The organism is Cryptosporangium sp. NPDC048952 (genome assembly GCF_043197895.1).
Lineage (GTDB): Bacteria > Actinomycetota > Actinomycetes > Mycobacteriales > Cryptosporangiaceae > Cryptosporangium.
In genome coordinates, this window is sequence record NZ_JBICTY010000001.1 from 625,992 (window position 1) to 682,697 (window position 56,706).

The window sequence follows — 56,706 nt, forward strand, 5'->3', positions numbered from 1 at the left end:
ACGCCGTCGGGGAGGTCGACCTGGAGGCTCTCGACAGTGCGGTGGGGGAGTTGGTCGAACTCCTTGCTCAGGCCGAGTTCGGCGAGGAGGTCGAGGGTGGAGGGATGAACGGTGTCGCCGCGGAAGTCGCGGAGGAAGTCGTCGTGCTTTTCGCAGACCACGACCTCGATGCCCTGCCGGGCCAGGAGCAGCCCGAGCACCAGCCCCGCCGGCCCGCCGCCGACGATGCAGACGTCTGTGTCCATCATCTCGCGCCCCCTAGAATTCATCGCCTGATGAAATCCTACGCCTCCGATCGCGAAAACGCGTCCCGCGCGAGGGTGGGCCGCGACGATGGGCCGCCGGGGGCGGGGAGCGGCGCCGCCGGGCGCGTTCAAACGGCCCCGCGAGGGGCCGTTCGAGGTGCGGTCAGACCGAGGGCTGCTGGAGTGCGGTGATCACTTCGGCGTAGATCCCCGATTTGATCGTGGCGAGGGCCTTGGCGGACTTGGTGGTGAGCGGCCTCGCCAGCTCCAGCGCTGCGGCGAGCACCTGGCCCTCGGGTGCGACCGCGTCGACGATCCGGGCCGCGGCGGCGTCGGTGCCGCCGTACCGACGACCGGTCGTCATCGCCTCGTGGGCGGTCTGCTTCTCCAGCCGGGACCGGACGAGCGCGGTCATCCCCACCGTGAACGGCATGCCGAGGTCGACCTCGGGCAGGCAGAAGAAACCCCGGTCGGCCCGCATGACCCGGAAGTCGCTCGCCAGCGCCAGCATCGCCCCGGCGCCGAAGTTGTGACCCTGCAGCGCGGCGACGGTCGGCGCCGGAAACACCAGGTAGCGAGCCAACAGCGCCTGCACGCTGTCGACGTAGGACCCGAGCTCGTTCGGGTTCGCGCCGAGCCAGTCGAGGTCGAGACCGGTCGAGAAGAACTTGCCGGTCGCAGCGGTGACCAGCGCCTTGGGTCCCTCCGCGCCCTCGACCTCGTCGAGCGCGGCGTTGATGGCGGCGACCTGGTCGGGGTGGAAGCGGTTCTCGCCGTCACCGAGGTCGAGGACGAAGACGTCCCCGTCACGCGTCAGGGCCGGCATCAGCGACCCTCGAACTTCGGCTCGCGACGCTGCACGAACGCGGTCATCGCCTCGGTCAGGTCGTGCGAGGGCAGGAAAGCGGCGTTCCACGTGGTCACGTAGCGCTGGGCCGCCGCGACCTTCTCGGCCCGGTTGACGTCCAACACTTCCTTGACGCCCTGGACCACCAGTGGGGGGTTCGCTGCGACTTCGTCGGCGAAGGCGTGCGCGGCCTCGACCGGGTCGGCGGCGACCTCGTTGACCAGGCCGATGCGCTCGGCCTTCGTGGCGTCGACGTCCTTGCCGGTGAACGCGAGCTCGCGCAGGTGCCCCTCGGACAGGATGCCGGGGAGGCGGGCGAGGCTGCCCATGTCGGCCACGATCGCCATCCGCACCTCACGGACGCTGAACCTGGCGTCCGGGCCGGCGTAGCGGACGTCGCACGCGGCGAGCAGGTCGATGCCGCCGCCGATGCACCAGCCGCTCACCGCCGCGGCCACCGGCTTGCGGCAGTCGGCGACGGCGTCGAGCGCGGTCTGCATTTCGCGGATCTCGTGCAGGAAGCGGGTGCGTGCGCGGGCGAGGCCGCCGTCGTCCTGGAGCGTGGAGCCGGCACCGGTGGCGAACGACGTGAGGTCCAGACCGTAGGTGAAGTGCTTGCCGGAGCCGGTGACCACGATCGCTCGGACGCTCTCGTCGGCGCTGAGTGCGCGGAACAGCTTCGGGGTCTCGGACCAGAAGGCCGGGCCCATCGCGTTGCCCTTGCCGGGGCCGAGGAGTGTCACCCGGACGACGGCGCCCTGGTCACCGTGTCTGGTGGCGGCGAGTGCGGTCAGCGGTTCGTCGACCTCGTAGGGCGTCGCCACGTCGGTGGGGCTGCTCATCCGTGCCTCCCGTGCAGATTTTAGAACCATCATCGTGCGTGCCCGGCGCCCCGCACGACGAAGGCCCCGCGGTCTCGCGGGGCCTTCGTCGTGGCGTGGTGCGGTCAGTGGGCCGCGTGGTGCGGCTCGCGGCTGCGAGGCGTGGTGGCGCCGCTGCGCTGCAGGGCGTCGGCGGTGCGGCGCAGGTCGCGGGTCGCGGCGCGGTGCCGAGCCCATTCCGTCAGCGGCGGGCGGGCCGCCCACACCGCGAGCGCGAGCACGATCGCGACGCCCAGAGCGATGAGAACGCCGGTGTAAACGCTGGCTGCAATCAGTAGGCCGTGGTCGATCATCGTGATCCCTCCGTGGATCTTCTACATCTGTAGAAACCGTACGTCGATCATGCCGGATCGTCTACACCTGTAGAAGTCGCGCCGGTCACAGCACGGTGGGGCGGTGGTACGAGCGTCGTCCGGCAACCGCAGAGCCGACATCCTGGATGCGGCGATCGACCTGGTGGCCGACGCCGGGCTCCGCGGCCTGACCCACCGCGCGGTCGACGCCGCCGCCGGCCTCCCGGAGGGCTCCACGTCCGCGTACTTCCGGACGCGAGCCGCGCTGCTCAACGCCGTCGTCGTCCGGCTGGGCGAACGAATCGGCGCCGACGTCGACGAGCTCGCTACCGAGGCCGCCCGCCATCCGGGCGACACCGCCCACGCGATCGAAGAGACGATGAAGCAGCTCGACTGCTGGCTCTCCGACCCGGCGCCGCTGCTCGCCCGGCTGGAACTCTCCCTGGAGTCGACCCGCCGCCCCGAACTCGGCGAAGCGATGAACAACTGGCGGACCGCGTTCGAGGCGCTGGTCGCGCGGATCCTGACCGACGTCGGTCTGGAGAAGGCGAGCGAACGCGCGACGCTCATCGTCGCCTGCATGGATGGCATTTTGCTTCGGGCTCTGACCTCCGCCCCCGCACAGGCGGCACGGGCCGTCGCCGTCGACGAGGCTCGGACGCTGCTGACCTCGCTGTTGATCAGCGCACGCGTGCTGGACGGTGGAGAAGACCCCCTGACAGATGTCATGCCGGGGTGATGACGCTCGATCCGTGGACGGACCGCTCCGCGGGCCGATTGTTATCGGCATGGAAAACACCACGCTGACTCGGACGGGAACCACCGCCGCAGTCCGGCTCACCGGGCTCACGAAGCGGTTCGGCTCGGTCACCGCCGTCGACGACCTCTCGCTGACCATCGAGCCCGGCGAAGTGGTCGCGTTCCTCGGTCCGAACGGGGCCGGCAAGACCACGACCGTCGACATGATGCTCGGGCTGGCCCGGCCGACCTCCGGAACTGTCGAGATCTACGGCCGGCAGCCCGCCCAGGCGGTCGCCGAGGGCCGGATCGCGGCGGTCATGCAGACCGGCGGCCTGCTCAAGGACCTCACCGTCGCCGAGACCGTGCGGATGACCGGCTCGCTGTTCGGCCGCACCCGCCCGGTGAACGAGGTGCTCACCCGGGCCGGGATCCTCGACATCGCCGACCGGCGCGTGGGCAAGTGCTCCGGCGGTCAGCAGCAGCGGCTCCGGTTCGCGATGGCGCTGCTGCCCGACCCGGACCTGATGGTCCTCGACGAGCCGACGACCGGCATGGACGTGGAGGGCCGACGCGAGTTCTGGGCCGCGATCCGCGAGGACGCCGCGCAGGGCCGCACGATCCTGTTCGCCACCCACTACCTCGACGAGGCCGACGCGTACGCCGACCGGATCGTGCTGGTGCGGCACGGGCAGGTGGTCGCCGATGGCACCGCCGCCTCGATCAAGGGCCTGGCCACGGGGCGGGTCGTGCGGGCGACCCTGCCCGGCGCCGACCCGGCCGCGCTCGCCGCGCTGCCGGGCGTCGATCAGGTGGAAGTTCGTGGTGAGTCGGTGCTGGTGCACGCGACCGACTCCGACGCGGTGGCCCGCCACCTGCTGACCACCACCAGTGCGCGCGACCTGGAGATCACCTCGCGCAACCTCGAAGACGCGTTCATCGCGCTGACCTCGGAGAAGAGCAAATGACCACGTATCTCGGTGAGCGCCGGACGCCTCGGTTCGGTGGCCTCAACCCCACCTACCTGAGCCTCGAGATCCGGCGGACGCTCCGCAACCGGCGGACGTTGTTCTTCATCCTGATCATGCCGGCCGCGTTCTTCCTGCTCTTCGGGTTGCCGCAGAAGGGGCAGTCGCTGGACAACGGTCGGCCGGTGACTGCGTACATCATGATCAGCCTCGCGGTGTACGGCGCGATGGTCGCGACCACGAGCGGTGGGGCGATGGTGGCGGTCGAGCGGGCGCAGGGGTGGAGTCGTCAGCTGCGGCTGACGCCGCTCAAGCCGGTGGCGTACATCGCGACGAAGGTGCTGTCGGCGCTGGTGCTCGGGTTGGCTGCCGTGGTGGTGGAGTTCGTCGTCGGTGCGGCTTCCGGGGTGCGGATGCCGGTGCACATGTGGGTGCTGGCGGGGTTGGCCGCGTGGGTCGGGTCGCTGGTGTTCGCCGCGTTCGGGCTGTTCATCGGGTATCTGGTGCCGGCGGAGAACGTCATGCAGTTCCTCGGGCCGATCCTGGCGATCCTGGCGATGTTCGGGGGGTTGTTCGTCCCGCTGGAGGTGCTACCGCACGCGTTCCAGGAGATCGCGAAGTGGACGCCGGTGTACGGGATCGGGACGATCGCTCGGAGTCCGTTGACGGGGGAGACGGTGACGATGACCGAGGTCATGAACGTGATCGCGTGGACGTTGGTGTTCGGCCTCGGCGCCGCTCGGCTGTTCCGGCGGGACACTGCCCGCGTTTGACGCCTTCTTCGATGCCCCGGCCGACCTGGCCGGGGCATCGGCGTATTCGTGGCCGGCGGCCTTCCGGAACGCATCACGGAGAGTGATTCATGGCGACTTCACAGGGAGGGCTCACGAACGGCTCAGAAGTGAGGCTGACAGTGGGGACATCAGCGGATGAGAGGACACGACAATGACCGCGACCACGCTTCCCCCGTCACTCCAGGTGCTCGCCCGTCGCCCCGCTCGTGGTCCCCGCCTCGCGGCCGCCGCTGCGATGCTCGCCGCGGCTGCCACGTTCTCGCTGGCGTTCAGCGGGGGAGTGACGCCGCTCCCCACCGCCACCCCGGCCCTCTCGATCGTGAGCCAGACAGTGACGACCGACCTTCTCGTCCGGGACGAGCAGTGACCACCGAGGCGCCGGCGCCACCCAAAAACATGCAGGCTTGACTGTATCTGCCCGCCACCGGAGACTGGTGCCGTCGAATCGGCGCGAGGAAGGTGGCTAGTGGCTAGTTCTACCGAGACGCAGCCCGCGCGGCGGACGCAGGCTGATCGGAGTGCGGCCACCAAGAGCCGGCTGCTCGACGCCACGATCACCAGCCTCGTCGAGGCCGGGTACACCGGCACGACGACGACCGCCGTCGCCCAGCGGGCCGGGGTCAGCCGGGGCGCTCAACTGCATCACTACGGCACCAAGGAAAAGCTCGTCGCCGCGGCGGTCGCCCACCTGGCCGAGCAGCGGGCCGCAACGGTTCGCGAGCAGATCGCCCAGCTCGGGGACGCCAAGGACACGCTGAGGCGCACCCTCGACCTGCTCGCCGACTTCCTCTCCGGCCCGCTCTATGCGGCCACCATCGAGCTCTGGGTCGCGGCCCGAAGCGACGCCGCGCTCCGGGAGATGCTCATCCCCGTCGAGGCCCAGCTCGCCAAAGAGCTGCGTGAGATCTGCCGCGAGTACGTCACGTCCGACCCGCTGCTCCAGCAGATGACGCTCGACCTGCTGCTCGGCCGCGGCGTCACGATGCTGCTCACCGACTGGAACGCGAGCCATCGAGCCCGCGCCCTCGACGCCTGGGCCGAGATGGTCACCCTCCGAAACAACCAGGGGACGTCCTGATGCAGAGAACCCTCTACGACGAAGACCACGACGCCTTCCGCTCCACCGCCCGCACCTTCCTCGCCAAAGAGGTCGTCCCCTTCCACGACGACTGGGAAAAAGAAGGCCTCGTCGACCGCCGCATCTGGACCGCCGCCGGCGCGCAGGGACTCCTCGGCACCGACGTTCCCGAGCAGTACGGCGGCGGCGGCGTCAAGGACTTCCGCTACAACGCGGTCCTCACCGAGGAGACGATCGCCGTCGGCGCGAGTGGCGTCGGCTTCTCGCTGCACAACGACGTCACCGCGCCGTACCTCACCGAGCTCACCACCGACGAGCAGAAACAGCGCTGGTTACCCGGGTTCGTGACCGGCGAGATCATCACCGCCATCGCGATGACCGAGCCCGGCGCGGGTTCCGACCTCCAAGGGATAACCACCAGCGCCAAACGAGACGGCAGCGACCTCGTCCTCACCGGCCAGAAGACCTTCATCACCAACGGCATCCACGCCGACCTCGTCCTCGTCGTCGCCCGCACCGACCCCGACGCCAAAGCCGCGCATGGCCTGAGCCTCATCGCCGTCGAACGCGGCATGCCGGGCTTCGAACGCGGCCGCAACCTCGACAAGATCGGCATGCACGCCCAGGACACCGCCGAGCTCTTCTTCGACGACGTGCGCGTCCCGGCGAGCAACGTCGTCGGTGAGCTCAACCAGGGCTTCATCCACCTGATGACGATGCTGCCCCAGGAGCGCCTCTCGATCGCGGTCGCCGCGATCGCCGGAGCACGCACGATCTTCGACCGCACGCTCGAGTACGTGAAAGACCGCAAGGCATTCGGACGTCCGGTCGGCAGCTTCCAGCACAACCGTTTCGTGCTCGCGGAGATGGCCACCGAGCTCGAACTCGCCGAGACCTACCTCGACAAGGCGATCCTCGAGCACAACGAAGGCCGCTACACCGTCGTCGACGCGGCGATGGCCAAGTGGTGGACCACCGAGATGCAGAAGCGGGTCGTCGACCGCTGCGTCCAGCTGCACGGTGGCTACGGCTTCATGCGTGAGTACCCGGTCGCCCGCGCGTACACCGACACGCGGATCACGACGATCTACGGCGGCACCACCGAAATCATGAAGGAGATCGTCGGGCGCTCGCTCGGCGTGTAACGGAGGCGGAAATGAGCACAGACGCTTACGTCTACGACGCGATCCGCACCCCACGCGGTCGCGGCAAGAAGACCGGGTCGCTGCACTCGGTCAAGCCGGTTTCCCTGGTCACCGGGTTGATCGAAGCGATCCAGCAACGCAATCCGGGGCTGCAGACCGACGAGATCGACGACGTCGTCCTCGGTGTCGTCAGCCCGGTCGGCGAGCAGGGCGCCGACATCGCGAAGACCGCCGCGATCGCCTCCGGACTGCCCGAGACCGTCTCCGGCGTCCAGCTCAACCGGTTCTGCGCCTCCGGGCTGGAAGCGGTGAACATCGCCGCGCAGAAGGTCCGCTCGGGCTGGGAAGACCTGGTCCTCGCCGGCGGTGTCGAGGCGATGTCGCGGGTACCGATGGGGTCGGACGGCGGTGCCTGGGCCCAGGACCCCGAGACCGCGTACAGCACCGGCTTCGTCCCGCAGGGCATCGGCGCCGACCTCATCGCGACGCTGCACGGCTGGTCGCGCGAGGACGTCGACGCCTACGCCGCCCGCTCGCAGCAGCGCGCGGCCAAGGCCTGGGCGAATGGATATTTCGCTCGGAGCATCACAGCGGTCAAGGATCTCAACGGCACCACGATCCTCGACCAGGACGAGCACGTCCGCCCGGACACCACTGTCGAGTCGCTCGGAAAACTCCCCGCGAGTTTCGCCGGCATCGGTGACCAGGGCGGCTTCGACGCCGTAGCGCTCGACAAGTACCACTGGGTCGAACAGATCAACCACGTCCACACCGCCGGCAACTCGTCCGGCATCGTCGACGGCGCGGCGTTGGTGGTGATCGGCAGCGAGGAAGCCGGCAAACGTCACGGCCTGACGCCGAAAGCCCGGATCCTGAGCACCGCGGTCTCTGGTGCCGACCCGACGATCATGCTCACCGGCCCGGCCCCCGCGACCCGCAAGGCGCTCGCCAAAGCCGGCCTGACGACCGACGACATCGACCTGGTCGAGATGAACGAAGCATTCGCGGCCGTGGTGCTCCGCTTCATGGCCGACACGGGGTTCGACGAGGAGATCGTCAACGTCAACGGCGGTGCGATCGCGATGGGCCACCCGCTCGGTGCGACCGGCGCGATGCTGCTCGGCACGCTGATCGACGAGCTCGAACGCCGCGAGCAGCGGTACGGACTGGTGACGCTCTGCGTCGGTGGCGGAATGGGAATCGCAACGGTGGTGGAGAAGCTGTGAGCATCCGCTGGAACCAGGACGACGACGGCATCGTCACGCTGACCCTCGACGCCCCGAACGCGTCGGCGAACACGATGGACGCCGCGTTCGAGGCGGCGCTCGGCGAGACCGTCGACCGCCTCGTAGCCGAGAAGGACCAGATCAAGGGCGTCGTCATCACCAGCGCGAAGAAGACGTTCTTCGCCGGCGGCAACCTCGACACGCTGATCCAGGCGAGCCCGGAAAGCCGCGACCTGCTCCTCACCACTGTCACCAACATCAAGCGACGGCTGCGCCAGATCGAGACCCTCGGCGTGCCGGTGGTCGCCGCGATCAACGGCGCCGCGCTCGGCGGCGGTCTGGAGATCGCGCTGGCGGCACACCACCGCATCGCACTGGACACCCCGGCGACGAAGCTGGGCTTCCCCGAGGTCACGCTCGGCCTGCTCCCCGGCGCGGGCGGCGTCGTCCGGAGCGTGCGGTTGCTCGGCCTCGTGACCGCGCTGACCCAACTGCTGCTGCAGGGCCAGCAGCTCCGCGCACCAGCTGCGCAGCAGCTGGGACTGGTGCACGACGTCGTGACGGATCCGTCAGAACTAACCACCAAAGCCAAAGCCTGGATCGACGCCAATCAGGGTGCCACCCAGCCATGGGATGCCAAGGGTTACAAGGTGCCCGGAGGCTCACCGAACTCCCCGTCGCTCGCCGGATTCCTGCCGGCACTCCCGGCGAACCTTCGCAAGCAGCTCAAGGGCGCTCATCTCCCGGCGCCGCACCACATCCTGTGCGCCGCGGTCGAGGGCCTGCTGGTCGACGTCGAGACCGCGTTCGTGATCGAGGGCCGCTACTTCGCCGACCTCGCGGCCGGCCAGACCTCGACGAACATGATCCAGGCGTTCTGGTTCGACCTGAACCGCATCAACGGCGGCGGCAGTCGTCCCGCCGAGGCTCCTCCGTTCAAGCCGGGCACGGTGGGGGTTCTCGGTGCGGGAATGATGGGCGCCGGCATCGCCTACGTCACGGCCAAGGCCGGTATCGACGTCGTACTGCGCGATGTGTCGCTGGAAGCCGCGGAACGTGGCAAGGCGTACTCGCAGAAGATCCTCGACAAGCAGATCGCGAAGGGCCGGAGCACCGAGGCGAAGCGCGACGCGTTGCTCGGGCGGATCCACGCCACGGACGACGTCGCGGATCTCGCCGGGTGCGACTTCGTGATCGAAGCGGTGTTCGAGGACACCGCGCTGAAGCACACGGTGCTGGCCGAGGCGGCGGCCGCTGCACCGGACGCGCTCATCACGTCGAACACCTCGACGTTGCCGATCACGGACCTGCAGCAGGGTGCGGGTTTGTCCGACCTGGTCGGCGTGCACTTCTTCTCGCCGGTCGACAAGATGCCGCTGATCGAGCTGATCGTCGGGGAGCGGACCTCGCCCGAAGCCGTCGCCAAGGCGTACGACTACACGCGGGCGATCGGTAAGACGCCGATCGTCGTCAAGGACAGCCGTGGGTTCTTCACCAGCCGGGTGTTCGGGACGATGGTGATGGAGGGCGCCGCGATGCTCGGCGAGGGATTGCCCGCGATGAGCGTCGAGCGGGCCGCGCTGCAGTCGGGGTTCCCCGCTGGGCCGTTGACGCTGCTCGACGAGGTGACGCTGACGTTGCCGCTCAAGATCGAGGAGCAGGGTGGGGGTGCTGCTTCCCACCCCGGGATCGCCGTGCTGCGCGCGTTGGTGGATCAGGGGCGCACCGGCAAGGCCGCCGGGAAGGGCTTCTTCGACTGGGAGCCGTCGAAGCGGGTGTGGCCGGGGCTCGCCGCGGTGTTCCCGCCCAACGTGGACGGGCTCGCGCCGGGTGCGGGTAACGACCCGCTGCGGTTCCGGGACGCGCAGGACCGGCTGCTGTTCATCATGGCGGTCGAGACGGCTCGATGCTTCGAAGAGGGTGTGTTGATCTCGGTCGAGGACGCGAACATCGGCTCGATCATGGGGATCGGGTTCCCGCCCGGTCTCGGGGGCGCGGCCCAGTTCATCGACCAGTACCCCGGTGGGGTGGCCGGCTTCGTCGCCCGCGCCGACGAACTGGCCGACAAGTTCGGCGACCGCTTCCGCGTTCCCGCGCTCCTCCGCGATCGCGCGATCGCCGCCGGCTCCCTACGCGAGGCCCTCGCGTAACGTCCGGGCGCACCACGCGCCCGGAGCCGCGGCGCATCACGCCAGGCCCGCGCGGGCGCATCACGCTCGGCCCGCGCGGGCGCATCACGCTCGGCCCGCGCGGGCGCATCGCGCCCGGCTCGGTCGGGTGCGGGCGGGCCGCAGGGCGCTCTGCGGCGGATGGACACGGAGGGTCGGGATGCGATGACGCTCCCGGCCCTCCGTTCGTCAGCGGGGGGCGCCCACGTGCATGGTGGCGTTGCTGATGAGCAGTGCGGGGTGGCGGCCGGGCGTGAGCCAGGACGAGAGCGTGGGGCCGCTCGCGGCGACGGTCACGCGACCCAGGCGGGCGCGCCCGTACAGACCGATCCACGCGGGGCGCGGCCCCTCCTCGAAAAGCTGCACGACCTTCAACCCGCCCGCCACGGGAAACCTCGGCGTCGACGCCTGCGCCGAAGCAGCGACGTCCCACCCGTCCCCGGCCGCGGCGATCGACGACGACCCCCACGTGAACGACGCGAGCGTCTTCGGCAACGCCCAGTTCGCGCGCCCACCGTGCACCGACGCCAGCGAGTCGACAGCGATGAACGGAACGTGCAGCGGCGGCACCGGCCACTGCCGCAGCAGTACGGGGCTGGCGAAAATCTCCGAGTACGCCCCGACCGGCGACTCGCGATAGCGCACGAATGCCACGAACGTCACCGGGATCGTCCCGAGCGCACGCAGCTCGACCGGCAGCGTGGACGCAGCCTCGAGAGAGGCCCGGTGCCACCAGAACGCGGCGTCGATCTTCGTCTTCCACGGCGCCGGCGCCGAACTCTCCGGCAACTCGATGTCGACGGCGAGGAACGACTCGGGCACTGACGGGATCGTCATCATGAGGATTCTCGGACCTTGATCGTCGGGAACAGCAGCGCAGCGGGTGCGTGCGGCGGCACGACAGGATTGCCCGGCGCCACCGGGGCCACGCGTCGATACGCACGGCCGGGTTCCGGCCGCGGGTCGTCCTCCCCGCGGTTGGGCCAGAACGAACAGGCCCGCTCGGTCAGCGCCGTGATCGTCAGCGCCGGGTTCACGCCGAGGTTCGCCGAGACCGTGGACCCGTCCATGATCGAGAGCCCGGGATACCCGTGCACCCGGTGGTACGGGTCGACGACACCCTCGTCGGCCGTGGCGCCCATCGCGCAGCCCCCGATGAAGTGCGCGGTCATCGGGATGTTCGCGATGTCGGCGAACGACCCGCCGGGGTCGCCGTCGACCTCGCGGGCGAGGCGCCGCACGACGTCGTGACCGACCGGGATCCAGCGTGGAGGTGGCTCGCCGGGCCCGGGGCGGGTACGCAGGCGCTGGCCGCCGAACAGACCGCGCCTGCCCGAGACGATCAGCGAATCGTCGTGCTCCTGCATGACCAGCGCGATTACCGTGCGCTCCGACCAGCGCCGCACGGACAGGCTGCGCACCAGCGCGCCCGGATTCCGCGCGGCCACGCCGAGGGCACGCAACCAGCGCGGGGCTCGCCCGGCGTCGACGAGCAGCGTCTGGAGCAGCCCGATCACGTTGCTGCCCGGCCCGTAGCGCACCGGCTCCACGTGGGTCGTGGCGTCGGGATGGAAAGAAGCCGTGATCGCCACACCCCGGCTGAAATCCGTGTGCAGGCGCCGGGAAGTCGCCGCGAGCACGGCCTCGGAGTTCGTCCGCGTCTGGTGCCCCAACCGCGGTGACAGCTTCGGCAGCGACTTCCGCATCGCGTGGAGGAGCCGCTGCGTGCCGTACGTGCCCGCGGCCAGCACGACGTGGTCGGCGGTGAACGTCTTCCGGCCCGAACGGCGTCCGCTGCGGACCGTCTCGACGGTCCAGCCGGGGCGGATCGACCGCACGGTGGTCAGGGGGTGCACCTCCGCGCCGGCCTTCTCGGCCAGGTACAGGTAGTTCTGTGTCAGCGTGTTCTTCGCGCCGACGCGACACCCCGTCATGCACGATCCGCACTCCGTGCAGGCCACCCGATCGGGCCCGGCACCCCCGAAAAACGGGTCCGGCACCGTTTCGCCGGCCGGGACGCGGTCGGCACCTCCGTCGGGCCCGAAGTAGACGCCGACGGGTGTCGCGCGCCAGGTGTCGCCGGCGCCGATCTCGTCCGCGACCTTGCGCATCGCGATGTCGGCCGGCGTCACCGACGGGTTGAGCGTGACGCCCAGCATCCGACGCGCCTGGTCGTAGTGCGGCGCCAGCTCGGAGGCCCAGTCGGTGATGCCCGCCCACTGCGGGTCGTCGAAGAACGACGGACCGGGCTGGTACAGCGTGTTCGCGTAGTTCAGCGACCCACCGCCGACCCCCGCACCTGCCATCACCAGCACGTCGGGAAGCAGGTGGATCCGTTGGAGTCCGTAACAGCCGAGCTGCGGCGCCCACAGGTACCGCCGCAGGTCCCACGACGTCGTGGGAAGGGTCTCCTGGTCGAACCGACGGCCCGCCTCCAGCACGCCGACCCGGTAGCCCTTCTCGGTGAGGCGAAGAGCGGTGACGCTGCCGCCGAAGCCGCTGCCCACCACGAGAACGTCATAGTGCATTCAGCGGCACCGCTTTCAGGTGGTAGTTGTCCAGGTCCAAGCGGCGGGTCGCCTGCCGGCACCGCCAGGTGAACGTGTGCCACATGACGCTGTTCCGGCCGTTGCGGTCGAGGTACCAGCTGGCGCATCCGCCCTGGTTCCACACCGACCGCTCCAGCTTGCGGTGGACGTCGGAGACGTAGTCGTGTTCGGTCTCCGCACGGACCTCGAGCGACGCGAGGTCGGCGCGGTCGAGCGTCCGGACGGCGTCGACGATGTAGCGGGCCTGCGATTCGAGCATGTAGATGATCGAGCTGTGCCCGAGGTTGGTGTTCGGGCCGTACATCAGGAACAGGTTCGGGAAGCCGTGGATCGTCATTCCGAGGTGGGCACGGGGGCTGCCGTCCCACGTCTCGGCGAGCGTCGCGTCGGAGCGGCCGGTGAGCAGCCGGGCGACCGGTGGCTCGGTCGGCGTGAAGCCGGTGCCGAAGATCAGGACGTCGAGGTCGTGTTTGCGTCCGGCCGCGTCCACGACGCCCTGCGGTGTCACCTCGGCGGCGGCCGCGGTCACCAGCTCGACGTTGGGTCGCTGCAGTGCCGGGAACCAGTCGTCGGAGAGCAGCGCGCGCTTGCAGCCGATCTGGAACGGCGGCCGGAGCTTCTCGCGCAGGTCCGGGTCCTTGACCTGGCGACGCAGGTGCGTCTCCGCCACGAACTGCATGCTCGGCAGCAGCTTTGGGAAATGCGCCATGCTGATGACGTAACTCTCGCGGTAGAGGTACGTGGAGCCGCGCGCGATCCGCTGCGTGACCGGCCAGCGTCGGTAGAGCGCGCGCTCGGAGTCGAGGTAGGGGCGGTCACCCCGCGGAATCACCCAGCCGGGCGTCCGCTGGAAGACGGTCAGGTGACCGGCGTCGGGGGCGATCGCCGGGACGAACTGCACCGCGGACGCGCCGGTGCCCACGACCCCGACCCGCTTGCCCTTCAGGGAGACGGAGTGGTCCCAGCGCGCGGAGTGGAACGCGGCGCCGGTGAACGAAGTGAGGCCGGGGAGGTCGGGCAGGCGCGGCGCGGACAGTGCCCCGGTTGCCGCGACCAGGATTTGGGCGCGGATCGTGCCGCTGGAGGTCTCGGCGATCCAGTGCGTGCCGTCCCAGTGCGCGCCGATCAGTTCGCAGCCGAACCGGACGTGGTCGATCAGCCCGGTGTCGCGCACGGTGCGGACCAGGTAGTCCAGGATCTCCGGCTGGCGGCTGTACGAGCGTGGCCAGTCCGGGTTCGGTGCGAACGAGAACGAGTAGAGCACCGACTGCACGTCACAGGCGCACTCCGGATAGGTGTTGTCGCGCCAGGTGCCGCCGACTTGGTCGGCCTTCTCGATGATCAGCAGGTCGTCGGGGGAGCGGTAGCCGGCTGCGCGTAAGTGCGCGGCCGCTGACAGGCCCCCGAAACCCGCACCGACGACCAGGACTCGTACGGATTCTTCCGGCACGTGCTCACCCCCGACTCTGGAAGCAAGAAAGATGCAGGCTTGACGGTATGTATCTTGAAGGGCCTCGTTGCCCGTGTCTAGTGGTCAGATTTCCGCGTTAGCGTGACCGCCATGACCAGCACCGAGCCGATCTCGCGGGTGAGTGCCGCGTTCACCGGCCAACCCAGAATGGCCAGGTTCGGCTGGTTGTTCGGTGGAATCTGGCTTTTTTACCTGATCGACCCGGCCCAGGTGGCGTGGGAGCAGGACAACGTCGCGCTCCGGGTGCTCGGGATCGGCGCGCTGTCGGCGTTCGCGCTCTGGTACCTGGCGATCTTCACGTTCGTGCGGTCGACGCGCTTCGGGCTGTGGGAGGACGAGGTACGTCGTAGTTGGATCGCTGTCGGGGGACTGGTCGCGCTGGCGGCGTCGACGGTGCCGGCGTGCGGGGCCCACGCGTTGTCCACGCTGGTCTACATCGGTGCGGCGGCGATGATGGTGCTGCCGTTGCGGTACGGGATCGCCGTCGCGGTCGGGCTCCTGGTGTTGACGCTGGCTCTCGACGCGTTCGTGCCGGGTTACAGCACCGGGGCGGGACTGATCTTCGGCATCGTCGTGTCCGCGCTGGCGATCTGGGGTGTGCGGCAGATGATCGCGCGCAACGTGGAGCTGATGAAGGCGCAGGAGACGGTCGCGCAGCTCGCGGTCGCCGAGGAGCGGGCGCGTACCGCGCGGGATCTGCACGACATCCTCGGGCACTCGCTCACCGTCATCACGGTGAAGGCGGAGCTGGCCGGGCGGTTGATCCGGGCCGACCCGGACCAGGCCGAGCGGGAGGTCGCGGACCTGGAGCGGCTCTCGCGGGAAGCGCTGGCGGACATCCGGCGCACGGTCAGTGGGTTCCGCGCGGTGACACTGGCCGGGGAGGTCGTGAGCGCGCGGGCCGCGCTGGACGCCGCGGGTATCGACGCGCAGTTGCCGATCGCACTCGACGAGGTGCCGGGGGAGCGCCGCGAGCTGTTCGGCTGGGTCGTGCGTGAAGGCGTGACCAACGTGATCCGACACGCCGCCGCCCGCCGCTGCGTCGTGACCGTGACGCGCGAGCGCGTCGAAATAGCCGACGACGGCCGCGGCGCCGCGGCCGCAGCCACAGTCAGCGCCGCCGGCTCCGCCGCGTCCGGGGGCTCCGCCGCGTCCGGGAGCTCAGCCGCGGTCGGTGCGCCCGCCGCCGGGCCGCCTGCCGCGGTTGGGGGGAACGGGCTGGTGGGGTTGCGGGAGCGGGTGGAGGCGGTGGGTGGGACGCTCACCGTCGGGCGCTCGTCCCTGGGTGGATTTCTGCTTCGCGTGACGTGGAACGGAGTCAAATGACGATCCGGCTCCTGCTCGCCGACGACCAGGCGCTGGTCCGCGGCGCGCTGGCCGCCCTGCTCGACCTCGAACCCGACCTGAGCGTCGTCGCCGAGGTGGGCCGCGGCGACGAGGTGGCCGCAGCAGCCCGCGACAACGCTCCCGACGTCGCGCTGCTCGACGTCGAGATGCCGGGCATGGACGGCATCGCCGCCGCCAAAGCCGTGCGCGACGCGGTTCCCACCTGCAAGGTCCTGATCGTCACGACGTTCGGCCGCCCCGGCTACCTCCGCCGCGCGATGGAAGCCGGCGCCAGCGGGTTCGTCGTCAAGGACACCCCGGCGAAACAGCTGGCTGACGCGGTGCGTCGAGTGCACGCCGGTCTCCGGGTCGTGGATCCCACCCTCGCCGCCGAAACCCTCGCCACCGGCGCCAGCCCTCTCACCGACCGCGAGACCGACGTCCTCCGCGCGGCCCGCACCGGCGGCACGGTCGCCGACCTCGCGAAGGAACTGCACCTCTCGGAGGGAACGGTCCGCAACCACCTGTCCGCCGCGATCGGCAAGACCGGTGCCCGCACCCGCGCCGAAGCCGTCCGCCTCGCCGAGGCGAACGGCTGGCTCCTGGGTTGATCAGTCCGCCGCTATCGCACGCAACACGTCCAATCGGGCAGCGAGCCGGGTGGGCCGCGCCCCCGCCAGAACTCCGGCCAACGCGCCGCCCAGCACGATGACCACCAGCGGCACGACCGGCAGCGAGAACCCCGTGTCGGTCACCCGGATCAGCGTCCACCCGAGCACGACACCCAGCGCCGTCCCCACCACGGTCCCGAACAACGCGATCAGCACCGATTCCCACCGCACCATCGACCGCACCTGACGCCGGGTCGCACCCACCGCGCGCACCAACCCCAACTCCCGCGTGCGCTCGTGCACACCCAGCGAGAGCGTGTTCGCGATCCCCAGCAGCGCGGTGACCACAGCGATCGCGAGCAGCACGTAGACCAGGTTGAGCAGCTGGCCGATCGCTTCCGCGCCCGAACCGGCCAGCTCCGAGGCGTCCGACAACGTCGGGTTGCCGTAGGAGCGGAGCACCGAGCTGATCGCCTCCCGCCCGTCCGAAGCGGAAACGCCGTCCGCCAGCTCCACGTACACCGCCGACGACAACGCCTGCGTCGCGTGCGGCGCCCACTCGTCGGCGCTCATCAGCACCGAACCCACCAGCGAGTTCCGTCCGTACACAGTGACCACCTCGTCGGTCGCGACCGAACCGTCCGGGTACTGCACCCGCACGCGATCGCCCAGCGAGTGCCCGGAGTCCGAAGCAACGGCAACCTGCCCGGACCGCAGTCCGGCGACGTCGGCCCCGGAAACGTCCGGAAGGGACAGGACGCGAGCCAGCGACGGCGGGTCGGCGACATCGACGGCCGTTCCTTCGTCACCCACCACCGCCTGACCGCCACCCACCGCCGCGACGGTTCCGACCTGCGGCAGACGCGCGAGCGCCGGCGCGATGTCGGAGGAGAGCGAACCGTTGCCGAACCGGGCGCCGCTGGTCACCGCGAAGTCGCCACGGAACGTCGTCTCCACGTCCGTGACCGACGCGGCCTTCAACGACCCGGCCGCGACCGTGAACAACGTGACGACACCGACGCCGATCAGCAGCGCGGCCGCGGCACCGGCGGTACGCCGCGGGTTGCGTCGGGCGTTGCGCAACGCCAGCCGCGCCGCGACGCCGTGCAGCGGCAGCCGAGTCAGCGGCCGCACGAGCAGCGGCGCCAACGCCAGCACGCCGGCGATGATCAGCACCGCGCCGATGCCCACCACCACGACGGCGGAGCCGACACCGACGGCCACTCCGCCGCCGAGCGCCAGCACGGCGCCGAGGCCGATCCGGGTACGCGAGATGCTCACGCGCTCCGCGGCCGCACCCCGCAGCGCCTCCAGCGGCGCCACCCGGGACGCGCGCAGCGCCGGACCGATCGCCGCGACGACGGTCGCCAGCACTCCGACCGGTACGCAGATCGCGATCGTCGACAGCGGGAACACCAGCCCGTCGACCGGCGCCGCGAACCCGAGTGCCCCGAACACGAGCTTCAGCAGCGCGGCCAGTCCGTATCCGGCCGCGATCCCGGCGGCGGACGCCGCGACGCCGATGACCAACGCCTCCGCGATCACGCCTGCCAGCACCTGCCCCCGCCCGGCACCGACCGCCCGCAGCAGCGCGGTCTCCCGCGTCCGCTGGGCGACGAGGATCGCGAACGTGTTGTGGATGCTCAGGACGGCAACCAGTAGCGCGATCCCCGCGAACGCGCCGAGCAGGGCCCGCAGCGCGCTCAGGAAGCCGTCGTTGATCGCGGTCGTCGTCTCGTCGGTGACCGCGGCCCCGGTGATCGCCTGGACGCCCGGTGGCAGGGCCGCGTTGATCCGGTCGACGAGGTCCGTGCCGGTGCCGCGGACCTGGATCGACGTCAGCTGGTCCCGGCCACCGGCGAGGAACGCCGTCGCATCGGCCGGGGAAAGGCCTACGTAGGACGTTCCGCCGAACGCGTCCGCGTCGCCGAACGTCACGATGCCGACGACGCGGACCGGCTTCGGTGCCGGGGTCAGCAGCGTGGTGCGGTCGCCGACGTGCAGGTTGCCGAGCTTCGCTGCCGCCCGGTCGACCACGACGTCGCCGGGTGCGGTCGGTGGCGCACCGTCGGAGACCTTCCACGGGTTGAGCGACTGGTCGGCGATCCAGGTACCGGCTCGTCGCGGTCCGTTCACCGTGATCGCGGTGCCGTCGCGGCCGAGCAGCTGCCCGAAGCCTTCGACGACGGGCGCGGCGACATCGACGCCGGGAACCTCTCGCACGGTCTCGAGCACCGAGCCGTCAAGCGGCGGCCTGGCCGCGTTCGGGCCCGACGACAGGGCGGTGGCACTGCGCACGACGACGTCGGTGCCGGCGTTGGCCTCGGTGAAGAACCCGTCGATCGCGCTGGTCATCGTCGCGGTCATCGTCAGCGTGGCGGCGAGGAACGCCACCCCCAGCAACACCGCCAGAAAGGTGCCGACCAACCGCCGACGCCGAGCCCGCAACCCGGAGAGCAGCACGCGCCTCATGACCGCACCACCGGCGGGGCGATTTCCGCAACGACGTGCCCGTCCGCGAGCCGCACCACGGAATCCGCGTACCCGGCGGCGACCGGGTCGTGGGTCACCATCACCACTGTCTGCCCGAACGTGTCGACCGCGTGCCGCAGGAAGCCGAGCAGCTCCGCCCCGGCGGCCGAGTCGAGGTTGCCGGTCGGCTCGTCCGCGAACACGACGTCGGGCCGGGTCGCGAGTGCCCGGGCCACTGCCACCCGCTGCTGCTGCCCACCGGACAGCTCCGACGGCCGGTGGTCGAGCCGGTCGCCCAGCCCGACGGTCGAGGTGACCAGCGCGATCCACTCCTCGTCCGGGGCGGTGCCCGCCAGCGCCGACGGCAACGTGATGTTCTCCGCCGCGGTCAGCGTCGGTAGAAGGTTGAAGGCCTGGAAGACGAAACCGATCCGTTCGCGGCGCAGCCGCGTGAGCGCGGTGTCCGAGAGAGCGGACAGCTCGGTGTCGCCGAGGAACACCTTCCCGGACGACAGCGGATCGAGCCCCGCCAGGCAGTGCATCAACGTCGACTTACCGGACCCGGAAGGCCCCATGATCGCGGTGAAACGCCCGCTGCCGAACTCGATCGTGACGTCGTCGAGCGCGGTCACCGCGGTCTCGCCGTGTCCGTAGGTCTTTGTCGCCCGTACGGCGCGGGCGGCGGCATCAGTTGTCATGCCGATCAGGCTGGCCGGGGCACCCCTCGCCGGTCGTCCACGTGCGCACGGCACTCGGCCTACGTCAGCTGACGTAGGCAGACGGTCGCGAACCAACATCTGGACGGACGCGCAGCAGCAATGGACGGCCGACGATCGAATCCATGAAGCTCACCCCACGCTGGCGGAAGACGGTCCTGATCACTCACGTCACGACGTCGGTCGGTTGGCTGGGTGCCGACGCCGTCCTCGTCGTGCTGGGCGTCGCCGGGCTCACCGGAGCGGCCGGCGGGCCGGACGTCGTCTATCCGGTCGCCGGGCTGATCGGTACCGTGCTGATCACTCCACTGGCGCTCGCGGCGCTGGTGACCGGCGTGCTGAGCGGCCTCGGCACCAAGTGGGGCCTGTTCCGGCACTGGTGGGTGGTGACGAAGCTCGCGGTGACCGTCGTCATGAACGTCCTGGTGCTGTTCGTGCTGGCCCCGGGCCTGCGGGAGGCCGCGCGCCTCGGTTCCGAGCTACCCGGGCGGGACGCGATCAACTTCGTCGTCGCACCGTCGGTGGCCTGCACGCTCCTGCTGCTCACCACGATTCTGAGCGTCTCGAAACCCCGGAAACGGGTGCGCGCCGCATGAGGCGCCGGCTGTTCGACGCCGGGCTCGCCGTCGCGCTGACCGTGTTGAGCGTGGCGGTGGCCGGACAGCTCGGCCACGTGCAGCCGGACGCGCGGTCGGTCGGCCCCGTCGCCTACGCGTTCACCGTGATCGCGTGCCTCGCGCTCGTGCCGCGACGACGGTTCCCGGCGGTGACGCTCGCGGTGACGACGGTGACCGTCGCGACCTACCTGATCGCGGGCTACCCCTACGGGCCGGTGCTCATCGCGGTCGCGATCGCGACGTACACGGTGGTCCTGCACTATCCGGCGCGACGCGCGGCGATCCTGGCCGCGGTGGCGATGCTGGTGCTGCTGAGTCACCTGGTGACGTCGGCCTCGCTGCTGCCCGGGCTCCTGCCGGGGTCGGCGTGGATCGTCGTCCCGTTCGCTGTCGGTACCGCGGTGAAGCTCAACCGCCAGGCCAGCGCGGCCGAGGCCCGGCGCGCGGCGGACGACGAACGGCTGCGGGTCGCCCAGGAGGTGCACGACGTCGTCGGCCACGGGCTGGCCGCGATCACGATGCAGGCCGACATCGCGCTGCACCTGCTCCCCACGAACCCGTCGCACGCCGAGGCCGCGCTCACCGCGATCAGCGCCACCAGCCGGGAGGCTCTGGACGAGCTCCGCACGACGCTGGAGGTGCTGCGCGATCGCGCGCCGCTCGCCGGTCTGGCCCGGCTCGACGCGCTCGTCGACCGGATCACCGCCAGCGGCACGCCGGTGCGCACGGTCGTGACCGGCGCGGTCCGGCCGCTGCCGTCCGCCGTGGACCTGGTGGCCTACCGCATCGTCCAGGAGTCCCTGACCAACGTGCTGCGGCACGCCGGACCGACCACGGCCGCGGTGCGGGTCGATTACGGTGCGGAGGCGGTGGAGATCGAAGTGACCGACTCGGGTCCCGGCGGTTCGTTCACCGAGGGCCACGGGATCGCGGGGATGCGGGAGCGGGTGACGTCGGTGGGCGGAACGTTCTCGGTGTCGAGCGACGCCGGGTTCCGGGTGAGCGCAGTGCTCCCGGTGCCGTGATCCGCGTCCTGATCGCCGACGACCAGGCGCTGGTGCGCCTGGGCCTCCGCGCGTTGCTGGACAACGAACCGGACATCGAGGTCGTCGGCGACGTCGCGGACGGGCTCTCCGCCGTCTCGGTCGCCGCCCAGACCCATCCGGACGTCATTCTGATGGACGTCCGGATGCCCGGTATCGACGGAATCGAGGCGACGCGGCGGGTCGTGTCGAGCGGGGCGGCCACCCGCATCGTCGTGCTCACCACGTTCGAGATCGACGAGTACATCTTCGACGCACTGCGGGTGGGCGCATCGGGCTTCCTGCTCAAGGACACCCGCCCGACCGACCTGCTGGACGCCGTCCGCGGAGTCGTCGCGGGTGGGGCGCTGCTCTCCCCGTCGGTCACGCGCCGGGTCGTGAAGACGTTCGTCGACCGGCCGAGCCGGAAGTCCGCGCCGCACCCGCGCTGGTCGAGCCTCACCGAGCGGGAGCAGGAGATCGCTGCACTGGTGGCGGAGGGGCTGTCGAACGACGAGATCGCCGAGCGCCTGGTGATCAGCCCGGCCACCGTGCGGACGCACGTGGGGCGCGCGATGGTGAAGTTGGGAGCCCGCGACCGGGCTCAGCTGGTGGTTTTCACGTACCAGAGCGGCCTAGGTCGGTGATCTCCCGGTTGCCGAGGACGTGGGTCCCCGGCTTCTCCCGGGCCGGACACGTAGGTGAACGTCAGGTCCGGGTTCCGGTCGACGAGCAGGCACTCACGCAGCACGCCCTGTCCGACCATTCCGGTCGCGCCGAAGAGGATCACCTCGACGTGAGGATCGTCACACACGCGAGAACGGCGAGGGCGACCTGGTTCAGGTCGCCCTCGCCGTGGAGATGGTTAGGGGAGTCAGCCGCGGTCGGTGGGGCGCCGCCGCTGGGCGCGGACACGCACCGGCCGGGTCGCGCGGCGGGTCTTCTCCGCGGCCCAGGAGAGTACGAAAGCGCCGCCGGCCAGCGTCATCACAGCGATCGCGAAGGGTGCCACTGGGTCCATTCGATGATCCTCGGGCGAGTCGGGACGGGGCCAGGCGACGGTGAATCGCCTGCTCGGGTCAACGCGGCGGCCACGCCGCGCGTTCCCGGGAGGGTCACGCGCTGTTCACGAGGTTACCGCCAACAGCCGCGCATCGCCTACGTCTCGGCAGCAACTGTCCCCGCCGCGACACCAGGTCGGCACGCATAGGGGACACGGCTTCAGCCGTCCGGAGGTTCGGTCGATGCAGCGGTTCAGCATGCACGTCGGCGACAAGCCGCCCGGCTTGAGGGGTTATGTCGTGGACGCGAGCTGGCTCACAGAATCTTCGGCACTATCGTCGGCGGCATGGTGACGGGGCGGGTCGACTGCCGAATTCTCGACGGCGTCGCGACCGTGGTGCTCGACAATCCGGGCAAGCGGAACGCGATGACGACCGAGATGTGGAACACGCTCCCGCCGCTGGTCGAACAGCTCGCTGCGGACCCGGACGTCGCGGTGCTGGTCGTCACCGGCGCCGGCGACACGTTCTGCGCCGGCGCCGACATCTCGACGCTCACCGGGTTCGCCCCCGGCGAGCCGATGCCCGCGACGCTGGCCGAGGACGCCCTGGTGGCCTTCCCGAAGCCGGTCGTCGCCGCGATCCGGGGTTGGTGCGTCGGCGGCGGGTGCCAGATCTCGGCCGCCTGCGACCTGCGGATCGCCGAGCAGGGCTCCCGCTTCGGCATCACCCCGGCGAAGATCGGGGTCGTCTACCCGGCCACGACGACCGCGCGCCTGGTCGAGCTGGTCGGCCCGGCCGCTGCGAAGTTCCTGCTCTTCACCGGCGACTTCGTCGACGACGAACGCGCGCTGCGGATGGGTCTGATCGACGAGCTGGTGCCGGCCGGTGGCCTGGACGCGAGGGTGGGGGAGCTGGCCCGGACGCTCGCGAGCCGTTCCCGGCTCACCCAGCACGCGGCCAAGGACCTGATCCGGGCGACGCTGGCCGGGCGACCGACGGCCGACAGCTACCGGCGCTGGGCGGCGGAGGGCGCCGCCGAGCTGGCCGAGGGCGTGGCCGCGTTCGCCGAGCGCCGCGCGCCGGTCTTCCCGTGGCGACCGTGATCCGGCCGTACGTCGTGGTGTCGGCCGCGATGTCGGTCGACGGCTACCTCGACGACGCGACGCCGAACCGGCTCCTGCTCTCCAACGACGAGGACTTCGACCGCGTCGACGCGGTCCGCGCGACCTGCGACGCGATCCTGGTGGGCGCGGAGACCGTCCGGCGGGACAACCCCCGGCTGCTGGTCCGCTCGGCGGCCCGCCGCGCGGCGCGGGAACGGCCGCTGCTGCGGGTCGTGCTCAGCCGCAGCGGGAACCTCGACCCGGCCGCTGCGGTGTTCGGGCCCGACGCACCGACGGTCGTCTACCGCGGCGAACCGCTGCCCGTCGTCCTCGAGGACCTGGTCGGCCGCGGCGTGCGGCGGCTGCTCGTGGAGGGCGGTGGCACCGTCCAGGCGCAGTTCCTCACGGCCGGGCTCGTCGACGAACTGCACCTCGTCGTCGCACCGATTTTTGTCGGGGACCCGGCCGCGCCGCGGTTCGCGGGTCCCGGCGTCTACCCGGACGGACGCATGCGCCTGGTGGAGACGCGCCCGATCGGTGACGTCGTGCTGCTGCGCTACCTGCTGGGGTCCGACGATGGAGACTGACGCAGGCGAACCCGATCTGCACTGGCTGCGGCAGGCCATCGAGATCTCCCGGCGGTGCACGCCGTCGACGAGCGCGTTCTCGGTCGGCGCGCTGATCGTCGACTCCGACGGCACTGTGGTCGCCGACGGCTGGTCCCGGCGGGACGATCCGTACGAGCACGCGGAGGAGTCCGCGCTCACCCGCGCCGGCACCGATCCCCGGTTGGCCACCGCGACGATCTACAGCTCGCTCGAACCTTGCTCGGCCCGGGCGTCGCGCTCACGCACGTGCACCGAGCTGATCCTGGAGTCCGGCGTGCGCCGGGTCGTGTTCGGCTGGCGGGAACCGGAGATCTTCGTCGACTGCGACGGCGCTGAGCGCCTGCGTGACGCGGGCCTGACCGTGATCGAGGTCCCGTCCCTCGCTCCGCTGGTGCGGAAGGTCAACGCACATCTGCTGGGAGCGTGAACCAGACGGTCGTGCCCCCGCCGGGGGTGTCGGTCAGGCCGATCTCACCCCCGTGCGCGGTGATGATCCGCTTGCAGGTCGCCAGCCCGATGCCGTTGCCGGCGATCTCCCGCGCCGACTCGTCGTGGACGCGGCTGAGCAGCGCGAATGCCTGTTCGCGCCGGTCGTGGGGAATGCCCATCCCGTTGTCGGCCACGCGGATCAGCCACGCGCCGTCCCGGCCGACCGCGCTCACGACGACACGCGGCGGACGCGAGAGGCGTCGGAACTTCAGCGCGTTGCTGATCAGGTTCTGCAGGACGGCACGCAGCTGCACGGGGTCACCGGGAACGGTCGGTAGCTGCCCGTCGACCGCCAGGTCGCCGTTGACCGACGCGATCGCGTCGCTCAGATCGTCGGTCAGATGGTGGACGAGCTGCGCGAGATCCACCGGCTGGAGCGTGAGCGAGCCGCCGACGCTGGCGTAGTCGAGCAGGTGGCCGATCATGTCGCTCATCCGCTGGCTGGCGGCGAGCGCGCGGGACGTGCACCAGGCCGCTTCCGGCTCGGCGACGACCGCGCCCACCTCGGACAGGTTGTGCAGGTACCCGACCACGCTGGCGAGCGGGTTCTTCAGGTCGTGGCTGACCTGACCGGCGAACGCGGCCAGGTGCTCGTTCGAGCGTTCCAGCTCCTCGCGGGTGCGCTCGAGCTGCCCGATCGCGGCGTGCAGCTCGAAGCTCTGCCGACGCAGCTCCAGCACGTCGACGACCTGGTGCGCCAGCAGCTCCAGCTGGGTCCGCTGGTCGTCGGTGATCTCCCGGACCTGTTCGTCGAAGACGCAGAGCGTCCCGAGCACGTCGCCCTTCGGGTTGATCAGCTGCGTGGACGAGTAGAAGCGGACGTCGCCGATCACGCCGGTGACGAACGGGTTCTCCGCCCAGCGGGGGTCGAGCCGGGCGTCCGGGAGGTAGACCGGCTCGGGCAGGCCGATCGACACCGCGCACATCGAGTCCTCGCGGTCGCAGACCGACCGGGCGAAGCCGTGCGCGGCGACCTGGTGCTGGTGGGTGTCGTCGATCAGGTTCACGACCGCGGTAGGAGCGCCGCAGATGTGCGCGGCGATGCTGGCGATGGCCTCGAGGTCGGGCTCGGGTGGCTCGCCGATGATCGCGTAGGGCTCGAGCATCTGGGCACGGCTATGGAGCGTGCTCATCGTCACCTCGTACCTTTCGGCCGGGCGGCGGCTCGGCTGAGAAAAATCGACTCCGCGCGTATGCGTCGTGGCGCTTCGCTACTCTCGCTGGCATGGAGTTACGGCTGAGGCGTGCGACGAGGTTCTCGCGCACGTGACCGCCGTCGACCTCACTCTCGACCCGGAGCAGGGCTCCGGGGACGATCGTCGACGCGCTTTCGCCGGACGATGGGCCTCCGCGCTGGGCGCCGGCGGCAGCGCAGGGGACACCCTGACCGGCGCCGTCGACCGCCTCGTCGAAGCCGCAAGGGGGGACGACCCGGGCCAGGCGGCCGCCGTCGGTGCCGCGCTCGTGGACGGCGGGTTCGCCGATCCGAGCGCGCTGGGGGAGAGCCTGCGTCTGCTCGCCACCGACCTCCCCGCGCTGGTCCCGGAGTCGGCGTCCCGCCTCACCGAGCTCACGGCGGCGTTCGCCACCGGGTTCGCGGCCGCGAACCGCAACCGGGCCACCGGCGAGCAGGAACTGGTCCGCAGGGCGGCGCTGGCCGCGCAGTCCGAGGCCCAGCGCGCGCTGCGTCTCACCGTCGATCACCACGCCACCCACGACCGGCTGACCGGGCTCGCGAACCGGGAGGTGTTCGTCGAGCGGCTCACCACCGTGCTGCGCGAGCGCACCGGCGCCGAGCGAATCGGGCTGTGCCTGCTCGACCTGGACGGCTTCAAAGTCGTCAACGACAGCCTCGGCCACCCGGTGGGCGACCAGCTCCTCGCGGCGGTCGGTGAGCGCCTGGACGCACTCTCCGGTGACGCGCTCGTGGCGCGTCTCGGCGGCGACGAGTTCGCCATCCTGATCACCGGCACGACGGGCCTGGCCGACGTCGAGCGGATGGCCGCCGAGATCGTGCGCTCGCTGTCGGTGCCGTTCCCGCCCGCCGATGGTCGGCTCACGCTCCCGGCCAGCATCGGCGTCCTGGAACACGCGGCGAGCGACGCCAGCGCGGCCGACCTGATGCGCGCCGCCGAACTCACGATGTACCGGGCCAAGTCCGAGCACCGGGGCCGCTGGGCGGTGTACGACCCGCACCGCAACGACCAGCGGGTCGCGCGCTACACCCTCGCCACCGAGATGCCCGCGGCGCTGGAGCGCGACGAGTTCGTCGTCGAGTTCCAGCCGCTGGTGGGTCTGGCCGACGGCGCCGTCCGCGGAGCCGAGGCGTTGGTCCGCTGGCGTCACCGCGAGCTCGGGCTGCTCTCGCCGAAGCGGTTCGTCGGCCTCGCCGAGGAGACCGGAGCCATCGTCCCGATCGGCCGCCGGGTGCTCGAGCTGGCGTGCCGACAAGCGTCACGGTGGCCGGTCGACGACGCCTACGTGAGTGTGAACCTGGCGGCCGCGCAGCTCGCCGACCCGAACCTGGTGGACGACGTCGTCCGGGTGCTGGAGGAGACCGGGCTGGAGCCGGGAAGGCTGCAACTGGAGCTGGCCGCCGGCACCGTGGCCACCGTGAACAGCACGCCGCTGCGGCGGCTGGCCGCGCTCGGCGTCCGGTTGGCCGTCGGTGACGTCAGCGCCGGGTGGGCGCACCTACCGCTGCTGCGCGACTTCTCGATCGACGTCCTGAAGCTGTCCGGCGGCCTCGTGCAGCGCCTCACCGCGAGCGACCGGACGGCGCTGGACGACCAGATCCTCGAATCGCTGCTCGTGCTGGCGCACGCCCTCGGGCTCCAGGTCGTGGCCGAGGGGATCGAGAGCGCCGAGCAGCGGGACCGGTTGCGCGCGCTCGGCTGCGACACCGGCCAGGGCTGGTACTACGCACCTGCGCTCGGGCCGGAGGAGTTCATCCGGTATCTTCCGGGTTCACCGGCCTTTGCTGGCCGGTGACGAACGCCGCTCCACGGGGGTAGAACCTGGCATTTCCCTCCCGGCCAACCTCCGTTAACGTGGCAGGCAGCCTCGAAAACCCGGGGAGGGGGCCACGTTGGGCGGACTGACCGTGGTGTCTCCCGTCGGTTACGAACTGGGTCGCAACGCCAGGAGCAGGGTGTCCCGCTCCGCGCAGGCCGAGCTCGCGGACGACGGCCGTAATCCGCTGACTCTTCTCACCGCCGCCGACGAGCAGCGCCTTCCGGAACTGCTGCCGCTTCGGTACGAGCGGATGGTGGCGTCGCCATTCAGCTTTTTCCGGGGTGCGGCCACGGTGATGGCACACGATTTAGCGCTGCATCCCCACAGCGGCCTATTCGTGCAAGCGGGCGGAAACGCTCATCTGCAGAACTTCGGGATGTCGGGAACGCCGGATCGTCGGTTGGTTTTCGATCTGAACGATTTCGACGAGACGCTCGAAGCGCCGTTCGAATGGGATCTGAAGCGGCTGGTCAGCAGTGTGATTTTGGCGGCCCGCGCGAATCGCTTCAAGAACGGTGAGGCCACTGTCGCCGCGGCGAGTGCTGCGGCCGGCTATCGCGAAGCAATGAATGATTACGCAACGCGACGGGCGCTCGAAGTTTGGTACGACCGGATCGAAGTCGACGATCTCGTGCCGCTCCTCAAGCGCGGGCGGTCGGGCGTACCGACGTTGCAGGCGGTCGAGAAGGCGCGGAGCCGTGATCACATCAGCGCGGCGGCCAAGCTGACCGAGCGGGTCGACGGTGGCTGGCGGCTCCGCGAGGACCCGCCGCTGCTCACCCATGTCACGGACAGTTCTGACGAGGGCATGGACGAGGAACTGGTCCGCCGGTGCATCCGGGAATACCGACAGACACTGCCTGCCGACCGTCGGGTGTTGCTCGACCGCTACACGTTCGTCGATTTCGCCCGGAAAGTCGTGGGTGTGGGAAGTGTCGGCAGCCGTTGCTGGGTCGTTTTGTTGGCGGCGTCGCCGAACGATCCGCTTTTGCTCCAGGTCAAAGAAGCCGGTCAGTCGGTGCTCGAATGGCATTTGACGCCGAGTCCCTACCGCAACGCGGGGCAGCGTGTCGTCGAAGGGCAGCGTCTGATCCAGGCCGCGCCCGACGTCCTGCTCGGCTGGTTCCGTGACCCGGCGGCAGGGCACGACTACTACGTGCGTCAGCTGTGGGACGCGAAGGGCTCGTTCGACACATCCACGTTCGACGCGTCGGGGTTGGCGAAGTACGCGGGGCTGTGCGGTCGCGTCCTCGCGCGGGCGCACGCCCGCAGCGGCGACCCGGCCGCGATCGCCGGCTACATCGGACACAACGATCGGTTTGACCGGTCGGTGGTGAAGTTCGGCCAGCAGTATGCCGACCGCACCGAAACGGACTATGCGGTGCTGGTGGACGCGGTGAAGAGCGGCGCGATGCCGGCTCCCCGCCCGGAGAAGCTGCCCCGCCCGGTCAACAGTTCGCTCCGCGCCTGAGCGGATGTTCCCCGCAGCCGATCGGCTGCGGGGAACACCTTCAAATCATCCGTAAACGCGCAGCACCCAGGAGCCGCCGGACCGCTCGCAGCGGTACGACTCCCACGACGATCCGCGGTACCGCTCACCGATCAGGTAAGCCTCGCGGTAGCTGTGGTACCGGCCGTGGTCCCGCCAGTGGTGGTGGCGGCGACCCTCCCAGTGGGAGCGCTTCTTCCAGTGCTTCTTCCAGTGGCGACGGTGCTCGCCGTGGCGACGTCCGCCGTCGCAGCAGTCGTCGTCGCCGTGCGCGGCGACCGTGCTGACGACGCTCGTGGTCCGACCGGTGACGGTGGCGGCGTCAGCCGCCGGTGCGGACGCCAGCACCGTCCCCGCGGCGACTGCCAGGCCGGCGACGGCCACGGCGAAGCGCTTGGTGCGGTCTCGCATTGCCCTACCTCCCTCGAATACCTCATTTCGGGCAGGGCGTACTCAACCATATAGCGACATAGAGGGCAAATAGCACCGAGTCACGTTACAGATGTCGCGCTTGGAGCGTTCGGTGGAACGGGGGGCGGCCGAGTCCTCGCGGGGGCGGTGCGCCCGCAGTCGCATATTCCGGTATGGTCATCAGGCCGTGACGCTGTGCGCGGATGGCGGAAAGCCATCGCCGAGAACTGATCAGTCCGCGTCGCGCAGTGGCGAAAAAGTTAAGTGGAGATTTCGGCAGGTGGCAGACGAGGTGATCGCCCGGGTGGGTAGGTATTTCGTCGCGTTGAGTGAGCTTTGAAATACGCTCCGAAGGCGCCGAGCTAAGTTATTAATTGTTCTTACTTATCGGTAAGTTAGCGCTGAAGATTCGGGCATACCGCAGAAAACGTACTGCTATTTCTATTCCGACAGCATCGATCTCGCTGTGATTCTTGTGGTTAGCGGTGTGCATCTTGCGGTCGGGTTTATCGAAGAACTAGCTTCGTATGGCGCTGGTTTCTTGCTCGAGCGGGGCGGCCGGTGCAGAAGCTGGCCGCAGGGTCCACACGCAGGCGATGTTGGTGAAGGATGAGCGATGACTTCTCCCGGGTCCGGATCCCGGTTACGGTCCGCCCCATTGCGGGCGTTTGCGCCCCTGGCGTTGCAGCTAATTACGGTTATTTCCGTAATAGCGCTGTTCGCGTTGGTGTGGGGAACCCGCTCAGACGACAGTGACCTGCACTCGCGTGAACGGGATGGCGTCGAGTACGCCAAGGCGCTGGACAAGCTCCTTCCCGTTCTCGTCAGCGCCCAGTCCAATGCGGTCAGCGCCAAAGCGGTCAAGAAGGAAGACTTCGCCGAGGCACTGAACGCGGTGGCCGACGTCGACGAGAAGTTCGGCTCGGACTTCGGGACGACGAACCGCTGGTCCGGCCTCCGCGCCAGGATCGAGACGCTGCCCGAGCAGGGCGGCGACGCGAACGGCGCGTTCAAGAACTACGGCGAGGCCACCGACCTGCTGCTCGCGCTCTACCAGCGGGTCGCCCAGGCGTCGGGGCTGCGCAGCGACGCGGACGGCGTCATCAGCTACCTGCAGGACGCCGGGCTCGAAGAAATTCCGCTCGCCGTCGTCTGGGCCGGTCGCTTCCAGGACCAGGCGTTCATCGCCGGGAGCCTGCCCGACCCCGCGCGGGACGCCACCAAGGAAGTGTTCGAGGACCAGCTCTCCCAGCTGAGCAACGCGCTCACGAGCATGGCCGTGAGTCGCCAGCTGGTCTCGGAGTCCGGCGCCGACGTCGCGGCCGACATGGCCTCGGCTGTGGACAATTCCGACAGCGGCACGTTCAGCACCACGCTCCTGCAGAACCTGGACGCCTTCCAACGTGGCATCGAGGCCCTGGCTCCGCCCGGACAGACGACGCTGAGCTCGCGCCCCGTCGCCAACACGGTCGCCGCCCAGCGGAACGCGGCGCAGGAAGCCGCGGTCGAGCTCAGCCCGACCCTGCTCGACGAACTCGGCTCGCAGGTCGACGACCGCAAGAGCGCAGCCGACACCGGCCGCATCCTGGCGGCCGCGCTGCTGGTGATCGCAGTCCTCGCGGCCGTCGCGAGCTTCCTGCTGATCCTCCTCGGCGGCCGCCGCTCGCGGGCCGCATCGGCCGACGGACCTGGCCCGCAGGGGCCCCAGGGTCCGCAGGGCCAGCACGCGCAGCAGCAGCCGTACAACCAGGGCAACCCCGACTACGCCGGCTACCCGGCCGGTACGGATCACCTGGGCGGCGACCCGTACCGGAACAACCTGGACGCTGGACGCGACGCGAGGCGGGAGCGGGTCGGTGTTCCTCGATAGGCTCAAGATCAGTGGGAAGCTCGTCCTTCTGGCGATCATCCCCCTGCTGGCCGTCTCGGTCCTCGCGGTATCGGTCATCGTCGGCCGGGTGTCCGACGCGGACGCGGCGAACGACAACTCCCGCGACATCCAGGTCGCCGGTGAAGTCGCCACCCTGGTCCGGGAACTGCAGGCGGAACGTCTGCTGACGATCGGCTTCCTCGCCGGTGGCTTCGCGACCAAGTCCGACGTCCTCCAGCAGGAAGCAATCGTCGACGACCAGGTCGCCGTCGTGGAGGACCGTCTCAGCGATGAGTCCCCGCCGACGTTGATCGCCGCGATGAAGTCTCTGGACCAGCTCACCGAGCTGCGGAAAGAGTCGCTCGTCAACAACATCCCGCAGACGGTCGTCTCCCAGCAGATCACCGGCTTGATCAACTCGTTGATCGACGGCCTGCAGCTGTACCGCATCGCGGACGCGACCACCGACATCGGCCGCCAGATCCTGGCGATGGACGCCGCGCTCCACCTCGGAGAGGCGAACTCGCTCAACCTGGCGACGCTGACGCTGCTCCTGGCCACGCCCAACGGCACGCTGCTGAGCCAGTACGTCAACGGTCTGGGTACCGCGAACGAGTACACCGGCCGGTACTTCCAGTACGCGAACGCGACCCAGGCGACGCTGTACCGCCTGGTGCAGCAGGCCAACTCCGAGCGAACCTCGCCCGACCTGGCCGCGCTCGGTGACAAGGCGGACCAGACCCGCATCGAGAAGCTGCCACTGGCGACGTACTTCCCGCGTTTCCAGTCCTTCCTCGGTCAGACGCGGTACATCGAAACCAAGCTGGTGTCCGACATCGTGGCGGCCACCAACACCCAGCGACGCGACGCCATCGCGGCCGCCGGTGGTATCGGTGCGGCGCTGCTGCTGATCCTGGCGCTGGTGGCGGTCCTGACCCTGCTCGTCGGACGTCGGGTCTCGCAACCGCTGGTCGCACTGGCCTCGTCCGCGAACCGCATCGCGACCGCTGTCGAGACAGAGCTCACCCGGGTCGCTGACGACGAGTCCGAAGTCTTCGAACCCGTCCGTCTGGACACGGTCAACACGACCGGTCGGGACGAGATCGGTGAGCTGGCCCGAGCGTTCGAACAGGTGCAGGACACCGCGGCGCGACTGGTCGAACGTCAGATCACCAGCCGCCGAAACGTCGCGACGATGTTCGGTCACATCGGACGCCGTACGCAGAACCTCATCGGTCGTCAGCTCTCGATGATCGACCGCCTGGAGCGGCAGGAGACCAACACCGACCGGTTGAGCAGCCTGTACCAGCTCGACCACCTCTCCAGCCGCCTCAACCGGAACGCCGGTTCGCTGGTCGTTCTCTCCGGGTCGATGGCCACCGAGCAGGGTGGCGGCACGCCGCTGGCCCTCGGTGACATCGCCCGGCTCGCCCTCGGTGAGATCGAGGACTACACCCGCGTCGACATCGACATCCCCGAAGACATCGTCGTGCAGCCGGCCGTCATCTCCGACCTCACGCTGATCTTCGCCGAGCTGATGGAGAACGCGACGGCGTACTCGCCGCCGCACACCCGGGTCACGGTCAGTGCCGAGGCCACCCGGGCCGGGGCGCAGCTCCTCATCGTCGACCACGGCATCGGTATGTCGTCCGAGCGACTGGCGGAAGAGAACGCCCGACTCGCCCGACGCGAACGTCTCGACCTCGCCCCCACAGAGGTGCTCGGTCTGTTCGTGTCCGGCCGACTGGCTCGACGACACGGCATCAGCATCGCGCTGGTGCCGACGTCCGGCGGCGGCGTCACGGCGGTACTGGCTCTGGTCGAGCAGCACCTGGTGCCCTCGGTCTACCAGGGCATCGCCACCGTCGTCGAGGAACCGCCGCGGGCCCTCCCGCCCGCCCCCCAGGCGGCCCAGCCCGAGGTGCTGCGGGTTCCGAACACCGCGATGGCCCCGCCGGCCGAGCCGGCGACGCCGTCGTACGCGCAGTCCACGGGCGGGTACCAGCAGCCGCCGGTCCCGGCGTACGACCAGCCCGCCTACGGCCAGCCGTCCTACGGTCAGCCGTCGTACGAGCAGCCCCAGCCGGGCTACGAGCAGCCGTACCCCGGGTACGAGCAGCCGCAGCCGGCCTACGAGCCGACTCCGGCGTACGAACCGGCCGCGAACCTGCCGGCCGTGGCGTCGAGCTCGATGTTCGACAACGTGGCGTTGGAGCGGGCCTCGCGGGCCATCTCGGCCGGAGGCTGGAACGCGTTCTCGGGTAGCGGAGCACCGGTTCCCGGGCAGCGCGAGCCGGTCGACGCCGAGCCGGTGGGCGCAGGTACCGCGCTCTACCGCAGCGACGCCGCTCCGATCGCGCCGCCCGCGCAGGCACCGGCCACCGACGTCTCGTGGTGGGACAACGCACCGGAGGCACGTCCGGCAGCGCCGGAGCCGGCCGCTCCGTCCGCGTTCCGGTCCCTTCCGCCCGCGCCGGCCCAGCCGCAGGCTCCGGTCCCGATCGCGCCGGCGCAGCCGATGGCGCCGCCGATTCCGCAGCCGCTGTCGTCGTCCACGACGCAGCCGCTGCCGGTCCGTTCCGCTCCGTCCGCGGCACCAGCCGCAGCCGGTCCGGGTGGACAGGGCGCTCCCGCCGGTTCGACGCTCCCGCGCCTGCAGCGCCGTGTCCCGGGTGCGCAGCTCCCGGTCGGCGTCAACACCGCGCGGAAGCAGTCGGAGCCGCAGGTCATGGGCGACGCCGGTGACCCGGCCGCCGCTCGTGCGCTGATCGAGGAGTTCGAGGCCGGCGTCCGCAACGCGCAGCGGGCCGGCGACACCGGACCGATCCCGCAGATGACCCCGCCGCCCCAGAACGGGTCGAACGGATCCAACGGCTGGGCACCCGGTCCGCGGCCGGGTTCCATGAGCGCGCAGCAGGCGACGTTCGGCACCCCGGGCCCGGTGGTGCAGACGCCTCCGCCGCCCGCTCAACCGACGTGGAACTCGCAGCAGGCTGCCGGGCACGCTGCGCCTTCCAGGCACGTCCCGTCGGCAGCACCGGTTTCCCCTCCGGTGGTGCCGCAACGGCCCGCTCCGGCGGGCCCACCGCCGCAGCAGCAGGCCCAGCGAACCGCTGGTGGCCTGCAGCGTCGGGTGCCTGGAGCAACGCTCAAGAGTTTCACCAGCGGCCGGGGCGGAGCCTCGGTCACTGCAACACCGGTGGCGGACCCCGACGCCGCCCGGGCGTTGATCGAGCAGATCGAAGCAGGCGTGTCCCGCGCTCTCAACAGGGTCGTCGTCGACGACCATCAGCACGAAGGATCACCACGATGAACAGCTCCTACCGACCCAACGGCGGCGACCTGGCGACCGCCGGCCTCAGTGCCGAGGCGCAGACTTTCAACTGGTTGCTGGACTCCTTCTGCACAGGCACTGCCGGGGTCGTGGAGGCGGTGGCGGTATCGGCCGACGGTCTCCTGATGGCGAAGTCAGCCACCTCGGACCACGCGAACGCCGACCGTCTCGCGGCTGTCATCTCCGGTATGACGAGCCTCGCGGCGGGCGTCGCGGACAGCTACAACCTGGGCGGCCTGAACAAGGTCATCGTGGACCTCACCGGCGGTTACCTGCTGGCGACGGCGATCAGCCGGGGATCGGTACTGGGCGTCATCGCCGACCGCACGGCGAACCTCGGCACGGTGGCGTACGAGATGACTCTCTTCGCCAGCCGCGCCGGAGCCGTGCTGACGCCGGCGCTGATCGTCGAGCTGAAGAACTCCGTTCAGTCATGAGGATCCTGGGCGGATCCGACGCAGAGGAACCGGCCTCCATCCGGCCGTATCTCAAGGCCTCGTCGCACGCTCCCTCTTCAGAGACGCCCAACAAGGCCAGCAACGTCGGTTCCGAGGCGTCCGGTGCTCAGCTGCGTCCCTTCGTCCTCACCTCCGGCCGGGTCACCGCCGACCCGGAGATCGGACTCGAGACCCAGGTGACGGCGGGAACTCGCGGTGGTCGGGTACCGACCTCGCGGCTCTCGCCCGAACTCCGAGCCATCGTGACCCTCTGCGCCCAGCCCATCTCCGTGGCCGAGATCTCGGCCCGGCTCAAGCTCCACCTCGGTGTCGTCAAGATCCTGGTCGGTGACCTGCGGGCCACCGGCTACCTCGACGTACACAACCATGACGTGAGCTCCCCCAACTCTCCCGAACTCATCCTGCGAGTGATCCGTGGACTCAGTGCCATTGTCTGACCGCACCGCCTCGGCGCCCGGCTCGAAGCCACCGCTCCCGGTAAAGATCGTCATCGCCGGTGGTTTCGGAGTCGGGAAGACCACGACGGTCGGTGCCATCTCCGACATCGCCCCGCTGACCACCGAGGCCGAGATGACCGAGGTGGCCGTCGGGATCGACATCCCCGGCCAGCATTCGACGAAGACGACGACGACGGTGGCGATGGACTTCGGTTCGGTCGCCATCGACGCCGGCGTGAAGCTGTACCTGTTCGGTACGCCGGGTCAGTCCAGATTCGGTTTCATGTGGGACGACCTCGCGCGCGGTGCTCTGGGCGCGCTCGTCGTCGTCGACAGCTCGCGGCTGGACGACTGCTACCCGGCGGTCGACTACTTCGAGCACACGGGCATCCCGTTCATCGTCGGCGTGAACGCCTTCGACGGACTGCTCGCGCAGGACCTCGCCGCGGTGCGGTGGGCGCTCGCGATCGACGACCAGGTCCCGGTCGTCGCGTTCGACGCACGTGACCGCCGGTCGGTGCGTGACACGCTGCTGGTGCTGCTCAACCGGGCGTTGCACAAGGCGATCGGCGAGCAGGTCGCCGCAACCTGAGTCGCCTGTGGACGCGGGCGGGCTTCGGTTCGTCCGCGTCACGGTGCGTGAAGCCCTGACCCCACCGGGACGTTACTCGGTGTGATTTTCGTCATTCCGCTATCCCGAAAAATGGCCGCTCAACTCCGGTGGCCATTTTTTTCGGTGTGAATGCCGTGACTTACAGTGACGATTGAGGCAGCAAAGCCTCGATGTCCGATCTCTCTCCGGAAACGCGGAAGTCCGCGCGTCGCCATGCCGGGGAGACGACGCGCGGACGGTTCCGGGACGGCGGCACGAGCTGGAGGGTCCGGGCGCCTCCAACCCGCACCGGCCTCGGCCGACGCCCGTCCTGCCAGGACGTTCGTCGGAGCTGTGCGGATCTTCGATCAGGCAGTGGCCGGCGAAGGACCGCCGTCGTCACCGAAGAGCTGATCGAAATGATCGGCCTGGCGCTGGTGCCAGGCGGCTAGCCCACGCAAACGGGCGGCGTGCGCGCGATCGGTACAAAGACGGGCAGAAAGCTCGACTTTCCACGCCGCTTCTCTGTGCGCACAGCCGCGAGCGGACTCGGTCCGTACTCGGTGTGGAGCAGGGGACACGTCAACCTCCCATCGCCAGCCTTCGACGGTTCGACTTCAAAGACAGTCGCGCACGTGCGTTATCCTCCTGCATCAGGCAGTGCATGTGCAAGAGCGTCTGCACGTGCAGATTGCCTAATTTGATGGGCGCACGCGACGGAACGGGGCGTCGTACCGCCGATCGTGCACCGGCGGCCACTGACGTCCCGCCGGCGATCCGAGAGAGGCGCAATATGCACCACCTGTACAACGGCATGCCTGCGGGGCAACTCGGCCCCGTGGCGTGGCTGAAAAGCAGCCACAGCAACCCCAACGGCAACTGCGTGGAGATCGCGTGGTTGCCCGACGGGCAGTTCGCTGTTCGGAACTCTCGTCATCCCGAGGGCCCCGCCCTCATCTACACCCGCGACGAGATCGCGGCTCTGATCGCCGGCGCACGTAGCGGCGACTTCGACCACTTCGTCAGCTGAGCGGCGACGAGGTGGTGGTCTAGCGCGGAGCGCGGTCGGGCGCGCTCCGCATGTAAGTCGCAGGAAGCTCCGCAGGCGTCAGCGGAGTGGCAGGTCGAAGTCCTTACGGATCTCCGTGAAGCGCTCGCGGCTACGGTCCGGCGAATCCGCCTCGACGGCGAGGCGCTCCATCGACTCCAGATAGGTGTCGACGTCTTCGCGCTTCTCGAGGTACAGCGCGCTCGTGAGCTGTTCGATGTAGACGATGTCGGGCAGCGTCTGGTCGGGGAACCGGAGCAGCGAGAAAGCGCCGCCGGCGGCCGCGTGACCGCCGAATCCGAACGGGATGATCTGAAGCGTGACGTTCGGCCGCTCGGAGAGCTCCGACAGCAGATCCAGCTGAGCGCGCATGACGTCACGCCCGCCGATCGGGCGGCGCAGCACCGCCTCGTCGATGATCGCCCAGAATCGGGGCGCATTGGCGCGGTCCAGCAGCTGCTGACGCTCCATCCGCAGCTGTACCCGACGATCGATCTCTTCCTTCGGTGCGTTGCCGTTACCGAGCAGCACCACCGCGCGGGCGTAGTCCTCGGTCTGCAGCAGGCCCGGGATGAACTGCACCTCGTAGGTACGGATCAGCGACGCCGCAGCCTCCAGGCCGACGTAGGCCTGGAACCACTGGGGAAGGATGTCGCCGTACTTGTGCCACCACCCGGGCTGGTTGGCTTCGCGCGCCAGCGACAGCAGTGCCTCGCGCTCCGCCGGGTCGTTGACGCCGTACAGGGTGAGCAGATCGGAGACGTCGCGCTCCTTGAAGCCGACGCGGCCCAGCTCGATGCGGCTGATCTTGGATTCGGAGGCGCGGATCGCGTAGCCGGCGTCCTCGCGGGTGACGTTGCGGTCCTCGCGAAGTCTGCGCAGCTGGGAGCCCAGGAGAATGCGCAGGACGGTGGGGCCTGCGCCAGGCTCAGGCGTCATCACCGAATCCAGCCCCTAGTTCGCCTAGCGTGGGTGCACCGGACGGTGTCGGCCCGGTGATGTTGCGTGTTCCCCGCCGCGACCACTAGTGACGGCTTGATCACTACTGACGGACGCGCTGGCCACGACACGGAACGAGTGACCGCGAGGTGACTCACCGAAGGATGGCACGTCTGACGTCCCTTCGCGTGCAATGGACGCAGCTTGCTGCGGACATTGGCGAAGTCATGAAGGTGCAGATCGGCGGGTTTTCGGACGACCCACCATGAACCGACTGGGCCGTGGTCCGCGTTACCCGTGAAGCGAGGCCGGCCCGTTCCCGGGCGGGACGTCGCGTTCACCTGTTGCCTCCCGCACGCTCATCCGCTGTATGTAGCGCACGGATCGTAGTGGAGTCGGAGCGTGCTGCTCCAGTGGGCTGGCCCCCATAAGCGGTCAGAAAAAACGAACCACTCTCCGATTGACGAAATGACCAGCGGAAAGCTGGGGCCGGGCAGCTGGTGCGACATTCGCCATACGCTTGCATCTCGCATGAAGTGAGATGCCATCTCGAATGACGTTACGTTACTCGACCTTCGCAGCTCCGAATTCTGGCTGAAACACGGCTCACGCACCGTCGTAGACGAACTAGCTCGCCCCACCGCAGAAATGGAGCCCGGCGTGACGCTGCAGCCGCGCGAAGGTCGCATTCACGGCGACCACTACCTGGAGACGACGCCGGAAACCGCACTGTGGGGCTTCCTGCCCAACCGCGCCAGCGCGCCGGTGCTGAACGTGGACAGCGGCGCGACGGTCACCATCGACACCCTGAGCCACGAAGGCATTCTCGAGGACCAGGGCCGCGATCCGGTCACCTATCTGGCCGGCTTCGGCGTGAAGGCGACCGAGGTGCTCGAGGACTCGCGGGCGTTCGCGGCGTCCGACCTCTCCCACAGCTTCGACGACGGGCCGCACGTCGTCACCGGCCCGATCGCTGTCGCCGGTGCCGAGCCGGGCGACTTACTCCGGGTCGACGTCCTCGACCTCGCGATCCGCGCCCCGTACGGCTTCATCAGCAACCGCCACGGCTACGGCGCGCTGCCCGGTGAATTCCCCGAGGGAACGCTGCGACGAGAGGACGCCCACGTCCTCGACCCGACGAGCTACGGCAGCAACATCCACTTCACCGACGTCACCGAGAACGGTGGTGCGCTCTACGGCAACTTGCGCTTCGGCGAGGGAGGACGGGTCCGGTTCCCGCTGCGTCCGTTCCTCGGCCTGATGGGCGTCGCCCGCGACACCGACGACGCGGTGCCCTCGGTGCCGCCCGGCGACCACGGCGGCAACATGGACGTGAACGAGCTGCAGGCCGGCTCGTCGCTGTATCTCCCGGTGCAGACCGCCGGTGCACTGTTCTACGCCGGCGACCCGCACTACGCCCAGGGGGACGGCGAGGTCGCGCTCACCGCGCTGGAGGCCCCGCTGCGCGCGACGCTGCGGCTCACCGTGCTGAAGGACGCGGCGGCGCACGCGGCCGTCGGCACGATCCGCAACCCGTTCGTCGAGACCGACACGCACTGGATCCCGACCGGCATGGACCCTGACCTGAACGAGGCGATGAAGAAGGCCGTCCGGGCCGCCGTGGTGTTCCTGGAGACCACCCAGGGGCTTCCGCGGGCCACCGCGCTGGCGTACCTGAGCGCCGCGGGGGACTTCGAGGTCAGCCAGGTCGTCGACGCGGTGAAGGGCGTTCACTGTATGATCCGCAAGGCGGACTTCAGCGCCTGAGAATGGCGCTATGTGACCGGGAGGTATGGTTCCGCCCATGGAGGGCGGTCGGGTTCCCATGACGTCCCGCCCGATCGTGCCGCGCGGAGGGCCGGTGTCGCCGGCGGCGACCCCGGAGGAGTTCGAGCGGGAGCTCAACCAGCTCACGCTCGGCGGCGAGGGGTGGCAGGCGATCCTGCGTCGCCTGGCCGCCCACACGGGGCACGCCGCCTGGCTGTTCGACGTCCACGGCGCGCTGCTGGCCACGTCGGTGCCTCCTGGCGCTGAGCCTCCCAGCGTCCGCGCGTCCGACGTCGCCCAGGTGTTCGGTGCCGAGCGGCCGGTCCCGCTGACGATGTCCGACGGCAGGCCGGTCCGTGCCGCAGCGGTCCGCGCCGACCGGCGCCGGTTCGGCATCGTGTTGCTCGCGGAACCCGTGCCGCCGCCGGTCGTGCCGTATCTCCTTGCCGCCACCACCGCGCTCGCGATCGAAGCGGTCCGCCGGGACGCCGCAGCCGAAGCCGGATCCACTGCCGGTGCCGAACTCGTCGACGAACTGCGCTGTGGCACGCTGCGCTCGCCGGACGAGCTCACCCGCGCCGCCGCCCGCTTCGGCATGCGCCTGGACGCCCCGCACGCCGGTGCGGTGTTCGACTACGACGGGCCGCACGTGCGTGCCTGGGCCACCGCTCTGCCGCGCGCCGGGGTGACCGCGCTCCACCAGGGGCGGCGGGCCTGGACTGTCGTGCCCGGCGGCGAGGACGCCGAACTCGAGCGCCTGCGTGACCGGGCGCAGGCCGTCGTCGGTGAGGGCGTGGTGCGCGCCGCATCCGGCCCGGTGGTGACCGGCGCGGACAAGACCGCGTCCTCGTTCCGCGAAGCCGAAGTGCTCCTGGCGCTCCTGCTGCGCAGAAGTGCCAGCCGTGGCGACGCTCTGGTGCTGCCCTACGCGTCGCTGGGCCTGGCGCAGCTGCTCGTCACCGTGCCCCCGGAACGCCTGCGTGAGTTCGTCGAGCGTCATCTCGGGCCGCTGCTACCCCGGGAGGACCTGATCCGGACGCTGCGGGCCTGGCTGGCCTCCAGCGGTAGTCGCACCGCTGTCGCCGATGCGCTGCACCTGCACCGCAATTCCGTGGGCTACCGGGTAGGCCAGATCAAGGCGTTGCTCGGCGTGGACCCGCTGGATCCCGACGCCATCGTGCTGTTGCAGGCCGCGCTGACCGCTCAGGAACTGCTGCTGGCCCTGGACGAACACGATCCGGTCGTCGGCAGCTGGTACTCGGATGGTCCCAAACGTTAACTCCGACCACAATGCCCGGTTTCTGCGTGTGACTAGTGTGCTCTGCAGGTGCAAGGACCCCCGGAAGGACCCCCATGAGACTGTCCACCCGAATGACGCGCATCGCGGTGGCCGCGGTCTGCTTAATGCTCACCGTCACGTCGTGCGGTAGCTCCGACAGCCGGTACTCCGACGTGGCAGTCGCCGCCACGGCAGGCAACAGCGGGAACGCCGACATCAATGGCGACGGCAAGGTCGTCATCCTGGTGTTGAGCCCCGGCAACCTGGACGACAACGGGTACTACGAGAGCTTCCTGGCCAAGGCCTCCGCGTTCGCCGCCCGACAGGGCTGGACGATCGAGCGGCAGGGCAACATCAAGCCAGGTACCGCGCTGAACGCTGCCAAGGCAGCCTGTGCCAAGTACAAGCCCGACCTGGTCGCGCTCGGCGCCTCCGAGATCCAGGACGCGATCCCGGCGGCGACGAACGGATCGTGCGGCAACGCGTACTGGTACGTGCCCTCCAGCACCAACCTGAAGGAGCAAAAGGGCATCCTGATCTCGCAGGACTTCACGTTCGAGAGCGTCATCGCGGCCGGGTTCGCGAACGGGTTGCTGATGAAGACCAAGGGCTACTCGAAGGCCGGGTTCATCTCCGGTCCGGTCGTCGACTTCTCGATCGACGCGGCCAAGGCGTTCTACGCCGGCCTGAAGATCGCGATGGGTACCGCGCCGCTCGAGTACGAGCCGGTCTTCACCGGTGACCTGAACGACGGGCCGAAGGCCGAGAAGGCCATGAAGCAACTCGCCGACGACGGCGTCAAGGCCGTCTACCCCTACCTGGGTGGCGGTACCGACCCGGCGGCGAAGGTCGGCAACGCGCGAGGCATCCTGCTGTCGACGCCGGGAACCAACCGGTGCGACTCGACCGCACCGTCGTTCGACGTCTCGGTCATCTTCGACCCGGGAGAGTACTTCGCGGCGGCGCTGGAGGACTTCTCCAAGGGTGAGCTCAAGATGGGCACCCGGCGCGAATGGCACATCGGTGTGGATCAGGTCCCGACCGTGCGTCTGTGCAACGGCACCAACGAACAGAACGCCGACCTGGCGCAGTTCATCACCGACATCGGCAGCGGCGGCATCCACGTCAACGACGAGGTCGCCAAGTACGGGAAAGACATCGAGATCCCGACCAGCTGACCGAACGTAACTCCTGCACTACCGCACGTAGCAGTGGATCCGGCGACGAAGCCGGGTCCACTGCTTTTCGGTGTGCGGGGCACAACCATCTCCGACGGAGAGCGGATGGTCACTCGCCCGTTTCGTCGGCGCAAGACGCTCTGAGCACATGGTTGCGGCCGATCTCTCGTGCTGAGAGCCCGCCCCTCGAAAAGTCTGGGTTACCAGGCCCTGAGATGCCGTTCACTCGTTGACATGGCCTGGTCGGGAGGGCATGGTTCCGACATTGCTGTTATGCAATGTGAATCGCCACCTCGCGATGTGAGATGGCAATGGCTACGAAACACGACAGGGAGGGACGCTATGCGGGCGATGGTGCAGACCGGTTTCGGCGGCCCCGAGGTCGTGACCGCGCAGGACGTGCCGGTACCCACGATCGCCGCGGACGAGGCGCTGATCCGGGTCGCCGCGTGCGCGGTCAACCGCATGGATCTGCTGCAGCGCCAGGGCCCCGCGCTGCTTCCCGGCTTCACGCTCCCGCACGTGCCGGGTATGGACGTCGCCGGCACGGTCGTCGAGGTCGGCGCGGCCGTCTCCGACCTGGCCGTCGGCACGCGCGTCGTGATCGACCCGGTGATGGGATGCGGCGAGTGCGCCTTCTGCGAGGCCGGTGACTTCGGCTACTGCGGCGACGTCCGGGTCACCGGGGGCAACCGGCCGGGCGGCTACGCGGAGTACGTCGCAGTCAAGGCAGTGCAGACGCACCCGGTGCCCGACGGGGTCGAGCTGACCACCGCCGCGGCGTTGCCGTCCTCCTGGTCCACCGCATACCACGCGCTGTTCCCCGTCGGCCGGCTCGCGGCCGGCGAGACGATCCTGATCCAGGCCGCCGCCAGCGCGGTCAGCGTCGCTGCCGTGCAGCTGGCGATGGAGGCCGGTGCGCGGGTCGTCGCGGTCGCCGGCAGCCAGGCCAAGCTCGACGCGGTCCGCGCGCTCGGCGTCGAACACTGCGTGCCGCTGGACGCGGACCCGGCCGCCTACGTGCGGGAACTGACCAACGGGCGGGGAGCGGAGGTCGCGCTCGACCACGTCGGCCCCGCAACCTGGCCGCTCTCGTTGAGCGCCCTGGGCGTTCGCGGACGTCTCGTATTCATGGGACAGACGAGCGGGAACGAGGTGACCTTCGGACTCACCGGGGCGTATCACCGCGAACTCTCGCTGCTCGGTTCAGGTGCGTACACCCCGGAGGACTTCCACCGGGCGCTGGCCGCGTTCTGGTCCGGCAAGCTGTCCGCCCCGATCGCCGCGGTACTGCCCCTGGAGGGATTGTCCGAGGCGTTCGACGTGCTGACCGACCGTGCCACGGTCGGAAAGGTCCTGGTGACACCGTGACTGAATTGCTGATCGTCGGCGGCGACGTCGTCACGATGGCCCCTGGCCGCGAGGTGCTGACCGGCGCCACGATCGCTGTCGTCGACGGCCGGATCGCGGCCCTCGGCACCGCGGAGGACCTGCGGCTGCGTCACCCTGGCGCCCAGGAGCTGGATGCGACCGGCTGCGTCGTCGCGCCCGGCATGGTCAATGCTCACCAGCACACGACCGCCGACCCGCTGACCCGCAGCGGCATCCCGGACGACATCGGCGCCCAGGACGCGATTTTCAACTGGGCGGTGCCGCTGCACAACGCGCACACCGGTGGCGACGACGAGATCTCGGCGATGCTGACCGCTGCGGAGTCCCTGCGCCGGGGCGTCACGACGATCATCGAGCCCGGCACCGTCGCGCACCCGCTGCGGGTGGCTGCCGGCCTCCGTAAGACAGGTATCCGGGCTCGCCTGAACGGCTGGGGCTGGGACACCGAAGGGCTTCCTTTCTCCGCACCCGTGGACGAGGTTCTCGCCCGGCAGGAGGAAATCGTCCACGAGCTCGGCACGACCGACCGGGTCAGCGCCTGGATCACGCTGCTCGGCCACGATCTGTGCTCCGACGCGCTGTTCCAGGGCGCCGCCGAGCTCGCCGAGCGCCTGGATACCCGGATGACCTGGCACATCTCGCCGGGGGAGAACGACATCCCCGGTTACGCGGCGCGATCGGGCAACCGGCCTGTCGTGCACCTGGCCAAGCTCGGTGTGCTCGGTCCGCGCCTGCTGCTCGGCCACGCGGTCTGGCTGGACGACGACGAGGTCGACGCGATCGTCGAGACGGACACCGCGGTGGCGTCCAGCCCGGGTGCGTACCTGCGCCTCGGTCAGGGCTTCACGCGGGCCGCGCGGCACGTCGAGATCATCCGCCGCGGCGGCCGGGTCGCGCTCGGCTGCGACTCGCACAACGCGAACGACGTCCCCGACATCCTCCGCGCCGCGATGCTTTTCGCTGGTCTTTCGCTCGACCGGGGTGATACTGACCCCGTGCACGCCCACGAGGCGCTCGCGCTGGCCACGATCGACGGCGCCAGGGCGATCGGGCTCGACCACGAGATCGGGTCGATCGAGGTCGGCAAGGCCGCCGACGTCGTCGTCTACGACACGACCGACCCGGTCTGGACGCCGCGCGGCGACGAAGCGCTCCAGCTGGTCTGGGGCATGCCGAGCCACACCGTCCGCGACGTTCTGGTCGACGGGACCGTTGTGGTCCGCGACCAGCAGCTCCAGCTCGTCGACTACGACGACCTGCGCGCCTGCGCGAAGGAGAACTCGCACCACCTGCTCCGGCGAACGGGCATCACGCCGTTCCGCCGCTGGCCGCGGATCGCCGCGGCCGACCTCGAAACAGCTTCGGGAGGGCCGGCCGCGCCCGAAGCCGAGCACGGTGCCGCCGGGCAGACAGGAGAGGTCCAATGCCCGTAATCAACCTGGACGGCCTGACCCCCGCTCAGAAGCAGGGAATGGTCTCGCAGCTCGTCGTGCCGCGGCCGATCGCGATGATCACGACGACCGACGTGAACGGCAAGCTCAACGTGGCGCCGTTCAGTTACTTCATGCCGGTGTGCGGGGAGCCTCCGACGATCGCCGTCACGATCGGCACCACCCGCGAGGCGACCCCGGAACCCAAGGACACCTGGGTCAATTTGCAACACTCCGGTGAGTTCGTCATCAACATCACGAGCACCGCGCTGGCGGACCATATTGAAACTGCGGCCAAAGAGTTTCCAAACGGTGTCAATGAAGCTGAGTTAATCGGGTGGGACACCGTCCCGTCGCAGGTAGTCGCTCCGCCCTCACTCGCGGCGAGCCCTGCCCACATGGAATGCCGCGTCCTGGAGGTAATTGACCGTGGAGACCCCACGTCATGCTTCTCAGGCGTCCATATCGTCCTCGCTGAGGTTGTCTGCATCGTCGCGGACGAGGCCATCCTGGCCGGTCCTAATCGGATCGACCCCACTAAGGTCTCCCCGGTCGGCCGCATGGGTTTTCCATGGTTCGTCGCTGCCGCCGGTGAGGCTCTCTTCGAACAGGAACGCATCGCGTATTCGGCATGACCCGTCAAATGCTGCCGGTCAACCCCCACGTAGCCGACAGCAAGGCTCCACGCACCTCGGAAGGACTCCAATGAGACTGAACACTCGTGCGGTACGTGTCGCGGCTGCCGCGGCATGCATCGCTGTCGGGCTCGCGGCTTGCACGAGCCCGGGCGACGACACGGCTGAGACCTCGAGCTCCGCGTCCGCCGGCTCCAGCGCCGCCGGACCGGACGTCAACGGTGACGGCAAGGTCGTCGTCGGTGTTCTCAGCCCGGGTGACCTGAACGACAACGGTTACTACGAGAGCTTCGTGGCCAAGGCCGAGGAGTTCACCAAGTCCAAGGGCTGGCAGCTGATCAAGGTCGGCTCCGTCAACCCGGCCGACGCGCTCAACCAGGCCCGCAACCTGTGCCGCCAGAAGGTCGACCTGGTCGCCCTCGGTGCCGCCGAGCTCAAGGACGCCATCCCGGCCTCCGAGGAGTCGGTCTGCGCGAAGAGCTCGTGGTACGTCCCGTCGTCCGCCGACATCAAGCAGACGCCGAAGATCACGATCTCGCGCGACTTCATCAACGAGGTCGTCTACGCGACCGGGTACGCCAACGGTCTCCTGATGAAGGAGAAGGGCTACAAGAAGGCCGGTTACGTGACCGGGCCGGAGGCCGACTTCTCCGTCCAGGCCGCCAAGGCGTTCAAGGCCGGCATCAAGGAGGTCGTCCCGGACGCCACGCTGGTTACCACCTACACCGGTGACTTCAACGACTCCGGTAAGGCCAAGGAAGCCGCGCAGGCGCAGGTCAGCCAGGGCGTCCAGGTGCTCTACCCGTACCTGGGTGGTGCCACCGACGAGGTCGCGAAGTTCGGCAACACCAAGAACCTCATCCTCTCGACGCCGGGCACCGACCGGTGCGCCTCGACCGCGCCGAAGTTCCAGGTCTCCTCGATCTTCGACCCGGGAGAGTACTTCGCTGCGGCGCTCCAGAAGTTCTCGGACGGCCAGCTGAAGATGGGCGTCGCCCGCGAGTGGCACATCGGCAAGGACCCGGTTCCGACGGTGAAGATCTGCGGCGGCACCGCTGCTCAGAACAGCGCGCTCGAGGCCTTCATCAAGAAGATCGGCGACGGCCAGGTGGACGTCGACGCTCAGGTCGCGAAGCTCGGAGCCTGACGTGACCGACGGCCAGTCGAACAGTCCGCGCACCCTCGAGGCGCCGGCGCTCGAGCTCCGTGGCGTGACGAAGTGTTTCGGTCCGGTCGTCGCCTGTGACGCCGTGGATCTCGCTGTGAACAGTGGCGAGATCCACGGCCTCCTGGGAGAGAACGGTGCCGGCAAATCCACTCTCATGAAGGTCCTGCTCGGGCTCGTGCAGCGCGACGAAGGCACCGTCCTTCGCCACGGCAAAGAGGTCGAGATCCCGACCCCGCAGGCCGCGGTGACGCTCGGCATGGGCATGGTGCACCAGCACTTCAGCCTGATCGAGCCGCTCACGGTCTGGGAGAACGTCAGCCTCGGCGAGCCCGGGCGCATCAAGCGCGACGAGGTCTGCGACCAGATCAAGGACGTCGGCACGCGCTACGGCCTGCCGATCTCGCCGATCGCACGGGTCGAAGACCTGTCCGCCGGTGAGCGTCAGCGGGTCGAGATCATCAAGTGCCTCCGGCGCGATCCGGAGGTGCTGATCCTCGACGAGCCCACCTCGGTGCTCACGATGGCGGAGTCCCAGGAGCTTTTCGAGGTCCTGCGCGACGTCGTCAACCGGGAGAACCGGGCGGTCATCCTGATCAGCCACAAGCTGGCCGAGATCATGGCCGCGACCGACCAGGTGACGGTGCTGCGCAAGGGGTCGGTGGCGTTCCGCTGCCGTACCTCGAGCACGAACCCCCGTGAGCTGGCCAAGCAGATGGTCGGCCGCGAGGTGTCGCTGCACTCCGAGGGTGCTGCCCTCGGTCTGATCAGCGAGGACACCACGCCGGAGGAGGTCCAGGCCGCCGCCGAGGAGACGCCCGTCGTCGCTCCGGTGACCCAGACCCAGGCCACGGAGTCCAAGACCCCGGCATTAGCGCTGAGCGACGTCGTGGTGAAGGGCCTGGACGGCCGGACGCTGCTCGACAACTTCGCGCTCACCGTGTCGCCCGGCGAGATCCTCGCGCTGTACGGCGTCGAGGGTAACGGCCAGGCGACGCTCGGCGACCTGCTCTCGGGCCTGATCGAGCAGTCCTCCGGCACGGTCGCGGTCAACGGTAACGCGGTGCCGATGAGCAAGATCGGCGCGCTGCACAAGGCCGGCGTGGGCGTGGTCCCCGAGGACCGGCACCGCTCGGGTGTCGTCCTGGACATGTCGGTGCTCGACAACCTGGTGATGACCGACCTGCGTCGCGTCAGCGGCCGGTTCCTGCTGAGGCGTCGGGAAGCGCGCAAGATCGCGGCCCGGCTGATCGAGCAGTTCAACATCTCGACGCCGTCGATGGACACGCCGCTGCGCAACCTGTCCGGCGGTAACCAACAGCGGGTCGTCCTGGCCCGTGAACTGTCGACCGACCCGAGCGTCCTGGTGGCGGCACAGCCCACCCACGGCCTCGACGTCGGCGCGATCGAAGACATGTACGAACGGCTGCGCGCCGCGGCCGCCCGCGGAGTCGCGGTACTGCTGATCACGACCGAGTTGGAAGAGGTGATGGCCCTCGCGTCGCGGGTCGCCGTGATCTCCTCCGGCCGGACCGTCGGCGTACTCGACATCCACGAGGCGACGGCCGAGCGGCTGGGCATGCTGGTCGGAGGCGAGGCTGCATGAGCGGTTCCCGAAAGTTCCCCAACGTCGCCGAGCTGATGCGGCCGAGTGGGTACGGCGTCCAGGTCGCCCTGATCACGGTCGCCGCGATCGTGATCGCGGTGCTGGCGTCGATGGGCCTGGTCTCGGCCACCGGCGGCTCGCCGGGTGACGCCCTCGACGCCCTCTACACGGGCAGCATCGCCGACACCGCGGCGTGGAGCGAGACGCTGAAGGCCGCGACGCCGCTCCTGCTGGTGGCGCTCGGCGCGTGCATCAGCAACCGGGCCGGCGTCTTCAACATCGGCCAGGAAGGCCAGGTGCTGCTCGGCGCAGCAGTGGCCGCCTACGTGGCGCTGCACCTCGCGCTGCCGGGCGTCCTGGTGATGATCCTGAGCCTGGTGGCCGGTGCGATCGCCGGTGGTCTGTGGTCCGGCGCGAGCGCGGTCATGCACTACACCCGCGGCGTCAACGTCGTCGTCAGCACGCTGCTGATGTCCTTCCTCGCGATCCAGCTCGTCAGCTTCGCGCTGACCGTGCAGTGGCTGCTGCAGGCGCCCCGGGCCAGCGCGGACAGCATCGCGTCCACCGAGTCGGCGCAGCTGCCGCCGTCCGTGCGCATCCCGGGCTTCGGCGAATACCCGGCGCTGGAGATCGGCGGCGGTCTGGTCCTGTCGATCATCCTGACGATCGTCCTGGCCGTGCTGCTCGGCCGCAGCCGGTGGGGCTTCCGCCTGAACATGCTCGGCCTCAACCCGATGGCCGCCCGCCACGCGGGGGTCCGGGCGCCGTGGGCCGGCGGTATGGCGCTGGCGCTCTCGGGTGCGTTCGCCGGTCTGGCCGGCGCGGTCATCCTGTCCGGTCAGGTGTTCCGCCTGCAGCCCGCGCTCTCGAACAACTTCGGATGGGACGGCCTGCTGGTCGCCCTGATCGCCCGTAGCCGTCCGATCGCGGCGGTGCCGGTCGCGCTGCTGTTCGGCGCGTTCCGCTCCGGGTCGAGCTTCCTCGCCTCGACGGGTGTGCCGAACTACCTGGTCGACATCGTCCAGGCGCTGCTGGTGCTCGCGTTCGTGGTGCCGCCGGTGCTGGCGAAGGTGAAGTCGCGTGGCCGGGCTGAGGCCACGCCGCCGCCCACCGAGCCCGTTCCCTCCACGACCACCGAGCCCGAGAAGGTGACCGCGTGATCGGCACCGACGAAATCACCACGATCGTCGCGAGCTCGCTGCGATTGACCGCACCGCTGGCGTTCGCCGCCTGCGGTGAGTACCTGGCCGAGCGGGCCGGGACGCAGAACATCTCGGTCGAGGGCATGATGCTCGGCGGCGCGTTCGGTTCGGTCGCGGTGGCCAGCGCCACCGGCAGTGCGACCACCGGTCTGCTCGCCGGCGCGATCGTCGGCCTGGTCGTGGGTTTCGTCCACGGCAACCTGTCGCACCGGATCCAGATCAACACGTTCGTCGTCGGTCTGGTGCTCAACGCGTTCGTGCTCGGACTCACGAGCTTCCTGATCGCGATCTCGGAGTTCTCGAGCAACCAGGTCGCTCAGCTGAGCATCCCCGGGTTGCGTGACATCCCGATCATCGGGCCGCTGTTCGAGCAGCGCTGGCCGATGTATCTGCTGTTGGTGATCATTCCGTTGACGTGGTGGCTGGTCGAGCGGAGCCGCTGGGGTCTCAACCTCCGGGCGATCGCCGACAACCCGCAGGCCGCGGACGTCACGGGCCTGAAGGTGAACAAGCTCCGCCGCCAGGCGCTGCTGTACGCCGGTCTGCTGTCGGGTCTGGGTGGCGCGTACCTGGCCACCGCCGAGGTCGGTTCGTTCAACATGAACATGACTGCGGGTCGCGGCTTCATCGTCATCGCGGCGGTCATCTTCGGCGCCTGGCGTCTGAAGGGCACGATGATCGGCTGCCTCGTGTTCGGTTTCGCCGACGCGCTGCGGTTGGCCCTGCCCGCGCTCGGATTCGAGCTGAACTCGCAGCTGCTGGTCGCCGCGCCGTACCTGATGGCGCTGCTGGCCATGATGCTGTTCGCCAGCAAGAGCCGCGAGCCGCGCGCTCTCGGCAAGCCGTTCGTCCGCGGGATCACCTGATGGGGACCTCCGCGCCGGCCGAGGCCGCGCGCCCGGCCGGTGCGGAGGCTCACCCGTCGCGCCGGGGTGCGTTGCCCCGACTCGGCTTGGCGCTGTTCTGATGGCGATCGACGAGGTCACCGCCGCCGCGGCCCGCGAATTCGCCACCCGCCTGCACGCCGCCCCGATCGCCCACTCAACCGAACCAGCAGCAACCTTCTCCGTTGCCCCGGTCCCCACGGTGGCACCGACCGGTCGAACCAGTTCTTCCTCTGCCGACGTACACACGCTCACCGGAGCAGCGAACGCGCTTCGCCGGGGCGAGGTGCGCAGCGTCGAGCTCGTCGAGGCGGCGCTGGCCGCGGGAGACAAGGCCGACCCCGAGCTCGGGGTGTTCCTCTCGCGGTTCGCCGACCGCGCCCGCGAGGCCGCGCAGCGCGTCGACGAGGCGCTGGCCGCGGGCGACGACCCCGGCCCCCTCGCCGGCCTCCCGCTCGGCATCAAGGACCTGCTCACCACGGAGGACGGCCCGACCTCGGCCGGCAGCCTGGTGGCACCCCCGGACGACCGGCGCGACGCCACCGCGGTCGCGCGCCTCCGCGCCGCCGGCGGCATCGTCGTCGGCAAGACGCTCACGTCCGAGTACGGCGTCGGCTCACCCGACCTCACCAAACCACTGCCGGTACCGCGCAACCCCTGGGACGCCACCCGCTGGACCGGCGGTTCGAGCGCCGGCAACGCAGCGGGCCTCGTCGCCGGAGCGTTCCTCGGCGCGCTGGGCACCGACTCCGGCGGCAGCATCCGCATGCCGTCGGCCTTCTGCGGTACGACGGGCCTCAAACCCACCTACGGACGCGTCTCCCGCGCCGGTGGCCTACCGATGGGCTGGTCCACCGACCACGTCGGCCCGATGGCCACCACGGCCCGCGACTGCGCGCTCCTGCTCTCGGTGATCGCGGGTCCCGACCCGGCCGACCCGACGACGTCGAACGCGCCGGTTCCGCGCTACGACCTCGACGGAGATCTGACCGGCGTCCGGATCGGCGTCGACCGCCTCGACCGGATCGGCGGCGCCGTGGCCGACCCCGCGCTGGCAGGCGTGTTCGCCGCCGCGCTCGACGAGCTGACCGCGCTCGGCGCCGACCTGGTCGAGATCGAGCTGCCGCTGTACCCGGAGCTGGCCGCAGCGTCGATAGTCCTGACGCTGAGCGAGGCCCTGACCTGGCACCGTCCAAACTTCGCCGTGCGCGGCGGGGACTTCTTCGCCAACACGCTCGCGACGATCGGACTCGCCGAGGCGTTCACGGCCGTCGACTACGTGCAGGCGCAGCGCGTCCGCCGGGCCGGCCAGGAGGCGGTCACCGCACTGTTCGACGACGTCGACCTGGTCGTGACGCCGACAGCGTCGATCGCCGCGACACCGTACGACCGGCTGGACCGGATGTTCGAGTCCGGCGAGTTCTTCGCGGTCTACGCGCCGTATTGGAACGTCGCCGGGAACCCGGCGCTGTCGGTACCGATGGGATTCACCGCCGATCGGATGCCGCTCGGCCTCCAGCTGATCGGCGCACCGTTCGACGAGGCGCTGGTGCTGCGCGCGGGGGATGCGTACCAGCGCCGCACGAGCTGGCACAACGGGAGGAGAGCCCTGTGACGGTAGTAGTGGGGCTGCACCTCGGCAGCGATTCGGCGCGGGCGCTCGCGCTCGGGCCCGACGGCGAGATCGTCGCCCGCGCGTACGCCCCGTACCCGGGAGCGGTCGGCTGGCCGGCCGGGCACGCGGACCCCGCGGGGTGGCTCTCGGGCGTCACGACCGCGCTCGAAGCGATCCTCGCGGACCTGCCCGCGGACCGGCCGTGCGTGGCGATCAGCCTCGGCGGCCAGAGCCCGACGACAGTGCCGGCGAACGGCGGCCTGGCCGTCACGTACCGCCACCCGGCCGGAGCCACCGGAACCCCCGCCGAGCAGCACGCGGCGCAGCTGTCGGTGCTGACCGAGGAGTCCGGGGGAGACATCGAGCCCCTCCAGGTCTACGACTGGCTGAGCACCCGGATCGGTGCCGACCCGGTCCAGTCGCGCTGGCCCGGTGATCCGGACCTGCCCGGTTACGGGCCGGTCGTCACCACCGGCAGGCCGATCGGGCACACCGACGGCAGCCACGGGCTGCCTGCCGGGATCCCGCTCGTCGCCGGGGCGCAGGACGCGTACCTGGCGTTCTGGGCCGGTGCGTTGGACCGGCCGGGACGCGGCATGGACCCGGGCGGTCGTACCGGGGGCATGGCGGTCGTTGTTTCCGAGGGCGTCCGGGTTCCCGGGATGTATACGCAGACCAGCGCGTTGAGCGGTCTGGACATCCTCGGTGGGCCGGTGAGTGGTCACGGGCTGATGCTCGAGTGGCTGCGGACGATCACCGGGTGCGGTATCCCGGAGCTGATCGACCTGGCAGCGACGGTTCCGCCGGGTGCGGACGGGGTGCTCGTGCTGCCGTACCTGGAGGGTGCGCGGGCGCCTCGGTGGAACCGGCAGCTGCGGGCGGAGATCGTCGGGCTCGGTTCGGACGCCGGGCGGCCGCAGTTGGCCCGCGCGGTGCTCGAGGCGACCGCGTACGGGCTGGCGCACGTGGCCGAGGGGCTCGCGGCCGGTGGGGTCACGCTGACGACGCTCGTCACGGCGGGGAACCCGGCGCGGAGCCCGCTCTGGAACCTGATCAAGGCGTCAGTGCTCGAGGTGCCGGTGGAGGTTCCCGAGGAGTGCGACCTCGCGGCCTACGGTGCCGCCCTCTCCGCCGGCGCCGGCGCCGGCTGGTGGCCGGGCCCCGGCGGGACCGGCGCTCATCAGTGGCCCCGCCCGGAGATCACCGTCGTGGACCCCGAGCCCCAACCCGCTTACCGCGAGGGCTACCAGCAATTCCTGGAACTAGGCGCCGCCTCGGAGGCGCGCAAGTAGCCGCGCTTCGACGCGGCGGTCGCCCGCGCTGGGCGCGCCCATCCATGCGCGACAACAAATCCCCCACGTCAGTGGGGGATTTGTTGATCGTGTCAGCGGCGGCGGTAGCGCGCGTCGGTGAGGGCGCGGGGGCGGTCGCCGGCGCCGGCCTGGTGGAGGTTGACGCCCGGCTCGACGACCGCGTCGATCCGGTCGAGGATCTCGTCGGAGAGGGTCACCTCAGCGGCACCCAGCTGCGACTCGAGCTGCTCCATCGTGCGCGGCCCGATGATCGCCGCCGACACCGCCCGGTGCGCCAGCACGAACCCGAGCGCCAGCTCGATGAGCGTCACGCCGGCGTCCTTGGCGATGTCCTCCAGCGGCTCGATCCGCATCAACTTCGCATCCCGCACCTCGGCGGCCTTGAAGTCGAAGTGGTCACCGTTGGTGTAGGCCCGCGAGCCCTCGGGAGCCTCGGCGCCCGGCCGGTACTTACCGGTCAGCCACCCACCGTTCAGCGGGCTGAACACCATCACGCCGAGCCCGTGCCGCTCGGCCGTCGGCAGCGCGTCGTACTCGGCGTGCCGGTCGAAGATCGAGTACGCCAGCTGCTCGGTACGGAACCGCTCGAACCCGCGCCGCTCGGACACCCACTGCGCCTCGACCAGATCACCACCGGGGAAGTTCGAGGTACCGATCGCCCGCACCTTGCCCGACCGAACCAGGTCGGTGAGCGCGCTCAGCGTCTCCTCGATGTCGGTGTCGGGGTCGGGCCGGTGGAACTGGTACAGGTCGATGTAGTCCGTGCCGAGACGGCGCAGCGAGTCCTCGACCGCCCGCACGATCCACCGGCGGCTACCACCGGAGCGGTTCACCGGCCCCGGCCCGACCGGCTCGCAGAACTTCGTGGCCAGCACGATGTCGTCCCGGCGGCCCTTGATCGCCTTGCCGACGATCTCCTCGGTCTCACCGAACGCGTAGACGTCCGCGGCGTCGAGGAAGTTGATACCGGCGTCGAGCGCCGCGTGGGTGATCCGGACGCACTCGTCGTGGTCGGGGTTGCCCCAGGCTCCGAACATCATCGTGCCGAGTGCGAGCGGGGTGACGCGGATGCCGGTGCGGCCGAGTAGCTGTGTACGCAAGGAAGTTCCTCTCCGGGAGCGCCCCGAGCGTACCGAGGACCGGCACACGAAGGGCCGGCCCCATTAGGCGCTGGGAACCACGCGCGAACCGATACGCCGCAACCCTCGCACAGAGAGCGACGAACTCTCATGTTTCGCGGGGGCAGAGTGTCCGGGACATCTTTGTCCCCCCGGCACATTCAGTGACCGCGAACGCCTCAGTACGGTAGTTCCCAACGCCAGAGCGCTGTGCCAGGGCTGAATCGAAGAGGAGTACCCCCGTGGCGGACGACACGAAGTTGACGCAGGCACGGTGGACGCATGTCGCGCTGCCGTCCGGCGACCTCGACAAGTCCATCGAGTTCTACACCTCGCTCACGCCCCTGGTCCTGCTGGAGCGCTTCAAGGACGACGCCGGGCAGAGCGCCTGGCTGTCCAACGACAAGCAGGTCGACAGCCCGTTCGTGCTCGTCCTGGTCGACTTCAACAAGGACCACGGCGGCCAGCACGGCCAGCTCACGCCGTTCGCGCACATCGGCATCGAGGTGCCGAACCGTGAGGACGTCGACGCGATCGCCGACAAGGCCCGCGAGATGGGCAACCTGCACTGGGACCCGCAGGACATCGGCGGCGTGGTCGGCTACGTCTGCGCGCTGAAGGACCCCGACGGCAACGTCATCGAGATCTCGCACAACCAGCGGGTCTTCTCGACGATCCGCGAAAAGTGGGGCAACTGAGCGATACCCGGGCGGTCGTCGAGCGTTACCTGGCTGCGCTCAACGCCGGTGACGCCGACGCCGTCGCGGCGTGTGTGACCGAGGACTTCCACAACGAGCACACGTCCGCGACCGCCCGCAGCTTGACCGGCCGCACGACCTATCGGGAGCGCCTCGGCGGCTTCCTGGCCGAGTTCCAAGAATTGCACTACGAGGTCGAAGACCTGTTGGTCGACGACGACCGCGCCGCCGTCGGGTACCGGATGACGTTCCGGATCGGCGAGAAGCCGGTGAACGTGCGCGGAATGTTCTGGTTCCGCGTCGAAGAGGGCTTGATCGCGCACCGGCGCGACTACTGGGACGGCACGACCGTCCAGCAGCAACTGGAGCAGTGACAGCAGTAACCCGCCCGAGTCGCCGGCGAAGTCCGGCTGGGCCGCAGTTCCTTTCCCTAGGGAGACACCACGATGACCGTCACCACGGACCTGTCCCCGGTCACCGGGCCGGCGGCCTGGCGGGGCGACCAGCTCCAGGACGACAAGACCTGGATCTACCAGCTCAGCGACGTCGAGATCGCGGAGCTCGAGACCGTCGGACGCAAGTTCGTCGAGGACGACCCGGACCTTCGCACGGTGACCAAGGCGGATTACCCGCTGCCGGCGCTCGAAGAGGCCATCAAGACGTGGGCCCACGACATGGACCGCGGCCGCGGCTTCGTTCTCATCCGGGGTCTGAAGACCGAGCTCTACTCGGACGCCCTGTCCGGCGCGATCTTCTACCTCACCGGCCTGCACCTCGGTGTGCCGATGAAGCAGAACGAGCTGGCCGACCTGATCGACCACGTCATCGCCACCTCGACGAAGACGATGGACGACCCGTCCGCGCTGTCCTCGCGCGTCGCCGACAAGCTGGTGTTCCACTCCGACAGCTCGGACGCGGTGGCGCTGTTCTGCCTCCGTCCGGCCAAGGAGGGTGGCGCGTCCAGCCTGGTCTCGGGTGCGCAGATCTACAACGAGATCCTGTCGCGTCGGCCCGACCTGGCTCCGCTGCTGCACGAGCCGTTCTACTTCGACTGGTACAAGCAGGACCACGACGCCCCGGAGAAGACCTACACCTCTCCGATCGTCAGCATCAAGGACGGCGTGTTCAGCATGTACGCCGGCTCGACGTACATCTTCACCGCGCAGGACTACCCCGAGACGCCGCGCCTCACGGAGCAGCAGATCGAGGTCATCAAGCTGTTCGACGAGATCACCTACGAGCCGGGCATGGCGCTGGACATGGACTTCCAGCCCGGTGACATCCAGTGGGTCTCGAACTACGCCGCTCTGCACTCGCGCACCGCGTTCATCGACTACCCGCAGTACGGCCGCAAGCGCCACCTGCTGCGTCTGTGGCTGAAGCGGGACAGCGACCGGCCGCTCGTCGACAAGTTCGGCAAGCACGTCGTGAAGGCGCGCGAGGAGGACCGCGAGGACACC

Annotated in this window: 53 protein-coding genes (2 of these 53 running past the window's edge); 39 read left to right on the forward strand and 14 right to left on the reverse strand. The window is 69.7% G+C overall.

Annotated features, from left to right (window positions below):
* From ACGFY5_RS02865 to ACGFY5_RS02880, 4 genes are all read right to left on the reverse strand, one after another.
* Positions 1–245, reverse strand: partial view of an FAD-dependent oxidoreductase gene (locus tag ACGFY5_RS02865; RefSeq protein ID WP_392718625.1) — the 5' end (the start) only. The gene continues 934 nt to the left of window position 1, outside the view; the window shows 245 of its 1,179 coding nt (coding positions 1–245); the start codon lies at positions 243–245; its stop codon lies beyond the left edge, outside the window.
* Between the two features lie 163 nt (positions 246–408).
* Positions 409–1,071: an enoyl-CoA hydratase/isomerase family protein gene (locus ACGFY5_RS02870; RefSeq protein ID WP_392716632.1), complete on the reverse strand. Its 663-nt coding sequence runs from the start codon at positions 1,069–1,071 to the stop codon at positions 409–411.
* Complete coding sequence (locus tag ACGFY5_RS02875; protein WP_392716634.1) at positions 1,071–1,934, reverse strand: crotonase/enoyl-CoA hydratase family protein; 864 nt, start codon at positions 1,932–1,934, stop codon at positions 1,071–1,073. The genes ACGFY5_RS02870 and ACGFY5_RS02875 overlap by 1 nt, the downstream gene beginning before the upstream one ends.
* 104 nt (positions 1,935–2,038) lie before the next feature.
* Positions 2,039–2,266 (reverse strand): hypothetical protein, encoded by a 228-nt coding sequence (locus ACGFY5_RS02880; RefSeq protein WP_392716636.1) that lies wholly within the window; start codon positions 2,264–2,266, stop codon positions 2,039–2,041.
* 103 nt (positions 2,267–2,369) lie between these two features.
* Between ACGFY5_RS02880 and ACGFY5_RS02885 the strand changes: the two genes are divergently transcribed.
* The 8 genes from ACGFY5_RS02885 (at position 2,370) to ACGFY5_RS02920 (ending at position 10,365) form a co-directional block, all read left to right on the forward strand.
* Complete coding sequence (locus ACGFY5_RS02885; protein ID WP_392716638.1) at positions 2,370–3,005, forward strand: TetR/AcrR family transcriptional regulator; 636 nt, start codon at positions 2,370–2,372, stop codon at positions 3,003–3,005.
* Positions 3,006–3,054: 49 nt separating this feature from the next.
* Positions 3,055–3,972, forward strand: a complete 918-nt coding sequence (locus ACGFY5_RS02890) for an ABC transporter ATP-binding protein (protein ID WP_392716640.1) — start codon at positions 3,055–3,057, stop codon at positions 3,970–3,972.
* Positions 3,969–4,745: an ABC transporter permease gene (locus ACGFY5_RS02895; protein ID WP_392716642.1), complete on the forward strand. Its 777-nt coding sequence runs from the start codon at positions 3,969–3,971 to the stop codon at positions 4,743–4,745. Before ACGFY5_RS02890 ends, ACGFY5_RS02895 begins: the two co-directional genes overlap by 4 nt.
* Positions 4,746–4,917: 172 nt before the next feature.
* Positions 4,918–5,133 (forward strand): hypothetical protein, encoded by a 216-nt coding sequence (locus ACGFY5_RS02900; protein ID WP_392716644.1) that lies wholly within the window; start codon positions 4,918–4,920, stop codon positions 5,131–5,133.
* Between the two features lie 99 nt (positions 5,134–5,232).
* Entirely contained in the window at positions 5,233–5,844 is a 612-nt protein-coding gene (locus tag ACGFY5_RS02905; protein ID WP_392716646.1) for a TetR/AcrR family transcriptional regulator, read from the forward strand.
* Positions 5,844–6,989, forward strand: coding sequence for an acyl-CoA dehydrogenase family protein (locus ACGFY5_RS02910; RefSeq protein ID WP_392716648.1), 1,146 nt, complete (start codon positions 5,844–5,846; stop codon positions 6,987–6,989). Before ACGFY5_RS02905 ends, ACGFY5_RS02910 begins: the two co-directional genes overlap by 1 nt.
* Positions 6,990–7,000: 11 nt before the next feature.
* Positions 7,001–8,215 (forward strand): acetyl-CoA C-acetyltransferase, encoded by a 1,215-nt coding sequence (locus ACGFY5_RS02915; protein ID WP_392716649.1) that lies wholly within the window; start codon positions 7,001–7,003, stop codon positions 8,213–8,215.
* Complete coding sequence (locus tag ACGFY5_RS02920) at positions 8,212–10,365, forward strand: 3-hydroxyacyl-CoA dehydrogenase NAD-binding domain-containing protein (protein WP_392716651.1); 2,154 nt, start codon at positions 8,212–8,214, stop codon at positions 10,363–10,365. Before ACGFY5_RS02915 ends, ACGFY5_RS02920 begins: the two co-directional genes overlap by 4 nt.
* 207 nt (positions 10,366–10,572) lie before the next feature.
* On the opposite strand, the gene ACGFY5_RS02925 is transcribed toward ACGFY5_RS02920, so the two are convergent.
* The 3 genes from ACGFY5_RS02925 to ACGFY5_RS02935 are packed head-to-tail and all read right to left on the reverse strand — an operon-like array spanning position 10,573 to position 14,382.
* On the reverse strand, positions 10,573–11,220 hold the full coding sequence (locus ACGFY5_RS02925; RefSeq protein ID WP_392716653.1) for a hypothetical protein: 648 nt from the start codon (positions 11,218–11,220) through the stop codon (positions 10,573–10,575).
* Positions 11,220–12,911, reverse strand: coding sequence for an FAD-dependent oxidoreductase (locus ACGFY5_RS02930; protein WP_392716655.1), 1,692 nt, complete (start codon positions 12,909–12,911; stop codon positions 11,220–11,222). The genes ACGFY5_RS02925 and ACGFY5_RS02930 overlap by 1 nt, the downstream gene beginning before the upstream one ends.
* Positions 12,901–14,382: a flavin-containing monooxygenase gene (locus ACGFY5_RS02935; RefSeq protein ID WP_392716657.1), complete on the reverse strand. Its 1,482-nt coding sequence runs from the start codon at positions 14,380–14,382 to the stop codon at positions 12,901–12,903. The genes ACGFY5_RS02930 and ACGFY5_RS02935 overlap by 11 nt, the downstream gene beginning before the upstream one ends.
* Before the next feature lie 111 nt (positions 14,383–14,493).
* On the opposite strand from ACGFY5_RS02935, the gene ACGFY5_RS02940 reads away from it, so the two are divergent.
* The gene (locus ACGFY5_RS02940; RefSeq protein ID WP_392716659.1) at positions 14,494–15,729 is read left to right on the forward strand and encodes a sensor histidine kinase; all 1,236 of its coding nucleotides are present in this window, start codon (positions 14,494–14,496) and stop codon (positions 15,727–15,729) included.
* On the forward strand, positions 15,726–16,340 hold the full coding sequence (locus ACGFY5_RS02945; protein WP_392716661.1) for a response regulator: 615 nt from the start codon (positions 15,726–15,728) through the stop codon (positions 16,338–16,340). The genes ACGFY5_RS02940 and ACGFY5_RS02945 overlap by 4 nt, the downstream gene beginning before the upstream one ends.
* On the opposite strand, the gene ACGFY5_RS02950 is transcribed toward ACGFY5_RS02945, so the two are convergent.
* Complete coding sequence (locus ACGFY5_RS02950; RefSeq protein ID WP_392716663.1) at positions 16,341–18,812, reverse strand: ABC transporter permease; 2,472 nt, start codon at positions 18,810–18,812, stop codon at positions 16,341–16,343.
* Positions 18,809–19,510: an ABC transporter ATP-binding protein gene (locus ACGFY5_RS02955; protein WP_392716665.1), complete on the reverse strand. Its 702-nt coding sequence runs from the start codon at positions 19,508–19,510 to the stop codon at positions 18,809–18,811. The genes ACGFY5_RS02950 and ACGFY5_RS02955 overlap by 4 nt, the downstream gene beginning before the upstream one ends.
* Before the next feature lie 143 nt (positions 19,511–19,653).
* On the opposite strand from ACGFY5_RS02955, the gene ACGFY5_RS02960 reads away from it, so the two are divergent.
* The 3 genes from ACGFY5_RS02960 to ACGFY5_RS02970 are packed head-to-tail and all read left to right on the forward strand — an operon-like array spanning position 19,654 to position 21,814.
* On the forward strand, positions 19,654–20,124 hold the full coding sequence (locus tag ACGFY5_RS02960) for a hypothetical protein (RefSeq protein ID WP_392716667.1): 471 nt from the start codon (positions 19,654–19,656) through the stop codon (positions 20,122–20,124).
* The gene (locus ACGFY5_RS02965) at positions 20,121–21,170 is read left to right on the forward strand and encodes a sensor histidine kinase (RefSeq protein ID WP_392716669.1); all 1,050 of its coding nucleotides are present in this window, start codon (positions 20,121–20,123) and stop codon (positions 21,168–21,170) included. Before ACGFY5_RS02960 ends, ACGFY5_RS02965 begins: the two co-directional genes overlap by 4 nt.
* Positions 21,167–21,814: a response regulator gene (locus ACGFY5_RS02970; protein ID WP_392716671.1), complete on the forward strand. Its 648-nt coding sequence runs from the start codon at positions 21,167–21,169 to the stop codon at positions 21,812–21,814. Before ACGFY5_RS02965 ends, ACGFY5_RS02970 begins: the two co-directional genes overlap by 4 nt.
* Positions 21,815–22,041: 227 nt before the next feature.
* Here ACGFY5_RS02970 and ACGFY5_RS02975 read toward each other — a convergent pair whose 3' ends face one another.
* A complete protein-coding gene (locus ACGFY5_RS02975; RefSeq protein ID WP_392716673.1) occupies positions 22,042–22,188 on the reverse strand; it encodes a hypothetical protein in 147 nt (48 codons plus the stop codon).
* Between the two features lie 327 nt (positions 22,189–22,515).
* Here ACGFY5_RS02975 and ACGFY5_RS02980 point away from each other — a divergent pair, with 327 nt between their 5' ends.
* Genes ACGFY5_RS02980 through ACGFY5_RS02990 form a run of 3 tightly spaced genes read left to right on the forward strand, consistent with a single transcriptional unit; the run spans position 22,516 to position 24,309 of the window.
* The gene (locus ACGFY5_RS02980; RefSeq protein WP_392716675.1) at positions 22,516–23,274 is read left to right on the forward strand and encodes an enoyl-CoA hydratase/isomerase family protein; all 759 of its coding nucleotides are present in this window, start codon (positions 22,516–22,518) and stop codon (positions 23,272–23,274) included.
* A 29-nt stretch (positions 23,275–23,303) separates the two neighbouring features.
* Positions 23,304–23,861: a RibD family protein gene (locus tag ACGFY5_RS02985; protein WP_392718627.1), complete on the forward strand. Its 558-nt coding sequence runs from the start codon at positions 23,304–23,306 to the stop codon at positions 23,859–23,861.
* The gene (locus tag ACGFY5_RS02990) at positions 23,851–24,309 is read left to right on the forward strand and encodes a deaminase (protein ID WP_392716677.1); all 459 of its coding nucleotides are present in this window, start codon (positions 23,851–23,853) and stop codon (positions 24,307–24,309) included. The genes ACGFY5_RS02985 and ACGFY5_RS02990 overlap by 11 nt, the downstream gene beginning before the upstream one ends.
* Here the strand turns inward: ACGFY5_RS02990 and ACGFY5_RS02995 are convergent.
* Positions 24,284–25,504: an ATP-binding protein gene (locus tag ACGFY5_RS02995; RefSeq protein ID WP_392716679.1), complete on the reverse strand. Its 1,221-nt coding sequence runs from the start codon at positions 25,502–25,504 to the stop codon at positions 24,284–24,286. The two genes, ACGFY5_RS02990 and ACGFY5_RS02995, sit on opposite strands and share 26 nt — an antisense overlap.
* Before the next feature lie 133 nt (positions 25,505–25,637).
* Here ACGFY5_RS02995 and ACGFY5_RS03000 point away from each other — a divergent pair, with 133 nt between their 5' ends.
* Positions 25,638–27,362: a putative bifunctional diguanylate cyclase/phosphodiesterase gene (locus ACGFY5_RS03000; protein ID WP_392716681.1), complete on the forward strand. Its 1,725-nt coding sequence runs from the start codon at positions 25,638–25,640 to the stop codon at positions 27,360–27,362.
* A 160-nt stretch (positions 27,363–27,522) separates the two neighbouring features.
* Entirely contained in the window at positions 27,523–28,857 is a 1,335-nt protein-coding gene (locus ACGFY5_RS03005) for a DUF2252 domain-containing protein (protein WP_392716683.1), read from the forward strand.
* A gap of 45 nt (positions 28,858–28,902) precedes the next feature.
* Here the strand turns inward: ACGFY5_RS03005 and ACGFY5_RS03010 are convergent, their stop codons facing one another.
* Positions 28,903–29,286 (reverse strand): hypothetical protein, encoded by a 384-nt coding sequence (locus ACGFY5_RS03010; RefSeq protein WP_392716685.1) that lies wholly within the window; start codon positions 29,284–29,286, stop codon positions 28,903–28,905.
* Between the two features lie 616 nt (positions 29,287–29,902).
* Here ACGFY5_RS03010 and ACGFY5_RS03015 point away from each other — a divergent pair.
* The 6 genes from ACGFY5_RS03015 (at position 29,903) to ACGFY5_RS03040 (ending at position 37,007) form a co-directional block, all read left to right on the forward strand.
* Positions 29,903–31,156 (forward strand): hypothetical protein, encoded by a 1,254-nt coding sequence (locus tag ACGFY5_RS03015; protein ID WP_392716687.1) that lies wholly within the window; start codon positions 29,903–29,905, stop codon positions 31,154–31,156.
* Positions 31,143–34,469: a nitrate- and nitrite sensing domain-containing protein gene (locus ACGFY5_RS03020; protein WP_392716689.1), complete on the forward strand. Its 3,327-nt coding sequence runs from the start codon at positions 31,143–31,145 to the stop codon at positions 34,467–34,469. Before ACGFY5_RS03015 ends, ACGFY5_RS03020 begins: the two co-directional genes overlap by 14 nt.
* Positions 34,466–34,927, forward strand: coding sequence for a roadblock/LC7 domain-containing protein (locus ACGFY5_RS03025; RefSeq protein WP_392716691.1), 462 nt, complete (start codon positions 34,466–34,468; stop codon positions 34,925–34,927). Before ACGFY5_RS03020 ends, ACGFY5_RS03025 begins: the two co-directional genes overlap by 4 nt.
* Entirely contained in the window at positions 34,924–35,385 is a 462-nt protein-coding gene (locus ACGFY5_RS03030) for a DUF742 domain-containing protein (RefSeq protein ID WP_392716693.1), read from the forward strand. Before ACGFY5_RS03025 ends, ACGFY5_RS03030 begins: the two co-directional genes overlap by 4 nt.
* Positions 35,378–35,977 carry an ATP/GTP-binding protein gene (locus ACGFY5_RS03035; protein ID WP_211247246.1) on the forward strand — a complete coding sequence of 200 codons (600 nt, stop codon included), beginning with the start codon at positions 35,378–35,380 and terminating at the stop codon, positions 35,975–35,977. Before ACGFY5_RS03030 ends, ACGFY5_RS03035 begins: the two co-directional genes overlap by 8 nt.
* A gap of 793 nt (positions 35,978–36,770) precedes the next feature.
* Positions 36,771–37,007: a DUF397 domain-containing protein gene (locus ACGFY5_RS03040; RefSeq protein WP_392716695.1), complete on the forward strand. Its 237-nt coding sequence runs from the start codon at positions 36,771–36,773 to the stop codon at positions 37,005–37,007.
* 78 nt (positions 37,008–37,085) lie between these two features.
* Here the strand turns inward: ACGFY5_RS03040 and ACGFY5_RS03045 are convergent, their stop codons facing one another.
* Positions 37,086–37,964 (reverse strand): helix-turn-helix domain-containing protein, encoded by an 879-nt coding sequence (locus ACGFY5_RS03045; protein ID WP_392716697.1) that lies wholly within the window; start codon positions 37,962–37,964, stop codon positions 37,086–37,088.
* A 660-nt stretch (positions 37,965–38,624) separates the two neighbouring features.
* Here ACGFY5_RS03045 and ACGFY5_RS03050 point away from each other — a divergent pair.
* The 12 genes from ACGFY5_RS03050 (at position 38,625) to ACGFY5_RS03105 (ending at position 53,409) form a co-directional block, all read left to right on the forward strand.
* The gene (locus ACGFY5_RS03050) at positions 38,625–39,731 is read left to right on the forward strand and encodes an acetamidase/formamidase family protein (RefSeq protein WP_392716699.1); all 1,107 of its coding nucleotides are present in this window, start codon (positions 38,625–38,627) and stop codon (positions 39,729–39,731) included.
* 37 nt (positions 39,732–39,768) lie between these two features.
* On the forward strand, positions 39,769–41,010 hold the full coding sequence (locus ACGFY5_RS03055; protein WP_392716701.1) for a PucR family transcriptional regulator: 1,242 nt from the start codon (positions 39,769–39,771) through the stop codon (positions 41,008–41,010).
* A gap of 74 nt (positions 41,011–41,084) precedes the next feature.
* Entirely contained in the window at positions 41,085–42,188 is a 1,104-nt protein-coding gene (locus ACGFY5_RS03060; RefSeq protein WP_392716703.1) for a BMP family ABC transporter substrate-binding protein, read from the forward strand.
* 342 nt (positions 42,189–42,530) lie between these two features.
* Positions 42,531–43,559, forward strand: a complete 1,029-nt coding sequence (locus ACGFY5_RS03065; RefSeq protein ID WP_392716705.1) for an alcohol dehydrogenase catalytic domain-containing protein — start codon at positions 42,531–42,533, stop codon at positions 43,557–43,559.
* Positions 43,556–45,013 carry an amidohydrolase family protein gene (locus ACGFY5_RS03070; protein ID WP_392716707.1) on the forward strand — a complete coding sequence of 486 codons (1,458 nt, stop codon included), beginning with the start codon at positions 43,556–43,558 and terminating at the stop codon, positions 45,011–45,013. The genes ACGFY5_RS03065 and ACGFY5_RS03070 overlap by 4 nt, the downstream gene beginning before the upstream one ends.
* Positions 45,004–45,645: a flavin reductase family protein gene (locus tag ACGFY5_RS03075; RefSeq protein WP_392716709.1), complete on the forward strand. Its 642-nt coding sequence runs from the start codon at positions 45,004–45,006 to the stop codon at positions 45,643–45,645. The genes ACGFY5_RS03070 and ACGFY5_RS03075 overlap by 10 nt, the downstream gene beginning before the upstream one ends.
* Positions 45,646–45,715: 70 nt before the next feature.
* A complete protein-coding gene (locus tag ACGFY5_RS03080) occupies positions 45,716–46,792 on the forward strand; it encodes a BMP family ABC transporter substrate-binding protein (protein WP_392716712.1) in 1,077 nt (358 codons plus the stop codon).
* 1 nt (position 46,793) lies between these two features.
* A complete protein-coding gene (locus ACGFY5_RS03085; RefSeq protein WP_392716715.1) occupies positions 46,794–48,416 on the forward strand; it encodes an ABC transporter ATP-binding protein in 1,623 nt (540 codons plus the stop codon).
* Entirely contained in the window at positions 48,413–49,576 is a 1,164-nt protein-coding gene (locus tag ACGFY5_RS03090) for an ABC transporter permease (protein WP_392716717.1), read from the forward strand. The genes ACGFY5_RS03085 and ACGFY5_RS03090 overlap by 4 nt, the downstream gene beginning before the upstream one ends.
* On the forward strand, positions 49,573–50,484 hold the full coding sequence (locus ACGFY5_RS03095) for an ABC transporter permease (RefSeq protein WP_392716719.1): 912 nt from the start codon (positions 49,573–49,575) through the stop codon (positions 50,482–50,484). Before ACGFY5_RS03090 ends, ACGFY5_RS03095 begins: the two co-directional genes overlap by 4 nt.
* Before the next feature lie 100 nt (positions 50,485–50,584).
* On the forward strand, positions 50,585–52,117 hold the full coding sequence (locus tag ACGFY5_RS03100; protein ID WP_392716721.1) for an amidase: 1,533 nt from the start codon (positions 50,585–50,587) through the stop codon (positions 52,115–52,117).
* On the forward strand, positions 52,114–53,409 hold the full coding sequence (locus tag ACGFY5_RS03105) for an FGGY-family carbohydrate kinase (RefSeq protein ID WP_392716723.1): 1,296 nt from the start codon (positions 52,114–52,116) through the stop codon (positions 53,407–53,409). Before ACGFY5_RS03100 ends, ACGFY5_RS03105 begins: the two co-directional genes overlap by 4 nt.
* 92 nt (positions 53,410–53,501) lie before the next feature.
* Here ACGFY5_RS03105 and ACGFY5_RS03110 read toward each other — a convergent pair whose 3' ends face one another.
* On the reverse strand, positions 53,502–54,530 hold the full coding sequence (locus ACGFY5_RS03110; protein ID WP_392716725.1) for an aldo/keto reductase: 1,029 nt from the start codon (positions 54,528–54,530) through the stop codon (positions 53,502–53,504).
* A 260-nt stretch (positions 54,531–54,790) separates the two neighbouring features.
* Here ACGFY5_RS03110 and ACGFY5_RS03115 point away from each other — a divergent pair, with 260 nt between their 5' ends.
* The 3 genes from ACGFY5_RS03115 to ACGFY5_RS03125 form a co-directional block, all read left to right on the forward strand.
* Positions 54,791–55,246, forward strand: coding sequence for a VOC family protein (locus tag ACGFY5_RS03115; protein WP_392716727.1), 456 nt, complete (start codon positions 54,791–54,793; stop codon positions 55,244–55,246).
* Positions 55,234–55,620 (forward strand): nuclear transport factor 2 family protein, encoded by a 387-nt coding sequence (locus ACGFY5_RS03120; protein ID WP_392716729.1) that lies wholly within the window; start codon positions 55,234–55,236, stop codon positions 55,618–55,620. The genes ACGFY5_RS03115 and ACGFY5_RS03120 overlap by 13 nt, the downstream gene beginning before the upstream one ends.
* 72 nt (positions 55,621–55,692) lie before the next feature.
* Positions 55,693–56,706: the 5' portion of a TauD/TfdA family dioxygenase gene (locus tag ACGFY5_RS03125; RefSeq protein WP_392716731.1), read on the forward strand. 72 nt of this gene lie beyond the right edge of the window; the window shows 1,014 of its 1,086 coding nt (coding positions 1–1,014); its start codon is at positions 55,693–55,695; the stop codon falls past the right edge of the window.

Bases quoted from the DNA above. Each gene is read 5' to 3' on its own strand.
- ACGFY5_RS02870 (WP_392716632.1), bottom strand. From the start codon at position 1,071: ATGCCGGCCCTGACGCGTGACGGGGACGTCTTCGTCCTCGACCTCGGT.
- ACGFY5_RS02875 (WP_392716634.1), bottom strand. From the start codon at position 1,934: ATGAGCAGCCCCACCGACGTGGCGACGCCCTACGAGGTCGACGAACCG.
- ACGFY5_RS02880 (WP_392716636.1), bottom strand. From the start codon at position 2,266: ATGATCGACCACGGCCTACTGATTGCAGCCAGCGTTTACACCGGCGTT.
- ACGFY5_RS02890 (WP_392716640.1), top strand. From the start codon at position 3,055: ATGGAAAACACCACGCTGACTCGGACGGGAACCACCGCCGCAGTCCGG.
- ACGFY5_RS02895 (WP_392716642.1), top strand. From the start codon at position 3,969: ATGACCACGTATCTCGGTGAGCGCCGGACGCCTCGGTTCGGTGGCCTC.
- ACGFY5_RS02900 (WP_392716644.1), top strand. From the start codon at position 4,918: ATGACCGCGACCACGCTTCCCCCGTCACTCCAGGTGCTCGCCCGTCGC.
- ACGFY5_RS02910 (WP_392716648.1), top strand. From the start codon at position 5,844: ATGCAGAGAACCCTCTACGACGAAGACCACGACGCCTTCCGCTCCACC.
- ACGFY5_RS02915 (WP_392716649.1), top strand. From the start codon at position 7,001: ATGAGCACAGACGCTTACGTCTACGACGCGATCCGCACCCCACGCGGT.
- ACGFY5_RS02925 (WP_392716653.1), bottom strand. From the start codon at position 11,220: ATGACGATCCCGTCAGTGCCCGAGTCGTTCCTCGCCGTCGACATCGAG.
- ACGFY5_RS02930 (WP_392716655.1), bottom strand. From the start codon at position 12,911: ATGCACTATGACGTTCTCGTGGTGGGCAGCGGCTTCGGCGGCAGCGTC.
- ACGFY5_RS02940 (WP_392716659.1), top strand. From the start codon at position 14,494: ATGACCAGCACCGAGCCGATCTCGCGGGTGAGTGCCGCGTTCACCGGC.
- ACGFY5_RS02945 (WP_392716661.1), top strand. From the start codon at position 15,726: ATGACGATCCGGCTCCTGCTCGCCGACGACCAGGCGCTGGTCCGCGGC.
- ACGFY5_RS02950 (WP_392716663.1), bottom strand. From the start codon at position 18,812: ATGAGGCGCGTGCTGCTCTCCGGGTTGCGGGCTCGGCGTCGGCGGTTG.
- ACGFY5_RS02955 (WP_392716665.1), bottom strand. From the start codon at position 19,510: ATGACAACTGATGCCGCCGCCCGCGCCGTACGGGCGACAAAGACCTAC.
- ACGFY5_RS02960 (WP_392716667.1), top strand. From the start codon at position 19,654: ATGAAGCTCACCCCACGCTGGCGGAAGACGGTCCTGATCACTCACGTC.
- ACGFY5_RS02965 (WP_392716669.1), top strand. From the start codon at position 20,121: ATGAGGCGCCGGCTGTTCGACGCCGGGCTCGCCGTCGCGCTGACCGTG.
- ACGFY5_RS02975 (WP_392716673.1), bottom strand. From the start codon at position 22,188: ATGGACCCAGTGGCACCCTTCGCGATCGCTGTGATGACGCTGGCCGGC.
- ACGFY5_RS02980 (WP_392716675.1), top strand. From the start codon at position 22,516: ATGGTGACGGGGCGGGTCGACTGCCGAATTCTCGACGGCGTCGCGACC.
- ACGFY5_RS02985 (WP_392718627.1), top strand. From the start codon at position 23,304: ATGTCGGTCGACGGCTACCTCGACGACGCGACGCCGAACCGGCTCCTG.
- ACGFY5_RS02990 (WP_392716677.1), top strand. From the start codon at position 23,851: ATGGAGACTGACGCAGGCGAACCCGATCTGCACTGGCTGCGGCAGGCC.
- ACGFY5_RS02995 (WP_392716679.1), bottom strand. From the start codon at position 25,504: ATGAGCACGCTCCATAGCCGTGCCCAGATGCTCGAGCCCTACGCGATC.
- ACGFY5_RS03010 (WP_392716685.1), bottom strand. From the start codon at position 29,286: ATGCGAGACCGCACCAAGCGCTTCGCCGTGGCCGTCGCCGGCCTGGCA.
- ACGFY5_RS03015 (WP_392716687.1), top strand. From the start codon at position 29,903: ATGACTTCTCCCGGGTCCGGATCCCGGTTACGGTCCGCCCCATTGCGG.
- ACGFY5_RS03025 (WP_392716691.1), top strand. From the start codon at position 34,466: ATGAACAGCTCCTACCGACCCAACGGCGGCGACCTGGCGACCGCCGGC.
- ACGFY5_RS03030 (WP_392716693.1), top strand. From the start codon at position 34,924: ATGAGGATCCTGGGCGGATCCGACGCAGAGGAACCGGCCTCCATCCGG.
- ACGFY5_RS03040 (WP_392716695.1), top strand. From the start codon at position 36,771: ATGCACCACCTGTACAACGGCATGCCTGCGGGGCAACTCGGCCCCGTG.
- ACGFY5_RS03045 (WP_392716697.1), bottom strand. From the start codon at position 37,964: ATGACGCCTGAGCCTGGCGCAGGCCCCACCGTCCTGCGCATTCTCCTG.
- ACGFY5_RS03055 (WP_392716701.1), top strand. From the start codon at position 39,769: ATGGAGGGCGGTCGGGTTCCCATGACGTCCCGCCCGATCGTGCCGCGC.
- ACGFY5_RS03060 (WP_392716703.1), top strand. From the start codon at position 41,085: ATGAGACTGTCCACCCGAATGACGCGCATCGCGGTGGCCGCGGTCTGC.
- ACGFY5_RS03065 (WP_392716705.1), top strand. From the start codon at position 42,531: ATGCGGGCGATGGTGCAGACCGGTTTCGGCGGCCCCGAGGTCGTGACC.
- ACGFY5_RS03075 (WP_392716709.1), top strand. From the start codon at position 45,004: ATGCCCGTAATCAACCTGGACGGCCTGACCCCCGCTCAGAAGCAGGGA.
- ACGFY5_RS03080 (WP_392716712.1), top strand. From the start codon at position 45,716: ATGAGACTGAACACTCGTGCGGTACGTGTCGCGGCTGCCGCGGCATGC.
- ACGFY5_RS03090 (WP_392716717.1), top strand. From the start codon at position 48,413: ATGAGCGGTTCCCGAAAGTTCCCCAACGTCGCCGAGCTGATGCGGCCG.
- ACGFY5_RS03100 (WP_392716721.1), top strand. From the start codon at position 50,585: ATGGCGATCGACGAGGTCACCGCCGCCGCGGCCCGCGAATTCGCCACC.